Raw genomic sequence first — 53,520 nt, forward strand, 5'->3', positions numbered from 1 at the left:
CGCTCGAACCCGGCATGCAGAGTTCGATCACGACGCTGCTCGGCTATGTCGGCGGGATCGTGGTGGTCGCTTTCGCGCTCTCAGCGCTCGGCATCGGCATCGAGCGCATCGCGTGGGTGGCGAGCGCACTGTCGGTCGGTATCGGCTTCGGCTTGCAGGCCATCGTGCAGAACTTCATCTCGGGGCTGATCCTGCTGGCGGAGCAGCCGGTCAAGGTCGGCGACTGGGTGGTCCTGGGCAATGCCGAGGGGGACGTGCGGCGCATCAACGTGCGCGCGACGGAAATCCAACTGGGCGATCGCTCGACGATGATCGTGCCGAATTCGGAGTTCATCACCAAGACCGTGCGCAACATGACCCTCGCCAACTCCGAGGGCCGCGTGCTCATCCGCCTGCCGATGCCGTTGACCACCAATGCCAGTCGCGCGCGCGAAGTGATGCTGGCGGCGTTTGCCAATCACCCTGGCGTGCTGTCCACGCCGGCACCGACGGTCACGCTGGAAGGCATCGAGGTCGGATTTCTGATCTTCCAGGCGATCGCCTACGTGCCAAGCCCGCGCCTGGCCGGCGGGGTGCGCAGCGACGTTCTCTTCGCGATCCTCGATGGTTTGCAGGCGGCCGGCTTGCCGCTGGCGGCCTATCCGGGCGTCCCGCCCACGCCCGGGACAGCGGGCGCGCCACCCCTGCCGGCCCCTGCGGCCGCCGCCCCCGTGGGGCCGCTGATCGCGCCCTAGCGGCGCCAGCCTCCGGCGACCAGCCACTGGCTGGTGCCGCATGCGACCACCAGTGCCGCGTAGGTGGTCATCTTTCCGTCGCGGCCGAAAATGATCAGCCCGGCCGCGAGCACCGCGACGCCTACTACGAAATTGATAGCACCTTGCGCCCACCAGGCGGGGGCTTTGGCCGCCCGCCGCATCGAAAACCGACCCAGGATGGCGCACAGGAAGCCGACCGAGAACGCCGGGGCAACGAAATTGAGCAGGTGATTGAGGAAGTCCAGCGGAGTCATCGGATACGCCGCGCAACGGGCAACCGGGGTGATCGCCGCCATGACTACGGCCATTTTTCGGACGGCGCGCCGTCTGCGGGCTGCTGATTTTATAATCAGCGGCTATGTCAGTCTGGGCCCTCGGCTTGAACCACACGACCGCGCCGCTCGACCTGCGCGGTCGTTTTGCGTTCGCCATCGACCAGATCGCCCCGACGCTGCACAGCCTGCGGCACTCTTTCGGCTCCCAACGCCACCCCAGCGTCGAGGCGGCAATCATCTCGACCTGCAACCGCACCGAGATCTACTGCGCCGCCGACCACCAGGCGCTCGACCACACGGTCGACTGGCTGGCCCGGAGCGGCGGCGTCGCGCCGGCCCTGCTTCGATCGCACGCCTACACGCTGCATGACGACCAGGCAGCGCGGCATGCCTTTCGCGTGGCCAGCGGACTCGATTCGATGGTGCTGGGCGAGGCGCAGATCCTGGGCCAGATGAAGGACGCCATCCGCGTCGCTGAAACCGCCGGCGCCCTCGGCAGCACGCTGAACCAGTTGTTCCAGCGCTCCTTCGCGGTCGCCAAGGAAGTGCGCACCGCCACCGAGATCGGCGCGCACTCCATCAGCATGGCGGCCGCGGCGGTTCGGCTGGCCGGACAGCTTTTCGAAGATCTGCAACGCACGCGCGTGCTCTTCGTCGGCGCCGGCGAGATGATCGACCTGGCGGTCACGCACTTCGCCGCCAAGCAGCCCAAATCCATCGTCATCGCCAACCGCACGATCGAACGCGGCGAAAAGCTCGCGTCCCGCTTTGGTGGCGAAGCCATGCGGCTCGCGGACCTGCCATCGCGTCTTGCCGAATTCGACATCGTCGTAAGCTGTACCGCGAGCACGTTGCCGCTCATCGGCCTCGGCGCCGTGGAACGCGCGCTCAAGCTGCGCAAGCACCGCCCGATGTTCATGGTGGATCTCGCCGTGCCGCGCGACATCGAGCCCGAAGTCAAGGCGCTGGAAGACGTCTACCTCTACACGGTCGACGATCTTGCACAGGTCGTCCAGCAAGGCCATGCCAACCGGCAGGCCGCCGTAGCGCAGGCCGAAGTCATCATCGATGCCGGCGTACAGAGCTTCATGCACTGGCTGGACCAGCGCGGCACCGTGCCGCTGATCCGGCAGCTCAACGCACAGACCGACGAATGGCGCGCCACCGAACTGGCCCGTGCGCGCAAGCTGCTCGCCAAGGGCGAAAGCGTCGACGCCGTGTTGGAAGCGCTCTCGCGCGGGCTCACGCAGAAGATGCTGCACGGCGCCATGGCCGAGCTGCATGCTGGCGACGCCGCAGCGCGCGAGCACACGGCGCAGGCCATCTCGCGCCTCTTCTTGCGCAACGATCTTCGCGGCGATCCGCGCAAAGAGCCTTAGCGACGCTCGTCGCCCCGGTGGCGCTTGCCGCCCCAGCCGTTGCCGCAGTCCGAGCGGCCCGTCCCTTTCGCAATTCCCCTGCTGCCGTGAAACCATTCCTGCGTCACCAACTCGAGCGCTACGCGCAACGCCTCGGCGAACTGGACTTCCTGCTTTCGCGGGAGGACATCATGTCCGACATGGCGCAGTACCGCACCATCTCCCGCGAGCATGCGGAGGTCACGCAGATTGCCGGCCGCTACCACCGTTATGTCCAGCGCGAAGCCGACCTGGCCAGCGCGCGCGAGATGCTCGACGAGCCCGACATGGCCGAAATGGCCCGGGAGGAGATCGCGAGCGCCGAGGCTGAACTCGTCCAGCTCGAAGACGAACTCCAGCGCTTGCTGTTGCCCAAGGACCCGGACGACGCGCGCAATGCCTTCCTCGAAATCCGCGCTGGCACGGGCGGGGACGAGTCGGCCCTCTTCGCCGGCGACCTGCTGCGGATGTACACGCGCTATTCGGAGCGTGCAGGCTGGCGCTGCGAGATCGTCAGCGAAAGCGAGAGCGAACTCGGCGGCTACAAGGAGGTGGTGGTGCGCATCGTGGGCGACGACGTGTTCGGCAAGCTGCGCTTCGAATCCGGCGGCCACCGCGTGCAGCGCGTGCCGGCGACCGAGACGCAGGGCCGCATCCACACCAGCGCCTGCACGGTCGCAGTGCTGGCCGAGCCCGACGAGACGCAGGCGGTGCAGATCAATCCGGCCGACCTGCGCATCGACACCTATCGCGCCAGCGGCGCGGGTGGGCAGCACATCAACAAGACCGATTCGGCAGTGCGCATCACGCACATTCCGACCGGCATCGTCGCCGAATGCCAGGACGACCGCAGCCAGCACCGCAACAAGGCGAAGGCGCTGCAGGTGCTGTCCGCACGCATCCAGGAAAAGGACCGCAGCGAACGCGCAGCCAAGGATGCTGCACTGCGCAAGGGCCTGATCGGCAGCGGCGATCGCAGCGACCGCATCCGCACCTACAACTTCCCGCAAGGCCGGCTCACGGACCACCGCATCAACCTCACGCTCTACAAGTTGCTTGCCATCATGGAAGGCGACTTGGGTGATGTGCTGGCGGCCCTGCAGCACGCCCGCGAAGCGGAGCAGTTGGCGGAACTCGAAGCCAGCCTGCCGGCGTGACGACTTCGGACAAGCCATCGCCCTCCACCGCAGTCCAGATGCTGGCCGCGGCGGCGGCCCTGGGCGTCGGGCGGCTCGACGCCCAACTCCTTTTGTTGCATGCGCTGGGTCGCCATGGCAGCGAGCGCGCCTGGCTGCTGGCGCACGACACGGATGCGCTGGCGGACCCGGTGTGGCCCGCATTCGCGCACCTTTGCGCGCGACGGGTCGCGGGCGAGCCGGTGGCCTACCTGGTCGGCGAAAAGGAGTTCCACGGGCTCGACTTGCAGGTGGACCCGCGCGTGCTGGTGCCCCGGCCCGACACCGAGACGCTGGTCGACTGGGCGCTGCAACGCCTGGATGGCCGGGCGGCGCCGTCTGTGCTGGACCTCGGCACGGGCAGCGGCGCGATCGCACTGGCCATCCAGCACGCACGCCCGGACGCGAAGGTCACGGCCGTCGATGCCAGCGCCGATGCCCTGGCCGTCGCGAGCGCCAACGCCGCCAGGCTCGGGCTGCCGGTGCGCTTCATGGAGTCAAACTGGCTGGCGGGCGCCGACGCAGGTCACGACCTGATCGTCTCGAATCCGCCCTATATCGCTTCCGGCGACTCCCACTTGCCAGCCCTGCGCCACGAACCGATCGACGCGCTCGTTTCCGGTGTCGATGGGCTCGACGACATCCGCTGCATCGTCCAGGCGGCGCCGGACCACCTGGCGGACGGCGGCTGGCTGATGCTCGAACACGGCTACGACCAGGCCGAGGCGGTGCGCCGGCTGCTCGCGCAGCGTGGCTTTGCCGAGGTCCAAAGCCGCGACGACCTCGCCGGCATCGCACGATGTTCCGGCGGGATCTGGCGCACGGTGAAATAATCCGCCCAGCCCAATTTCCAGGAGACTCCCATGTCCGAAGCCCAGCAACGCATTGACGACCTCGTCAAGACCAACGACCTCGTGCTCTTCATGAAGGGCAACGCCAGTTTCCCGATGTGCGGCTTTTCCGGCCGCGCGATCCAGATCCTCAAGGCCGTGGGTGTCGACACGCGAACGCTCAAGACCGTCAATGTGCTGGAAGACGACGCCATCCGCCAGGGCATCAAGGAATACAGCAACTGGCCGACCATCCCCCAGCTCTACGTGAAGGGTGAGTTTGTCGGCGGTTCGGACATCCTGATGGAGATGTACGAATCCGGCGAGCTGCAGCAGATGCTCAATAGCAGTCCAGCCTGACCCTTCGCGCGCCCGGCAGGCCATGAGCCACGATCACGGCGATCACGAACACGCGCACGAAGGCGCCTGGAAGCACGATGGCGTGCGGGTGATCCCCGGCAACCAGCTCGACACCAACACTGCGCAGACGCCGGGCATGAACCGGGCCGCGGCGATCAATTTCGCGCGCGTCGGCGCCCAGAAGCTCTGGGCGGGCACGGTGACGATCCATGCCAATGCCAAGACCGGCGCCCATCATCACGGCCACCTCGAATCCGTGATCTACGTGGTGCGGGGACGTGCCCGCATGCGCTGGGGCGAACGGCTGGAGTTCACGGCCGAAGCCGGACCGGGCGACTTCATCTACGTGCCGCCTTATGTGCCGCACCAGGAAATCAACGCCAGCGAGACCGAAGCGCTCGAATGCGTGCTCTGCCGCAGCGACGGGCAGGCGGTGGCGGTCAACCTCGACATCGAGCCCGTCGAGAAACCCGATACGGTGCTGTGGGTCGATCCGACCCACCCGCAGGGCGGCGTGTGACTGCGCCGCGACAGAATCCCAAAACCCTGAAAAGCGAGGAAACGTAGACATCCGTCGAACGCGGGCACGGCTTATGCTGTCCAAAGAGTGTTCGAAACCGGAGGTGTCCATGGATTCCCGCAGTCTCGTCCCCGCCTCGCCGGCGTTCCAGTTGCCGGTGGCCCATCTGCGCAGCGTGTTCCAGACGCACGACGTCGAACGCAAGCTCGCCAAGCTCCCCGATCGCGACCACGAACACCTGCGGACCACCTACGAGCGCATGCTCGAACGCGGCCCCGATCGCTTCCAGGTCAAGCCGAGCGGCGTCCCCGAAATGGCCGCGCTGTACGCTCAGTTGCCCAACTTCACGGAAGTGCTCGACGACGTGCGCCGCCACGTCGCGCTCGCGCAGGACAGCCGCGACGGCCTCGAAGTGACGCCCATGCTGCTGCTCGGCCCGCCCGGTATCGGCAAGACCCATTTCGCGAAGAAGCTCGCCGAGTTGCTCGGCACCGGCATGTCGCTGGTGCCGATGAATTCGATGACCGCCGGCTGGCTGCTTTCGGGTGCATCCTCGCAATGGAAGGGCGCCAAGCCCGGCAAGGTTTTCGAGGCGCTGGTCGACGGCCAGTACGCCAACCCGGTGATGGTGATCGACGAGATCGACAAGGCCGGCGCCGACAGCCAGTACGACCCGCTCGGTGCCCTGTACAACCTGCTCGAGCACGATACGGCACACGCCTTCGTCGATGAATTCGCCGAAGTGCCCATCGATGCCAGTCAGGTGATCTGGATCACCACGGCGAACGACGAGCGCAGCATTCCCGAGCCCATCCTGAACCGCATGAACGTGTTCGAGATCGAAGCGCCCTCACCCGAGGCCGCGCGCCAGATCGCGCGACAGCTCTACATCTCGATCCGCAACGACCACGACTGGGGCCGACTGCTGACCGAGGAGCCCTCCGGCGACGTGCTCGACCATCTGGCCACGCTCGCTCCACGCGAGATGCGCCGCGCGCTGATGACCGGCTTCGGCAACGCCCGACTGGCCGGCCGCGACGAGGTTCGCGTCGACGATCTCCCGCGCGCCAACGTGGCCCGCAACCGCATCGGGTTCGTCCAATAGAAGGCGCTCGGCGGGCATGGCACCATGTCGGTCTTCATCGACCGACCCATGACCCTGACCCAAAGCCTGCTGGTCATCGTTGCGCTAATTGCAACGAGCGCCTTTTTCTCCCTCGCCGAAATCTCGTTGGCCGCGTCCCGTCGCCTGCGCCTGCGCCAGATGGCGGACGAGGGCGACGTGCGTGCCGAGCGCGTGATGCGCATCCAGGAGCAGCCCGGGCACTATTTCACCGTCGTCCAGATCGGCCTCAACGCGGTCGCGATCCTCGGCGGCGTGGTCGGCGAAGGCTCGCTCAGTCCCTACTACGCGCGCCTGTTCGAAATGTGGCTCAGCGTGGAAGCGTCACAGAACGCCGCCTTCCTCGCATCGTTCGTCACGATCATCGCGGTCTTCCTGGTGTTCGCGGACCTGTTTCCCAAGCGGCTCGGCATGAGCAACCCCGAGCGACTCGCGGTTCGCATGGTCGGACCGATGCAGGTCCTGATCACCACCTTCAAGCCGCTCGTCTGGTTCTTCACGGTCAGCACCGACTTGCTCTTCAAGCTGCTCGGCATGCCGAGCCAGCGTGACGACAAGATCACGTCGGCCGACATCCTCGCCATGACCGAAGCCGGCGCGCGCGCCGGGGTCCTCGCACTGAGGGAACAGCAGGTGATCGCCAACGTGTTCGAACTCGACACGCGCCTGGTCAGCAGCGTGATGACCTCGCGCGACCGCATCGCGTGGTTCCTGCGGGACGACCCCGAATCGGTGCTGCGTGCGCGCATCGTCGCCGAGCCCTTTTCGGCCTATCCGGTGTGCGAGGGCGACATCGACCACGTGCTGGGCTATGTCGACGCCAAGGACATGTTCCAGCGCGTGCTGAGCGGGCAGCCGCTGTCTTTCTCCCACGGCCTGCCGCTGCTCAAGGCGCTGGTCATCCCGGACCGGCTGTCCCTGACCGAAGTGCTCGAGCAGTTCCAGCAGGCTCATGAAGACTTCGCGATCATCGTCAACGAGTACAGCCTGGTGGTGGGCGTGATCACCCTCAACGACGTGATGAGCACGGTCATGGGCGACCTGGTCGGCGTGCAGGACGAAGAGCAGCAGATCGTCAAGCGCGACGAGAACTCCTGGCTGATCGACGGCGTGACGCCCATCCAGGACGTGCAGCGCGCACTCGACATCGACGTGCTGCCCCATGACGACGAATACGAAACACTCGCCGGCTTCCTGATGGTCATGCTGCGCCGCGTGCCCAAGCGAACGGACAGCGTGACGTGGGCCGGCTACACCTTCGAGGTGATGGACGTGGACAGCTACCGCATCGACCAAGTGATGGTCACCCGCGCCGGCGCCGCGGGCAAGAGCTGAGGCTCAATCCTCCAGGCGGCGATCCTTGAAGACCCACAGCCGCTGGTTCGCAAAGACGGCGTCGGGGTAAGGTGCCCTGCCGCGGCTGCCGTTGTAGCGGCCGAGCGTCATGAACAAGTCGCCCCCCTCGCGATCGAGGTAGTGCCGCAGGATCACGCAGCCGAATCGCAGATTGGTCTGCATATGGAACAGCTTGGACGGATCGCTGTCGCCGATGACGCGCGTCCAGAAAGGCATCACCTGCATGTAGCCGCGCGCGCCGGCGCTCGATACGGCGAACTTCCGGAAGTTGCTCTCCACCTGCACCAGGCCGAGCACCAGGCTGACATCGAGCCCGGAACGACGCGCCTCGTACCAGACGGTCTGCAGGAATTCCTTGCGTGTCGGCCAGTCCGGCAGCTTCTTCTTGAGGCGCTCACTCATCTCGCCGAGCCAGCGCAGGTAAACGAGACGCGCCTCGGTGCTGCCGAACTCCGGCACGGGCGGCGCCTTGTTGTGGATGGCCGAACTGAGTGCGGTGCGGACCGAGTCGATCAGCGGTTCCTCGATCTGCGCGCCGGCCATGGCGCTGCGGGGCAGTACCAGGGATATCGCCCCGGCAACGGCGCTGCCCAGACATAGTCGTCGGGAGAGGCTGGACGCTTGCGCCCGCGCCGCAAAGCTCATGCCGCTGCCAGCTTGCCAGTGATGAATTCTGCGATGCCGGCCACAGGCACCTTCGTCGCAGCGGTATCGCGACGGTGCTGGTATTCGAACTGGCCTTCCTTGAGGCCACGGTCGGAGATCACGACGCGGTGCGGTACGCCGATCAGTTCCCAGTCGGCGAACATCGCGCCCGGACGCTCGCCGCGGTCGTCGAGCAACACGTCGACGCCGGCCGTGAGCAATTGCTCGTAGAGCGCTTCAGCAGCGACCTTGACCTCGGGACTGCGGTCCATTCCGATGGGGCAGACCACCACGGTGAAAGGCGCAATCGCGTCGGGCCAGATGATCCCTCGCTCGTCGTTGTTCTGCTCGATGGCCGCAGCCGGCAGACGCGTGATGCCGATGCCGTAGCAACCCATTTCGAGGAACTGCGGCTTGCCCGCTTCATCGAGGAAGGTCGCATTCATCGGCTTGCTGTATTTGGTTCCGAGCACGAACACGTGGCCGACCTCGATGCCGCGTTCGATCGCCAGCACGCCCTTGCCGTCGGGCGAAGCATCGCCTGCCACCACGTTGCGGATGTCGGCCACCGCGTCGGGTTCGGGCAGGTCACGGCCCCAGTTGACGCCGGTGGTGTGGAAGTCCACCTCGTTGGCGCCGCAGATCCAGTCGGCCATGACGGCGACGTCGCGGTCGGCGACGATCTTCACGGGCTGCTTCAGATTGAGCGGGCCCAGGTAGCCGGGCTCGCTGCCGAAGTGATCCTTGATCTCGGTGACGGTCGCGAAGCGGAAACCGTTGTCCAGCCCCGGCACCTTGCTCACCTTGATCTCGTTCATGTCGTGGTCGCCGCGAACGAGCAACAGCCAGACCTGGGCGCCCTTGATGTTGCCAGCCGCATCCACGATGTCGGTGGCCAGAACCAGGGACTTGACGGTGGTCGACAAAGGCACGCCCAACAGGATTGCGACGTCTTCGCAGGTGCTCTTGCCCGGCGTCGGTGTCTTCGTGATCGGCTGGGTGGCGACACCCCGTGGACCGGCCGGGGCGAGCGCTTCGGCCTTTTCCATGTTGGCAGCGTAATCGCTGTCGGGGCAATAGACGATTGCGTCTTCGCCCGTCGCGGCAATGACCTGGAACTCCTGGCTGACGTCGCCGCCGATGGCGCCGCTGTCCGCGGCCACCGCGCGGTAGCGGAGGCCGAAGCGGTCGAAGATCCGGCGGTAGGCATCCGCCATCACCTGGTAGCTGGCCTTCGCGGCATCGAGGTCGCGGTCGAAGCTGTAAGCGTCCTTCATGATGAACTCGCGCCCGCGCATCAGGCCGAAGCGCGGACGACGCTCGTCGCGGAACTTGGTCTGGATCTGATAGAAATTCTTCGGCAGCTGCTTGTAGCTGCGTATCTCCTGGCGCGCGATGTCGGTCACGACCTCTTCGCTGGTCGGCTGGATGACGAAGGAGCGCTCGTGCCGGTCCTTGATGCGCAGCAACTCGGCGCCATAGCCCTGGAAGCGGCCGCTTTCTTCCCAGAATTCGGCTGGCTGCACCACGGGCATAGTGAGTTCGACCGCACCGGCCCGGTTCATCTCTTCACGGACGATGGCCTCGACCTTACGAATGACCCGCAGGCCCATCGGCATGTACGTGTAGATGCCGGTGCCGAGCTTCTTGATCATGCCGGCGCGCATCATGAGCCGATGGCTCGCGACTTCGGCATCGGCCGGCGCTTCCTTGAGGGTGGAGATAAAGAATCGGGAAGCTTTCATCGGTCGCGGCGCAGAGGGCTACAGGTGGAGATGCTGGGAGTCAGGCCTCGAGAGGACCTGGAACAGGTCGCTTGCCGTGTGCAACCCGGCATGCATAATCGACTCAGTTCAAAAATTGGGGTTTGATTATGCTCGACCGGGACGGCTTCAGGCCCAACGTCGGCATCATCCTGCTCAACCAGAGAAACCAGGTTTTCTGGGGTAAACGCATTCGCACCCATTCCTGGCAGTTTCCGCAAGGCGGCATCGATCGCGGCGAAAGTCCCGAGCAGGCCATGTTCCGGGAACTGCACGAGGAAGTAGGTCTCCACCCGGAGCATGTGCGCATCGTGGCCCGTACCCGTGACTGGTTGCGCTACGAGGTGCCGGATCGGTTCATTCGCCGTGACGCGCGCGGCCACTACAAGGGCCAGAAGCAGATCTGGTATTTGCTGCAACTCATCGGTCACGATTGGGATCTGAACCTGCGTGCCACCGACCATCCGGAGTTCGACGCCTGGCGTTGGCACGACTACTGGGTGCCACTCGACGTCGTGGTCGAATTCAAGCGCGGCGTCTATGAGATGGCGCTGACCGAACTCGCTCGCTACCTGCCTCGGCAGGATTTCCGCAACCGCTTCCTGCGCAGCAATGTGCGCGCTCGCGAATTCGAGCGTCATCCGCCCGCTGCAGGCCATGAATCCCTCTTCGAACTGCCCCCAGGGGCCAGTTTCGACCCGAATCCCAATGCCTCTCTTCCAGCGTCCGACCCCAGCGACCCTCTTCACGTGCAGCGCTAAGCATGTTCTCGCCATCACTTTCGCATGCTTGGTCGCCGCATGCGGATCGGGTCCAAAGGACACCGACAACCCGGACTGGGCGCAATCCGGCATGCCGCCGCCCCCAAAAGTCACGTCGCAGCCCGACGAATGGAAAGAAAGCGACGTGCCACCGCCCCCCGCCTTCGACGAAAAGAAGCTGCTCCCCATCGAGATGCCGCCGCATCTGAGCCTGCAATACGGCATCGACCCGGCCACCATCACGGTGACCCGCGACGGCGTGGTTCGGTATGTGGTCGTGGCCAGCAACAAGGCCGGGGGCGCCACCAATGCCTTCTACGAAGGTGTGCGCTGCTCCAGCGAAGAAGTGAAGCAGTACGCCCGCTTCAACCAGGGTGCCTGGCACAACGCGTCGAACCCGGAATGGAAGCGCATCAACGTCCGCAATTCGCGCTATGCCAAGGAACTGGCCGAGCAGGCGTTGTGCCGTGGCCATGCCCCTCGTGCGTCCGTCGGCGAGATGGTCCGGCAGATCAAGGATCCGGTCCGCGAGGTCCAGTAAGAGCGTCAGCGCCCGTCCGGCATCAGCACCATGTTGTCGCGGTGGACCATTTCCGGTTCCGCGACATAGCCCAGCAGACGCTCGAACTCTGACGAAGGCTTGCGGCAAAGCATCCGCGCTTCGGCGCTCGAGTAGTTGGCCAGCCCGCGGCCGAGTTCGGCGCCCTGCTGGTCGCGGATGGCGATCACGTCGCCCCGCGAGAATTCGCCCTCGACCCCCGTCATGCCGATCGGCAGCAGGCTCTTGCCCTCGCCGCGCACCTTGGCAGCGGCACCGGCATCCACCAGAACGGCCCCCCGCAACTGCAGGTGATCGGCCATCCAGCGCTTGCGGGCCTGGTGCTTGGCGGTCTGTGCCACCAACAGCGTACCGATGGGCTCGCCACGCGTCAGACGCAAGAGCGCATCCGGCTCGCGGCCCCAGGCGATGACGGTCGACGCGCCGGAACCTGCAGCGCGCTTGGCAGCGAGGATCTTCGTGATCATGCCGCCGCGGCCGATGCTGCTGCCGGCGCCGCCAGCCATCGCCTCCAGCGCGAGATCGCCGGCGGCAGCCTCGTGCACAAAATGGGCATCGGGATCCTTGCGCGGGTCGGCGCTGAAGAGTCCCTTCTGGTCCGTCAGGATCACGAGCGCATCGGCTTCCACCAGGTTGGCGACCAGCGCGCCCAGGGTGTCGTTATCACCGAACTTGATCTCGTCGTTGACGACCGTGTCGTTCTCGTTGATGACCGGCACGACGCCCAGCGCGAGCAAGGTGACGAGAGTCGAGCGCGCATTCAGATAGCGCTCGCGATCCGCAAGATCGGCGTGCGTCAGCAGCACCTGGGCACTGCCGATGCCGTTCTCGCGCAGCTTGGTCTCGTAGATCTGCGCCAGTCCCATCTGGCCGACAGCGGCGGCGGCCTGCAACTCGTGGATCTCGTGAGGACGCACACGCCAGCCCAATCGCTTCATACCTTCCGCAATGGCGCCACTCGACACCATCACCACTTCCCGCCCCTCGCGTACCAGCGTGGCAAGTTGCCGGCACCATTCGCCGATGGCGTTCTCGTCCAGGCCGCGGCCCTCATTGGTGACGAGGCTGGAGCCGACCTTGACGACGATTCGCCGTGCATCGCGAAGGGCGGTGGAGCCAGTGCTAGAGGTCATTGGAAGCTGTTGCGGTCGTGGAATGCTTGCCGGAATCACAGTCTCTGGATCGCCATCGAACGGAACCCGGTACTCAGGAAAAACGGGGATCGATCTCCGTCGGCGGCTGCTCGGCCACCTGCAGCGCCTTGACGTGCTGGTAGATCGCCTGCACGAGCGGTTCGCAGCCCTCGCGCGTCAGCGCCGAGATCTCGAATACGGGGCCCTTGAACCGCAGCCGCTTGACGAAGTCCTTGACGCACGCGGCACGCTCGTCGGTCGGCACCATGTCGAGCTTGTTCAGGACCAGCCAGCGCGGCTTCTCATACAACGTCGCGTCGTACTTCTTGAGTTCGCCAACGATGGCCTTGGCCTGCGCGACCGGATCGACGCTTTCGTCGAACGGTGCCATGTCGATCACGTGCAGCAGCAGGCGGGTACGTTGCAGGTGGCGCAGGAACAGGTGGCCGAGGCCAGCGCCTTCGGAGGCGCCTTCAATCAGACCTGGAAGATCGGCCACGACGAAGCTCTGCTCCGGACCGACGCGCACCACCCCGAGATTCGGGTGCAGCGTGGTGAAGGGGTAATCGGCGATGCGCGGACGCGCATTGGAAATGGCGCTGATGAGCGTCGACTTGCCGGCATTCGGCATGCCTAGCAACCCTACGTCGGCCAGCACCTTCAGTTCGAGCTTGAGGTTCTTCTTCTCGCCAGGCCAACCAGGGGTCTTCTGGCGCGGTGCGCGATTGATGGCGCTCTTGAAGCGCATGTTGCCGAAGCCGCCATCACCGCCCTTGGCAATCGTGATCACCTCGCCCGGCGTCAACAGTTCGTACAGCACCTCGCCCGTTTCGGCGTCGGAGATGATCGTGCCGACAGGCATCTTCAAGGTGACGTCGTCGCCGGCGGCGCCGAACATGTCTGACCCCATGCCATGTTGCCCGCGCTTGGCGTCGTGCCGGCGCGAGAAGCGAAAATCGACCAGCGTGTTCAGGTTCGGGTCTGCCACGGCAAAGACGTGGCCGCCGCGGCCGCCATCGCCGCCGTTCGGCCCCCCGAACTCCTTGTACTTCTCATGGCGGAACGACACACAGCCGTTGCCACCGTCGCCAGCGGCAACGTCAATGAAGGCTTCGTCCACGAACTTCATGAGATGTCCAGTTTACAAATGAAGAAGCCCCGGCAAAGCGGGGCTTCGAAAAGATCGAAGTGACTGGCTCAGGCCGGGGTCACGTTGACCGTGTGCTTGTTCAGTGCACCCTTGGTACCGAACGACACGTGGCCGTCGACCAGGGCAAACAGCGTATGGTCCTTGCCCACGCCGACGTTGACGCCGGGGTGAAACTGGGTGCCGCGCTGGCGCACGATGATCGAGCCCGCGCTGATCAGTTCACCACCAAACGCCTTCACGCCGAGCATCTTGGGCTTCGAATCGCGCCCGTTTCGCGTAGAGCCGCCGCCTTTTTTCTGTGCCATGGAATCAGCTCCTTAGCCGGCGATCGCGCCGATTTGCAGTTCGGTGAACTGCTGGCGATGGCCTTGACGTTTCTGATAGTGCTTGCGACGGCGCATCTTGAAGATGCGAACCTTGTCGTGCTTGCCGTGCGACAGTACCGTGACTGTCACCGTTGCGCCGGACACCAGGGGCGTACCTACCTTGATTGCGCTGCCGTCGCCGACTGCGAGCACTTGGTCGATCACGATCTCCTGGCCTACGTCCGCAGCAATCTGTTCTACTTTAATTTTCTCGCCGGAAGCAACGCGATACTGCTTGCCGCCGGTTTTTATGACCGCGTACATGTTGACCTCTTGAATAAGATGGGTTCTACGGCGAATTCCGCAGAGCCCTAGATTCTAGCACGAGGGGCGTTTCTCGAGCCAAGGGGCGGAAGCGCAGCCGAATCGGCCGGGTTCGCCTCCCTATAATCTGGGACTTCCAGCCCTGCGATCGTCGCATCTCACGCAGCGCGCAAGCGCCCTTGCTTTGCCAGTTCCCGCCGCCGACACCTCCCCCGCCGCTGCCGTACTCGACCTGATCGCCGACGATATGGCGGGGGTCGACCGCGTCATCAGCCGCCGCCTCGACACCGGCGTGCCGCTGGTACGCCAAGTCTCCAAGTACATCATCTCCGCCGGCGGCAAGCGGTTGCGGCCCGCATTGCTTCTTCTCATGGCAGGCGCCCTGGGCTATCGCGAGGAGCAGCGCTTCAACCTGGCGGCGGTCGTCGAATTCATCCATACGGCGACCCTGCTGCACGATGACGTCGTCGACGAATCCACGCTTCGCCGCGGCCGCCCGACTGCCAACGAGTCGTTTGGAAACCCCGCCAGCGTCCTCGTCGGCGACTTTCTCTATTCCCGCGCCTTCCAAATGATGCTGGACGCCAACGACGTTCGGGTCATGGAGATCCTTGCGGACGCCACCAACGTCATCGCCGAGGGCGAAGTGCTGCAGCTGATGAACATGCACGATGCTTCTCTCGATGAGGAAGCCTACCTTCGGGTGATTCGCTCCAAGACTGCCAAGCTGTTCGAAGCAAGCACGCGCCTTGCGGCCGTGTTGGCCGGCGCAACGCCCGAGGTCGAGGAAGCCTGCGCGACCTATGGGCAGGCGCTGGGCACCGCCTTCCAGGTCATCGACGACGTGCTCGACTACGCCGGCAACGCGAACGAGACCGGCAAGAACGTCGGCGACGACCTCCGCGAAGGCAAGACCACGCTCCCGCTGATTCTCGCCATGCAACGAGGAACGCCTGATCAGCGCGCGCTGATCAGTGCGGCCATCGAGGCAGGCGACACGACGCAACTGCCCCAAATCGTGGCCATCGTGCGCGAAACCGGAGCACTGGAAGCTACGCGCGCAGCGGCTGCAGCAGAAGCTCAGCGCGCAATGGATGCACTTCGTGGTTTTCCTGCAAATCCGCACTCCGGCGGTTTGCTACAATTAGCGGCTCAGTTGCTTGAGCGACGCGCCTAAGTCACCACGACGGACGACTCTCTTTTTGCAACCATCGGGGTGTAGCTTAGCCTGGTAGAGCGCTACGTTCGGGACGTAGAGGCCGGAGGTTCGAATCCTCTCACCCCGACCAGCCTTTTTGGGCTGTAATTGCCAAATGCTGCGCGATCAAACGGGCACGCAGCGGTTTACAGTCCTTGGGCGATCAGCGATGATCGTGAAGCAATTTTTCACGTCTCTTACATTCGTTGAATGGCCGCCGCCGAACCCCTCGTCAAAGAAACCACGTCGATCGCTCTTCCGGGACTGGCGCGTGCACTGGTTTCGGCCGGAAAGCTTGCCGCGAAGGCCGCGGAAGATATTTACCAGAAGTCCCTCAGCGGGCGCACCAGCTTCATCGCGGAGTTGACCGGTACTGGCGCGGTGTCTGCGGCCGACCTGGCCCACACACTGTCCAGTGCGTTTGGCGCGCCCCTGCTCGACCTCGACGCCATCGATCCGCAGCGCCTTCCCAAGGACCTTCTCGACGCCAAGCTGTGCCAAGCCTATCGAGTGGTCGTCCTGAGCAAACGCAACAATCGTCTCATTGTTGCAACAGCCGACCCCTCGGATCAGCAGGCCGCGGAAAAAATCAAGTTCGCGTCCCAGATGGGCGTGGACTGGGTCATCGCGGAGTACGACAAGCTCTCCCGCATGATCGAAGCGGCGGCGGTCACCGCTTCCGAAACCATCGACAGCATCATCGGCACAGAGTTCGAGTTCGATGATGTCTCTGCTGATACCAGCAGCGAGACCAGCGACCCGGCCGTTGCCGAGGTCGAGGACGCCCCCGTTGTCCGCTTCCTGCACAAGATGCTCCTCGACGCGTTCAGCATGCGTGCGTCGGACATTCACTTCGAACCCTACGAGCACAATTACCGCGTGCGCTTCCGCATCGACGGCGAGTTGCGCGAGATCGCGAGTCCGCCAACGGTCATCAAGGACAAGCTGGCGTCGCGCATCAAGGTCATATCTCGGCTGGACATCTCCGAAAAACGCGTTCCGCAAGACGGCCGGATGAAACTCAAGATCGGTCCGGAACGCGTGATCGATTTTCGGGTAAGCACCTTGCCCACGCTGTTCGGCGAGAAGATCGTGATCCGTATCCTTGATCCGAGCAGCGCACGCCTGGGCATCGATGCGCTTGGCTACGACGCGGACGAAAAGGAGCGCCTGCTTCAGGCCATCGGGCGCCCGTACGGCATGGTGCTGGTCACCGGGCCGACCGGGTCCGGCAAGACCGTTTCGCTCTACACCTGCCTGAACTTGCTGAACAAACCCGGGGTGAATATCGCCACGGCGGAAGATCCGTCTGAAATCAACCTGCCGGGGGTCAACCAGGTCAATGTCAACGATCGGGCGGGCCTGACCTTCGCGACTGCGCTGCGCGCCTTCCTGCGGCAGGACCCGGACATCATCATGGTCGGCGAAATTCGCGACCTCGAAACCGCCGACATCTCGATCAAGGCCGCGCAAACGGGCCACCTGGTCCTCTCGACGCTGCACACCAACGATGCGCCGACAACGCTCACGCGGATGCGCAACATGGGCATCGCGCCCTTCAACATCGCATCCAGCGTCATCCTGATCACCGCGCAGCGGCTTGCACGGCGCCTGTGCACCGTTTGCCGCGCTCCTGCCGATGTGCCGAAGCAGGCGTTGCTCGATGCCGGCTTCAAGCCGCATGACCTGGACAACTCCTGGAAGCCCTACCATCCGGTCGGTTGCTCCGCGTGCAATGGCGGATACAAGGGTCGTGTCGGCATTTATCAGGTGATGCCGATCAGCGAGGAGATCCAGAAGATCATCCTTCGCGACGGAAGCGCGCTCGACATCGCGCGGCAGTCCGAAGCCGAAGGCGTGCGCTCGCTGCGTCAGTCGGGCCTGAAGAAAGTCATGCAGGGACTGACCTCACTTGAAGAAGTGCTTGCAGTCACCAACGAATAGCATCGAGAAGCGGAGATTTAATGGCAACGGCAGCAGCATCCAACCGAACGTTCAAGGAATATGTCTTTGAGTGGGAGGGCAAGGACCGCAACGGTAAGACGGTGCGAGGCGAAGTACGAGCCGCTGGCGAAAACCAGGTCCAGGCGGCGCTGCGACGCCAGGGCGTGCTCACGACGAAGATCAAGAAGCGGCGCATGCGCTCCGGCAAGGCGATCAAGCCGAAGGACATCGCGATCTTCACTCGACAGCTGGCCACGATGATGAAGGCTGGCGTCCCCCTGCTGCAGGCTTTTGACATCGTGGGTCGCGGCAATGCGAACCCCAGCGTCGCGAAGCTGCTCAACGACATTCGCAGCGATGTGGAAACGGGCACGTCGCTGTCGTCCGCCTTTCGCAAGTTCCCAAAGTACTTCGACAGCCTCTACTGCAATCTGGTCGAAGCCGGCGAAGCCGCGGGTATTCTGGAAGACTTGCTCGACCGCCTGGCCACCTACATGGAAAAGACGGAGGCGATCAAGTCGAAGATCAAGTCGGCGCTGATGTATCCGACGTCGGTGATCGTCGTGGCGTTCGTGGTGGTGGCGATCATCATGATTTTCGTCATCCCGGCGTTCAAGCAGGTGTTCACCTCCTTCGGCGCGGACCTGCCCGCTCCGACACTGTTCGTCATGGCGGTCAGCGAGTTCTTCGTTTCCTATTGGTGGTTGATTTTCGGCGTCATCGGCGGGGGTCTCTATTTCTTCATCCAGGCCTGGAAGCGCAACGAGCGCGTTCAAAAGGTCATGGACCGCCTCCTCTTGCGCCTGCCGATTTTTGGTGCCCTGATCGACAAGTCGTGCGTCGCGCGCTGGACCCGGACGCTGGCGACCATGTTCGCCGCCGGCGTGCCGCTGGTCGAAGCACTCGATTCCGTGGGCGGCGCGTCCGGCAATTCCGTGTATGCGGAAGCCACTACCAAGATTCAGCAGGAGGTTTCGACCGGGACCAGCCTCACGACGGCGATGACCAATGCCAACCTGTTCCCGTCGATGGTGCTGCAGATGACCGCCATCGGGGAGGAGTCAGGCTCGATCGACCACATGCTGGGCAAGGCGGCCGACTTCTACGAATCCGAAGTCGACGACATGGTTGCCGGCCTTTCCAGCCTGATGGAACCCATCATCATCGTGTTCCTGGGCGTGATCATCGGCGGGATCGTGGTCTCGATGTACCTGCCCATCTTCAAGCTCGGCCAGGTCGTCTGATGCTGGTTTCGCAGGGGGTGGACGCCGCGCTGGCCGGCGTACTGGGGCTCTTGATCGGCAGTTTTCTCAATGTCGTGATCTATCGGCTCCCCAAGATGCTCGAAGCACAATGGGCGGCAGAATGCGCGGGCGTCGAGGGCGGTGACACCACGCCTGCCGAGCGATTCAACCTGATGGTGCCGCATTCGCGCTGCCAGCAATGCGGGCATGCCATTCGCTGGTATGAGAACGTCCCCGTACTGAGTTATCTCATCCTCCGCGGAAAGTGCTCGGCATGCAGGACGCCGATCAGCATGCGCTATCCCGTGGTCGAACTGGTGACCGGCGCGCTCTTCGCTTGGTGCGTTTGGCACATGCCTGGGCAAATCGGCAGTCTCGCATGGTGCGGCTTTGCGGCGGCCCTGCTTGCGTTGGCGCTCATCGACTGGGACACCACCCTGCTGCCGGACGACATCACGCTCCCTTTGCTGTGGGCAGGCCTGCTGGCCTCCCTGGCGGGTTTCACCGGCGTGCCACTCGCAAGCGCCGTCTGGGGCGCTGTTGCGGGCTACCTCTCGCTCTGGGCCGTCTACTGGCTCTTTAAGCTGACCACGGGCAAGGAGGGCATGGGCTATGGCGATTTCAAGCTCTTTGCCGCCTTCGGCGCGTGGTTCGGATGGCAGGCGTTGGTGCCGATCATTCTGATGGCATCGATCATCGGGGTGGTCGTCGGCCTTGCGCTCAAGTTCAGCAGCGGGTTGCGCGAAGGCGGCTACGTGCCCTTCGGGCCGTTCCTGGCTGGTGCCGGCTTCACGGCCATGATATTCGGCCCGGACGCCATCCTCCGCGTGGCCGGCCTCTGAGCGCTTGAGAGCCATGCGCATCGGCTTGACCGGCGGTATCGGAAGCGGCAAGAGCACGGTCGCGACCATGCTGGTCTCGCTCGGTGCGAAGCTGGTCGACACGGACGCGATTGCACGATCCGTTGCCGAGCCGCAGGGGGCCGCAATGCCGGCGCTCGAAGCGGAATTCGGTCGATCCATCCTCGCCGAAGATGGCGGCTTGGACCGAGCGCGCATGCGAGACCTTGTGTTCGCCGATGCTCAAGCCAAAAAGCGCCTCGAGGCCGTCCTGCATCCGCTGATCGGCGCGGAATGCGAGCGGCAGGCGGCAACTGCTGCGGCCAGACAACCCATCGTGTTCGACGTGCCGCTTCTGGTCGAATCGAGACGCTGGCGTGCCATCGTCGATCGGGTGCTGGTAGTTGACGCCACCGAAGAGACCCAGTTGCGTCGCGTCGTGACTCGTTCCGGCTGGGCGTCCGAAGCAGTTCGCGCAGTCATCACGCAACAAGCGGACCGAGTCCAACGCCGGGCGGCAGCCGATGCAGTGATATTCAACGAGGACCTCTCGATGCAGGAACTCGCGTCGGAAGTACGGAATCTGTGGGAACGGTGGACGGGCATCGTCGCGCGATAATCGGCCGGCACAACGGCCTATGCGCCACACAACAAGAACGCGGAGCGCGAGACGGCTCCGCGAGCCACATCCCACAAGATGCTCTTCAATTCGTACGCGTTCATCTTCTGCTATTTCCCGATCGTCTTTTTCGGGTTCTTCCTGATCGGCAAGTGGAATGCGCGTGCAGCAGCCGGCTTTCTCGCGCTGGCGTCGCTGTTCTTCTATGGCTGGTGGAGCGTTCAGGCGCTGCCGCTGCTGGTGGGATCGATCTGCTTCAACTACTGGGCAGGCTTGCGACTGACGCGAGGCCCTGGACGAACCGATGCTGGGCGAAAGCGCATGCTGGTGGTTGCGCTGGTGATCAATCTCGGGGTGCTCGCCACCTTCAAGTATGCGAATTTCTTTGTCAGCAACGTGAATGAGGGGCTCGCGGCAGCCGGCCTCTCTCCGTTGCCCCTTCTGCATGTGGTTCTGCCGATCGGCATTTCCTTCTACACGTTCACGCAGATTGCCTTCCTGGTCGATTGCTGGCAGGACAAGGTCCACGAGCGCAGCTTCGTGCACTACGTGCTGTTCGTCACCTATTTCCCCCACCTGATCGCCGGGCCGGTGCTCCATCACGCGCAGATGATGCCGCAGTTCGCCAACCCGGCGACCTACCGGATGGACCTGAACAAGGTCTCGCTGGGCCTGGCGATCTTCGTCTTCGGCCTTGCCAAGAAGTTGCTCATCGGCGATCGGATGGGGGAGTACGCGGACCTGATGTTCACGGGCGTGCACAACGGCACCGTTCCGACGCTCTACACCGCGTGGCTGGGCGTGATGGCCTATACGCTGCAGATCTATTTCGACTTCTCCGGCTACTCGGACATGGCCGTGGGCCTGTCGCTGTGCCTGGGCGTGCAGCTGCCGCTCAACTTCAATTCGCCCTACAAATCAACGAGCATCATCGAGTTCTGGCGTCGCTGGCACATCTCACTGTCCACCTTCCTGCGCGACTACCTCTACGTGCCCCTGGGCGGAAATCGAAAAGGTCCGGCGCGGCGCTATCTGAACCTCTTCCTCACCATGCTCCTGGGTGGACTCTGGCATGGTGCCGCATGGACTTTCGTGGTCTGGGGCGCGCTGCACGGTGCCTTCCTGATGGTCAATCATCTCTGGAATGCGAAGGTGCGCCGCAATGCGAAGCCCGGGCGCCTGGCCCGACTGCTCGGCTGGTTCCTGACCTTCATCTGCGTGATGATCGCGTGGGTAGTGTTCCGTGCCGAAAGCATGGGCGCGGCGATGGACATCTACAAGGGCATGCTGGGGATGCACGGGACCGACCTTGTGGCCTTCCATGAATTCGGGCCGGTTCCCATCCGAAAGCCGGAATTCTTCCAGACCATGCTGGTGGGGCTGTTCATCTGCTTGGCATTGCCGCCGACCATCACGCTACAGCGCTGGGTGCCTCAAGCCCAAGCGCTTGCCGGACGCCCGCGCGTCGCCAGGATCTTCACCGCGCTGATGGCCCTCGCGACGGTGATCTTGCTCGGTCTTTGCGTGTCGAAGCTGGGCTCTTACAGCCCCTTCCTCTATTTCCAGTTCTGATATGACGCCCGCAAAACTCTGGCTGCAGATCTTTCTGGCCGGCTTCGCCATCATCTCGGCGCTGCTGGTCACCACGCTGGCAGCAGGCGTCCCTTATGGCGATCTGTCGCGGATCGGCCAAGTTTCGGACAATGAGTTCGGTTGGCAACTGGCCCAACCGCACGTCGAGCCCGCGTTCCTTCGTGCCTCTCCGGTCACGGAAGCGGACATCCTCGTGATCGGTGACAGTTTTTCAATGACTTACCGATGGCAATCCGTGCTCACCAGGGCAGGCTACCGTGTCACGACAATCTACTGGGGCCAACTCGGCGAAGCGCTCTGTGACGACTTCGACGCCTGGCTCGACGGCGCGGGATTTCACGGCAAACTGGTCGTGGTTGAAAGCGTCGAACGCCTGCTTGGCGATCGCCTGGCAAAGTCACAGAACTGCACAAAGATGCGAAAGCCATTCGAGTCCAAATCCGAGCCCTTCACCTCGCCACCCGAGCAGGTGCCCGGTTTCGAACTCAATTGGAAGGGCAAGCTGACATCGGGCTATACCACCTTCAGGAACACCAGCCGAGCAAAGAATTCGCCTGGCGACACCCTGTTTGGCAAACAGACGTGGGCGCGCCCCGTAGTGGGCGGCTGCTCATTCTTCAGCAGCAAATTCTGCGACAAGGCTTTGTTCTTCAAGGATGACGACGACAACGGCGACCTGACACCGGAGAATGTCAGGCAGATGCGCGCCTTTACCAACGCCCACCCCGCCCGCACGATCATGTGGATGGTGATTCCCAACAAGACGACGATCTACATCCAGCCGGATCATTCGAAAGATTTTGTGACGGCGTTCCGCGACGCAGGCCTCGGGCCCGACCTGTTCACCTTCGCCCAGGAGCAAAAGACAAAGGTCCGCGACTTCTATTTCCCCAATGACACCCACTTGTCGATGCACGGCCAACTGATCCTCGGGCAGCGCGTGCTGGAGTCAGTGCGCAAGATCCTGCCCGAGCCGGCCGCCAAGACGTCTTGAAGCTATCATTCCGACAGGAAGCCCTCACGCGTGATCCTTTACGAGTACCCATTCAACGAGCGCATCCGGACCTATTTGCGTCTGGAGCATCTGTTCCGCCGTCTTGGGGAACTGGTGCCAGCCGACTCGGCCCTCTTGCACCACTACGCACTCGTCACGATCTTCGAGATCATGGACGTGGCAGCGCGCGCCGATCTGAAGGCCGACGTCCTGAGGGACCTGGATAAGCACAAGAACGTGTTCAACAGCTACCGCGGGAATCCGGCGATAGCCGAAACGGTGTTGGACCAGGTGGTGAGCAAGCTGGAGAGCAACTTCACGACGCTCAACACGGTACCGGGCAAGGCCGGCCAGGCCTTGACCGAGAACGAATGGCTGATGAGCATCCGCAGCCGCGCCGGCATTCCGGGCGGCACCTGCGAATTCGACCTGCCGGCGTACTACGCCTGGCAAAACCGCCGCGCTCCGGAGCGTCGCGCCGACTTGGAGCGCTGGTCCTCCACCCTTGCACCGTTGGCCGAGTCCATCTATCTGTTGCTCAAACTGCTGCGCGACGCCGACGTGCCCTACAAGGTCATCGCAACGAATGGACAGTTCCAGCAAACCCTGCCACAAGGCCGAAGCTTTCAGCTGCTGCGCCTGCGCATCGATCCGAAACTCGGCCTGATTCCCGAAATCAGCGGCAACCGGTTGATGGTGTCGGTCCGGCTGATGCGCCACGAGGCTGACGACCGCCTGCACCACAGCACGGACGACACACCCTTCGAACTGACTCTCTGCGCATGAGCGGCACCCCTTCCTTAGGCGAGCGGATCGTGCGCTGTCCGGCGTGCGGGCAGGACAGTGTCTACGCGCCGAGCAACCCTTATCGGCCTTTCTGCAGCGCCCGCTGCAAGGGCATCGATCTGGGCGCCTGGGCGAGTGAGGAGTTTAGGATGCCGGCGGATGCGCCGCCGGACGAAGATCCGTTCGGCGACCCCAAGCGCCAGCAACAGTAGCTGGCCATCGCGAGCGGCGGTCAGTGGTCAGCGCGCTGCTACCGGATCAGACAGGCCGCGTTCTTCGGCGAGCCATCCCAGGACAGGCAGCGCCCCCGGAAGCACCGGCTCGACCTCGAGCGGCAATTGCTGCCAGCACATCGATTGGCCTTCCCGCATCTCGAAGCCGCCGTCCCAAGCCCTGATCTTGCACCAGTGAAGACGCACCAGCGCATGCGGGTAGTCATGCTCGGTGACCTTCCAGACTTCGGCGCCAGCGATCGTGATGCCGAGCTCTTCGTGCAACTCGCGCCGCAAAGCTTGTTCGACCGTCTCGCCTGCTTCGATCTTGCCGCCGGGGAACTCCCAGTAGCCGGCGTACGGTTTGCCTTCCGGCCGAGTCGAAAGCAACAGGGCATCGTCCTCGCGAATCAGGATGCCGACTGCGACTTCGGTGTGCTTGCGCGAATCCGTCATCACGAGGCCTCAGGCCGCAGCGCGCCCGGCGTAGTCGCGGGCGAACTGGTATGCCACACGTCCGCTGCGCGAACCCCGCTCGAGCGCCCAGACCAGTGCCGCAGGCCGAGCGGCTTCAATCGCCTTCGCGTCCACGCCGAAGGACGATAGCCATTGCGCGACGATCGTCAGGTATTCGTTTTGACTGAATGGGTAAAAGCTCACCCACAGACCGAAGCGCTCGGAGAGCGAAATCTTTTCCTCGATCACCTCACCAGGATGCACTTCGCCGTCCTCGGTATGCGTGTAGCTGAGGTTGTCCTTCATGTACTCGGGCAGCAGATGGCGCCGATTGCTGGTGGCATAGATCAGCACATTCGGCGTGGCTGCGGCGATCGAACCGTCGAGGATCGACTTCAGCGCCTTGTAGCCCGGCTCACCCTCGTCGAAGCTCAAATCGTCGCTGAAGACGATGAATTTCTCCGGCCGATTCGAGACTACATCGACGATGTCCGGCAAATCCGTGAGTTCTGCCTTGTCGACTTCGATGAGGCGCAGACCTTGCGGCGCATAGGCTTGCAAGCATGCGCGGATCAGAGACGACTTGCCGGTGCCGCGGGCGCCGGTCAGCAGCACGTTGTTGGCCGGCTTGCCTTCGACGAACTGACGCGTGTTGCGTTCGATCTTTTCCTTCTGGACGTCGATTTCCTTCAGCGCATCGAGCGGCATCGTCGCCACGTGGCGAACCGGCTCCAGCGTGCCGTGGCCCGAGCTGCGGCGACGGTAGCGCCAGGCGACGGAAGCGCTCCAGTCGGTCGGCGCTGACAGGGGCTGCGGAAGGATCGATTCGATGCGGCTGATCAGTTGTTCGGCGCGCTCGATCAGGCGTTCGAATTTCTCGTTCATGACCTGTAGTCGGCGTTGATCGTTACGTAGTCGTGGCTCAAGTCGCAGGTCCACACCGTGTCGGCGGCGTTGCCGCGGCCGAGCGCGATGCGCACCGTGATTTCGCTCTGCTTCATCACGCGCTGGCCGTCCTCCTCGCGGTAGGTCGGATTGCGCCCACCCTTGACCGCCACGTGAACGTCATCGAGATAGAGATCGATGCCCGTCTGGTCCAGATCGGCGATGCCTGCATAGCCGACCGCTGCCAGGATGCGACCGAGATTCGGATCGCTTGCATAGAACGCCGTCTTGACCAGCGGCGAATGCGCGACCGCGTAGGCCACCTGACGGCACTCTGCCGCGTCGCTTCCGCCTTCGACACGGATCGTGATGAACTTGGTAGCGCCCTCGCCGTCGCGCACGATGGCCTGCGCCAACTGACGTGCAACGCCCTGCATTGCCTCCAGCAACGCGCGTCCTTCGGCGGATTCGAGGGAAGTGATCGTGGCATGATCGGCCTTCTGCGTGGCGATGACCACGAAGGAATCGTTCGTCGACGTATCGCCGTCGATCGTCACCCGATTGAACGAGGCGTCGGCAAGGGCCTTCGCCAGGGGCTGGATCAGCGACGCATCGATCTTCGCGTCGGTGGCCATGAAGCCGAGCATCGTCGCCATGTTCGGGCGGATCATGCCGGCGCCCTTGCTGATGCCGGTGATCGTGACCGTGGCTCCGCCGATCTGCACCTGCTGGCTGAAGGCCTTGGGCACCGTGTCCGTCGTCATGATGCCTTCGGCCGCGCGCGCCCAGTTCGCTGGCGAGGCATCGGCCAGCGCGGCGGGCAGGCCTGCCTCGATCCGGTCGATCGGCAACGGCTCCATGATCACGCCGGTGGAAAACGGCAGGATCTGCTCCGGTGCGAGGTTGAGCTTGCGGGCCAGCGCGATGCAGGTGGCGCGCGCGCGCGCCAACCCGTCTTCGCCCGTGCCGGCGTTTGCGTTGCCGGTGTTGATCAGCATCGCACGAACACCAAAATTGGCAGCCAGATGGTCACGGCAAAGCTGCACGGGTGCGGCACAGAAGCGGTTCTGCGTGAATACGCCGCCCACCGCGGCCCCCTCGTCGATCAGGACCACCGTCAAGTCCTTGCGGTTGGCCTTGCGCACGCCGGCTTCGGCGACGCCGATGCGAACGCCGGGCACCGCATGCAACGCGGCGGGATCGGGAGCGGAAAGATTCACGGGCATGGATGGGTCCTGCTGACGAGTGCGGATATCAAGTGAGCTTGCCGTGGCATTGCTTGAACTTCTTGCCACTGCCGCAAGGGCAAGGGTCGTTGCGACCCACGCGCGCAAAGGCGACGGCACCGGCGCTCAGGCCGCCAGCGGCCTGGCGGCGCAGGCTTTCTTCGTCGACGCGCACTTCGACTTCACCGGTCTCAGTGGGCGCGGTGTAGGTGATGTTCGCCACGTTCTCACCGCGGCTCTCCATGGCTTCGGCGGCTTGCTCGAGTTGCTCGGTGGACTGCACGCGCACGGTCATGAGCTGACGCGTGACTTCGTTCTTCACGGAGTCGAGAAGCTGGCCGAAAAGCTCGAAGGCCTCGCGCTTGTACTCCTGCTTGGGCTGTTTTTGCGCGTAACCGCGAAGATGGATGCCCTGACGCAGGTAGTCCAGCGAGGCGAGGTGCTCGCGCCAATGGGTGTCGATGCTCTGCAGCAGCACCATGCGCTCGAACTGCGTGAAGTTCTCCTGGCCGATCAGCGAGACCTTGGCATTGAATGCCTCGTTGGCCGCCGAGACGACCTTCTCGACCACGTCTTCGTCGCCGATGGCGGTTGCCGCCTCCACTTCCTTGCGAAGCGGCATGTCCATGTGCCATTCGTCGGAAAGCACCTTCTCGAGACCGGCGAGGTCCCATTGCTCTTCGACCGACTCGTTCGGTACGTACTGGCGAACCAAATCCGAAAAACAGCCTTCGCGCAACCCTTCGATCTGCGCGGTCAGGTCGCCCGCGTCGAGGATGTCGTTGCGCTGCTGGTAGATCACCTTGCGCTGGTCGTTCGACACGTCGTCGTATTCGAGCAATTGCTTGCGCACGTCGAAGTTGCGTGCCTCGACCTTGCGTTGCGCGCTCTCGATGCTGCGCGTCACGATGCCGGCTTCGATTGCCTCGCCGTCGGGCATCTTGAGGCGGTCCATGATCGCCTTCACGCGGTCACCCGCGAAAATGCGCATCAGCGGATCGTCGAGGCTGAGGTAGAAGCGCGACGAGCCCGGGTCGCCCTGACGGCCCGAACGGCCGCGCAACTGGTTGTCGATGCGGCGCGATTCATGACGCTCGGTCGCGATGATGCGCAGGCCGCCCAGCGACTTCACAAATTCGTGGTCCTTGTCCCATTGCACACGCAACCGATCGGCCTCGGCTCCCCGGGATGCTGTATCGAGTTCCTCGTTGGCCTCGACGGCTTCGATCGCCTTCTCGACGTTGCCACCGAGCACGATGTCGGTACCACGACCCGCCATGTTGGTCGCAATCGTGATCATCTTGGTGCGGCCCGCCTGCGCGACGATTTCCGCTTCGCGTGCGTGCTGCTTGGCGTTGAGCACCTGGTGCGGCAGGCCGGCCTTTTCGAGCAGCCCGGCGATGATCTCGGAGTTCTCGATCGACGAGGTGCCGACCAGCACCGGCTGACCACGCTCGTAGCACTCGCGAATGTCCTGGATGGCCGCGTCGTACTTCTCGCGTGTGGTCTTGTAGACCCGGTCCAACTGGTCTTCGCGCCTGCTTGGCCGATTCGGCGGAATGATCATGGTCTCCAGACCGTAGATCTCCTGGAATTCATAGGCCTCGGTATCGGCCGTGCCGGTCATGCCCGCGAGCTTGGCGTAGAGGCGGAAATAGTTCTGGAACGTGATCGACGCGAGGGTCTGGTTCTCGGCCTGGATCTCGACGCCTTCCTTGGCCTCGACGGCCTGGTGCAGGCCGTCGCTCCAACGGCGCCCGGTCATCAGGCGGCCGGTGAATTCGTCGACGATGACCACTTCGCCCTGTTGCACCACGTAGTGCTGGTCGCGGTGGTACAGGTGACGTGCACGCAGCGCCGCATTCAGGTGATGCATCAGCGTGATGTTGGCCGGGTCGTAGAGCGAAGCGCCCTCGGGCAGCAACTTGAACTCGGAAAGAATCTGCTCCGCTTTCTCATGGCCGTCTTCGGTCATGAACACCTGGTGCGTCTTCTCGTCGACCGTGAAGTCGCCGGGCTTGGTGACGCCCTCGCCAGTGCGCGGATCGGCTTCCCCTTCCTGACGCACCAGCAGCGGAACGACCTTATTGATCGCCAGGTACAGCTCCGTGTGGTCTTCGGCCTGGCCGCTGATGATGAGCGGCGTACGCGCCTCGTCGATCAGGATGGAGTCCACCTCGTCGACGATGGCGTAGTTCAGCCCGCGCTGGACCCGGTCGCCCGGCTCGTAGACCATGTTGTCGCGCAGGTAGTCGAAGCCGTACTCGTTGTTCGTGCCGTAGGTGATGTCGCTGCCGTAGGCCTGCTGCTTCTCCTCGCGCGGCATTTGCGGGAGGTTGATGCCCACCGAGAGGCCGAGAAAGTTGTAAAGCCGGCCCATCCAGGTCGCATCGCGGCTGGCGAGATAGTCGTTCACGGTCACCACGTGGACGCCCTTGCCCGTGAGTGCGTTCAAGTACACCGGCAGCGTGGCGGTCAGGGTCTTGCCTTCACCCGTTCGCATTTCCGAGATCTTGCCGTTGTGAAGCGCCATGCCGCCCAGCAGCTGGACGTCGAAGTGGCGCATCTTCATCACCCGCTTGGACGCTTCGCGGACTGTGGCGAAGGCCTCGGGCAGCAGGTCGTCAAGGGTTTCGCCCTTGGCGACGCGATCCTTGAATTCCTGCGTCTTGGCGCGCAGGGCATCGTCATCGAGCTTCTCGAAGGACGGTTCCAGCGCATTGATGCGTTCGACCGTCTTGCGATACTGCTTCAGGAGCCGATCATTGCGACTGCCGAAAATTTGAGTCAGGAAATTGGTGGCCATGAATGGAGATCGAAGCACACTCGCTGTACGCGACTACTTCGACCGAAATCCCTAAGATAGACGAGAAGGAACTTGGGCGCGCTTTGCCAGAAAGCAAGCCGACCGGCCCGCAGGATTGCTGGCAAACCAGTGATTTTAGCCGCCTTGTTCGAACCTACCGACCGCAGACCTTTCCCCATGAACCGCCGTTTCAACTCCGTCACCCTGCTCGAGGCCACAGAGGGCTCTCCCACCCTCGCCGGCCTGGCTGCGCGTGCCCGTGAGGCTGGTGAACGTCTGGCCGCGGTGCAGGATCTGATCCCCCCCGAGATGCGTGCCGGCGTCAAGGCCGGCCCCGCCGAGGGGGACGTCTGGTGCATGCTGGTCTACGGGAGTGCCGCTGCCGCAAAGCTTCGCCAGCTGGCGCCGATCCTCCAGGCGCGGCTGAAATCCCGCGGATGGGACGTCGCGACGATTCGGATCAAGGTGCAATCGCGCCGTTGAGCGCGGCGCGCGCCCTCAGAGTTGCGCGACCACCAATCCCAGCGTGAGCGCAACCGACGTGCCGAAGATGACGAGGCCGACACGCCGACGCCGGTGGGTCAGCATCCAAAGCGCCACCCCCGAGATCGACAGGAAGATCAAGCTGCCCGCCAGCGTATCGACCAACAAGATCCACGCGACAGGCATTCCAACGCCCTTGTGCAGATTGGCCAGCGTCGCAACGAAACCGTTGCTTGTGGTCGTGACACCCACGGAACGATTGCCGCGCCAGTAGTCTGCTTGCACGATGGCGTCAGGGCCTCCGAAATTGAAGATCCAGCGCTCGGGCTGCATGAGCGGCTTCGCCGGCGCCGCCGTATCGGCTGCGTCGACTGCCGAAGCGCGCTTGCCCTTCTCGGTCCACGCAACGGGCTTTGCGGGCTCGGTGCGTGTGGAATTCGGCGGACCACTCTGGCCCAGCGCCTCTTGCAACCAAGCGGCCATTTCCTCCGCAGTTGCCGGCGCCGGTTCGGGCAGGGCCAACTGAGCATTGATGCGCTGCTGCGCCATCGGCATCTTGAGTACCGCGCGGTGGTTCAGCCAGATGCCCGCCGTGCCGAAGATCAAGCCCAGGATCGCGCCCCACAGGCCGAACCAGCCGTGGGTCTTGCGAATCCATTGCACGCTCGTGGAGCGGCGCTGCTGCGAGCGCTTGCGAGCTTCGATGGAAATGGACGAGGTGTAGGCGATCACGTCCGGGGCGGCGACACCGCTATCGAGGTGCGACTGGATGGCGTTGTCCATATCGTTTGGCCGAGCCCGCCCCCGCTGTCGGGAGGTGGAAACCGGGAGCGATCTCGGGGTGGTGGTGATGGTGCCGCTTGTCGGAATCGAACTGACGACCTACCGCTTACAAGGCGGTTGCTCTACCAACTGAGCTAAAGCGGCGGGAGAGGGAATTTTAGCGGTGCGGCGTGGCCGCATCGCTCATTTGATCCGCTTGAGCGAGGGCCGCGCGCCACCACCGGCCGGCGGGCGCGGCGGGTCCTCGGGATCCGCAGGCGTGCTGCTCGTTTCCACGGCTTCTTCGGCGCCTTCGCCGGTCACGAGATGAACGACCTTGCTGGCATCGCCTTCGGTGCCGCGGGACGCATCGCGCAACGGCGTGCGTGTCGCGGAGGGCGCGGGCGTCGCCGCAGCAGGTGCCGAGCCGCCGTCAGCCTGCGCAGGGGCGGGCGCGGGAAAGGCCATGCCTTGCCCGTTCTCGCGCGCATAAATCGCGATCACGCGGCCCACAGGCACGCTGATCTCCCGGGCCGTTCCCGCGAAACGCGCCTTGAACTCGATGAAGTCGTTGCCCAGCTTGAGCGAACTCGTCGCATCGAAGCTGATGTTCAACACGATCTCGCCATTCTTGACGTACTCGCGCGGCACCTGGACGGTGTCGTCGACCTGCACCGCGACATATGGCGTGAAGCCATTGTCTGTGCACCATTCATACAGCGCCCGGATGAGGTACGGGCGAGTGGATGACGATTCGAGCGCGTTGATCATGGCAGACTGCAGAAGCTCACTTGCGCATGACCTTTTCGGACGGCGTCAGTGCTTCGATGTAGGCGGGGCGCGAGAAGATGCGCTCCGCATACTTCAGAAGCGGGGCGGCGTTCTTGCTGAGGTCGATGCCGTAGTAGTCCAGACGCCAGAGCAGCGGAGCGATCGCGACGTCGAGCATCGAGAAGTTGTCGCCCAGCATGTACTTGTTCTTGAGGAACACCGGCGCGAGCTGCGTCAGACGATCGCGGATGTGCGAGCGCGCCTTTTCGAGCGCCTTTTCGTTGCCCTTGGACGTGCGGTTCTCCAGCGTGGAAACATGCACGAACAGTTCCTTCTCGAAATTCAGCAGGAACAGGCGGACGCGCGCGCGATCGACCGGGTCGCCAGGCATCAGTTGCGGATGCGGAAAGCGCTCGTCGATGTACTCGTTGATGATGTTCGACTCGTACAGGATCAGATCGCGTTCGACCAGGATCGGCACTTGGCCGTACGGGTTCATCACGCTGATGTCTTCAGGCTTGTTGTAGAGATCGACATCGCGAATCTCGAAATCCATGCCCTTCTCGAACAGCACGAAGCGGCAGCGATGTGAAAAAGGGCAGGTCGTTCCCGAATACAAGACCATCATGGCGAAAGGCTCCTAAAAATCAAAAAGAGTGGGTCGCGTTGGCAACCCACTCTGCGGGATCAGACGCTTGTGGCGCCCGATCGGCATCGAATTACTTGACGTCTTTCCAGTACGAGGCATTCAAGCGCCAAACAAAGACCACTGCTATGACAAGGAAGAGCAGAACCCAGACGCCCACACGGATGCGGGTGTTCTGCGCCGGCTCTGCCATCCACTGCAGATAGCTCACGAGGTCGCCCATCGCCTGGTCATATTGCATCGGCGTCATGGTGCCGGGCGTGAGTTGCTCCCAACCTTTGAATACTTCGGTTTCATGACCGTGCGACTCGACCTTGTCGAAGATCGGACGGCGTTCACCCTGCAACTCCCACAACACGTGCGGCATGGCAACAGCCGGAAACGCCAGGTTGTTCCAGCCCGTCGCCTTCGTGTCGTCACGGTAGAAAGTGCGCATGTAGGTGTAGAGATAATCCGCGCCGGTGCCGCCATGGCCGGCACGCGAACGCGCAACCAACGTCAGGTCGGGCGGGACGGTGCCGAACCATTCCTTGGCCTGGCGCGGATCGATGTTCGCCTTCATGGTTTCGCCGACCTTGTCGGTCGTGAACAGCAGATTGTCCTTGATCTGCTGTTCCGAGATACCAATGTCCTGCAGTCGGTTGTAGCGCATGAACGCCGCCGAGTGGCAGTTGAGGCAGTAATTGACGAAGAGCTTGGCGCCGTTCTGAAGGGCGGCCAGGTCATTCGTCCTGTTCGGTGCCTTGTCCCATGGAATCCCGCCTTCGGAGGCGTGCGCACCAGTGACGATGCCAAGCGCTGCAATCAACGTGAGGATCAGTTTCTTCATTCTTGTGCTCTCCCGGTCAGTGCGCTGCGAAGGTCACGCGCTCAGGGACCGGCTTGAATTCGCCGAGGCGGCTCCACCACGGCATCAACAGGAAGAAACCGAAATAGAACAGGGTACCGACTTGCGACACGCGCTCGCCAACCGGCGATGGTGGCTGGACGCCCAGGTAGGCCAGGACCACGAAGTTGACGACGAACACGCCGTACAGGTACTTGTGCCAGCTCGGGCGATAGCGGATCGACCTGACCGGACTGTGATCCAGCCAAGGCAGGAAGAACAGGATGATGACGGCACCGCCCATGACGAGCACGCCCCAGAACTTCGCGTCGATCGACAGCATCATCGCGGCGACGACGACCGCGGCAATCACGATGACGCCCTTGATGAGCGAAGGCACACGCGCCTTCCATACACTGAACACCGCAGCACCCACCACACAGGCGATGAGGGCGTACATCATCTCGCTGGTGATGGCACGCAGCATCGAATAGAACGGCGTGAAGTACCAGACCGGTGCGATGTGGTTCGGCGTCTTCAGCGAATCGGCCGGGATGAAGTTGTTGTATTCCAGGAAGTAGCCGCCAGCTTCAGGCGCGAAGAAGATCACGGCCGAGAAGATCGTGAGGAACACCACCACACCGAAGATGTCATGCACCGTGTAGTACGGATGCGAAGGGATGCCGTCCAACGGATGGCCATCGGGACCGCGATTGGCCTTGATCTCGATGCCGTCGGGATTGTTCGAGCCCACTTCGTGCAGCGCAATCAGGTGCGCCACGACCAGGCCGAGCAGCACCAGCGGCACGGCGATCACGTGGAAGCTGAAGAAGCGATTGAGCGTGGCGTCGCTCACGACGTAGTCACCGCGGATCAGCAGTGCGAGATCCGGACCCACGAAGGGGATCGCGGAGAACAGGTTCACGATCACCTGTGCGCCCCAGTAGCTCATCTGGCCCCAGGGAAGCAGATAGCCCATGAAGGCCTCGGCCATCAGGCACAGGAAGATCGCACAGCCGAAGATCCAGATCAGCTCGCGCGGCTTGCGGTAGCTGCCGTAGATCAGCCCTCGGAACATGTGCAGGTACACCACGATGAAGAAGGCGGAGGCTCCCGTCGAGTGCATGTAGCGGATGAGCCAGCCCCACGGCACGTCGCGCATGATGTACTCGACCGATGCGAACGCCAGCGAGGCATCGGGCTTGTAGTGCATCACGAGGAAGATGCCGGTCACGATCTGGATCACGAGAACCAGCATCGCGAGCGAGCCGAAGATGTACCAGAAGTTGAAGTTCTTCGGCGCGTAGTACTTGCCCCACTGGTCGTTCCAGAGCTTGGTCAGCGGGAAACGGTTGTCGACCCAGTTGAGTGCCTTCTCGCCTGCGGGTGCATTGGGGGAGATTTCCTTGAATTCAGCCATGTCGTCGTTCTCCTCAAGCCTTCTTGTCGTCGCCGATCAGGAGGCGCGTGTCGGAGAGGTACATGTGCGGAGGCACCGGCAGGTTGTCCGGCGCAGGCTTGTTCTTGAAGACGCGGCCGGCCAGGTCGAAGGTCGATCCGTGGCACGGGCAGAGGAAGCCGCCTTCCCAGTTGTCGGGCAGCGAGGGCTGCGGGCCAGCTTGGAGCTTGTCGATCGGCGAGCAGCCGAGGTGGGTGCAGATGCCGACAACCACCAGCACTTCGGGCTTGATCGAACGGTGTTGGTTGCGAGCGTATTCGGGCGTGAACTCGTCGGGATTGCGCTTGGACAGCGGGTCGGCGAGCTGAGGATCGAGATTGGGGAGTTCGGCGATCTGGCCGGGTGTGCGCTTCAGGATCCACACCGGCTTGCCGCGCCATTCCACCGTCATCTTCTCGCCCGCCTGCAGGCCGCTGATGTCGGCCTCGACCGGCGCACCGGCTGCCTTGGCTTTTTCCGAGGGCTGAAAGGAACTCACGAACGGGACGGCCACCGCCACCCCGCCCACTGCGCCCGCACAACCTGATGCGATCAACCACGTCCGCTTGCTGGTGTCGATCCGGGGGCGGCCGGCGGTGCTGTCACTCATGGGGATCCTCAATGTTCTTCGCTAGGGTCTTGGGTCAACCAATGATTGTAGCGGAGCGTAAGAAGTGAATTCAACGCTACGCAGGCCCCTGTCGGCAGCCATCCGCGATGGCTGCGGCCGCGAGTCCCACCCCTATACTCGACTCGGTTCAACAACCTGCAGAGGGGGTACCCGACATGAGCTTTCTGAAGGAGTTCCGCGAATTTGCCGTCAAGGGCAACGTGATCGACCTCGCGGTCGGTGTGATCATCGGCGCAGCCTTTGCCAAGATCGTCGACTCCTTGGTGAGCGACATCATCATGCCGTTGGTCGGACTGGTGTTCGGCAAGCTCGATTTCTCGAATCTCTACATCGTGCTGGGTCCAACGCCCGCAGGCGTGGCCAACAATCTCGCCGAACTCAAGAAATCCGGGGCACCGGTGCTGGCATACGGCAACTTCATCACCATCGCCGTCAACTTCGTGATCCTGGCCTTCATCATTTTCCTGATGGTCAAGCAGATCAACAAGCTGAAGAAGAATCAGGAGGCCGCTCCTCCGCCGGCTGCTCCCGAGGATGTCGTGCTGCTGCGCGAGATTCGCGACAGCCTCAAGCGCCCCTGACGACACCCGACAGCGACTTCGCCATCCTGACCGCCTCGATCAAGCTGGACGGGTCGGCCCGCCCCGTGCCTGCGATGTCGAACGCTGTCCCGTGATCGGGGCTGGTGCGTACCAGCGGCAAGCCGAGCGTGACATTCACGCCCTTCTCCACGCCGAGGTACTTGACCGGAATCAGACCCTGGTCGTGGTACATCGCGATCACCACATCGAACGCACTGGCGCCGTGCGCCTTGGCGCGTGCCCGCATGAAGATCGTGTCGGGGGCATGGGGACCGTCTGCATCGATGCCCTCGGCCTGCGCCGCCGAGATGGCCGGCACGATGATGTCGCGTTCTTCCGATCCAAACAGGCCGCCCTCCCCCGCATGCGGATTGAGCCCCGCAACGCCGATCTTTGGAGCCCGACCCAGAACCGCGGTGAGCGCGCTGTGGGTGATCCGCAACGTCTCGAGCACGCCATCGAAGGTCACAGCCTCGATCGCATCGCGCAACGACATGTGAATGCTGACAAGCACGGTCCGAAGCTCGTCATTGGCCAGCATCATGCGCACCGGCACTTCAGCGACCGGACGGCCAAGGTGCGCGGCGGCCTCGGCCTGCAGCAATTCAGTGTGGCCCGGGAAGGTGAAGCCTGCGGCCGACAACGCCTCCTTGTGCAAGGGCGCCGTCACGATCGCCGCGACCTCGCCGCGCAACGCCGCGCGAGCAGCCCATACGACGCAGTCACCGGCCATGCGGCCCGCAACAGCGCTGATTGCACCGACTGCAATCGTGCCTTCGGCCGGCTCGACGGCTTGCAACACGGGGATGCATCCCGACGGAACGCCAATGGCCTCTGTAGCCATCTCTATCACTGCAACGGGCAGAGCAAGCACGCCGGGTGCTGCGAGCGCTTGGGCAGCACGTCTTACCGCGCGCACATCGCCCGCCACAAAGCACCCCTCCATAAGGCCAGTCGCGTCACGAAACGCCTTGACAATGATCTCGGGCCCGATGCCCGCCGGGTCGCCGAGGGTGACGGCAATGGGGCGCTGAACGCTGGTCACGCCGGATTATCGATATCGATGAATTCGTGCGCCAGACCGAGCTGGGCAGCCACATGACCCGCCACGGCCGGAGCGCCATAGCGTTCGGTGGCGTGGTGCCCGCAAGCAAGAAAAGCAACGCCCATTTCACGCGCATAGTGAGCCTGCGGCTCGGAAATCTCCCCAGTGATGAAGGCATCCGCACCGGCCGCGATCGCGGCTTCGAAATAGCTCTGCGCCCCCCCCGTGCACCACGCAACGCTTCGGATCTGCCGAGGGGCTCCTTCCACGAGCGTCACAGGCTTGCCCAGAGTCTTCTCCACATGAGCGGCCAGTGCCTTGGCGCTCGCGAAAACCTCGCCGCTCTCGCGCCCCCCCATGAATCCGAGCTCCTGTTCGCCGAAGCGGCCGGCAGAGCCCGCGCGCGCCACGAGCCCCAACTGCGCTCCGAGTTGCGCGTTGTTGCCGAGTTCGGGATGCGCATCGAGCGGCAGGTGGTACGCAAAAAGATTGACGTCATCCCCCAGCAGCAGACCGAGGCGCTGGCGCATCCAGCCGGTGACCCGACCATCCTGGCCACGCCAGAACAAGCCGTGATGGACGAAGATCGCATCGGCTTCGGCGCGGATGGCCGCCTCGATCAGCGCACGGCTTGCCGTGACGCCGGAGACGACCTTGCGCACCTTCGTGCGGCCTTCGACCTGCAGGCCGTTCGGTCCGTAGTCCTTGAAACGCTCGGGAGCGAGCAGCAGATCGAACGCGTGAAGGAGTTCGTGGCGGGTCGTGCTCATCACGCCATTGTGGACCCGGCAGGCGCCGCCCGCATGCCATGGCCGCGCGACGCCAGGGGCAACAGACCAAGCACGAAGCCAAGCAGCGCGAGCGCCGCCACGTAGTGCGCCGGTGCCATCGGATCCTTCTGCAGCCACAGCGTGAGGATGATGGGCGTGAGGCCGCCGAAGATCGCGTACGACATGTTGTAGGCGAACGAAAGCCCCGAAAAGCGCACCGGCGCGGGGAATGCACGCACGCCGACGATCGGCACGGTCGCGATGGTGCCGACGAACAAGCCCACCAGGCCGTAGTGCCAGAGGAGCGACGCCGGCGTTCCGGGCAGGCTCGTGTAGAAGATGTACGTCGTGACGACCAGGCCACCCCAGCCGATCAGCATCACGGCGCGCGTACCGATGCGGTCGCAGGCCCACCCCACCAGGATGCAACCCAGCGTCAGCATCAGCGTCGCCACGGCATTCGCCTCCAATGCCAGCGCCGCCGGAATGTGGTGCACCTTCTGCAGGTAGGTCGGCGTGAAAAGCACGACCACCACGATTGCGGCCGAGAGCACCCAGGTCAGCAGCCCGACGAACACGGTCGCACCGCGGTGCTCGCGCAGGATCGTCTTGAGCGGGAGTTCGCGGGCCACGTTGCGGCGATCCGCGAGTTCCTGGAACACCGGCGTCTCGTGCAGGAAGCGGCGCAGGTAAACCGACACCAGGCCGAACACGCCGCCCAGGATGAACGGGATCCGCCACGCAAAGTCACTGACCTCGGCCGGCGTGTAGTGCGTGTTGACGGCCATGGCGATCAGCGACCCGAGCAGGATGCCGCCCGTGATACCCGAAGTCAGCGTGCCGACGCCGAACCCGTAGCGGCGCGCCGGCACGTGTTCGGCCACGAACACCCAGGCGCCGGGCATCTCGCCGCCGATCGCCGCGCCCTGCAAGACGCGCATCGCCAGCAGCAGCAGCGGCGCCGCCACGCCGATGCTGGCGTAAGTCGGCAGCAGGCCGATCACAAGCGTAGGCGCCGCCATCAGGAAGATCGACAGCGTGAACATGCGCTTGCGCCCCAGCAGGTCGCCGAAATGCGCGATCACGATGCCGCCCAGGGGCCGCGCCAGGTAGCCTGCTGCGAAGATGCCGAAAGTCTGCAATTGCCGCAGCCAGTCAGGCATGTCCGCCGGAAAGAACAGTGCGCCGAGCACTGTCGCGAAGAACACGTAAATGACGAAGTCGTAGAACTCGAGCGTGCCCCCGAGGGCCGACAAGGCAAGCGTCTTGTAGTCTCGGGCGCCGAGCTTGCGCGCAGGCGTAGATGGCACGGGAATGCCAACGCCAAGGGTTGGTGCAGTCATGGGCGAACGTAAAAGCGTAACGATGGACGAAGCGCTTCGGCGAACCGAAGGCCGCGGGGCTCTTGCGTAAGCGGCCTGTCGCTGCGGGTCTCGTGCGCGCCACACCGGAGAAGGCCTTGTAGGGCGTCCGGCTGCAAGTCCCTCCATTTTAAGGGTTTTCCCCAGTTGCTCGTCCCCGCATGGATCAAGCCCCCACAACATCGTCAAGAGCAATTGCCCGGGCCCTCAGAACCGTTGAGGGACAATCGGGTCTTCGACGCCCCGCTCGCCGGGACGCCTTCGCTCCAACGTCTTCTTCACCTTGTTCATGAAACGCATCTGGCTGCTGTTTGCCCAAGTCGTAACGGTTCTGCTCGCGGCCTATTTCGTCGTCGCGACCCTCAAGCCCGAGTGGCTCAACCGTCGGGGTTCCCTGGGCGGCGTCGTGGCCGTCATCGAAGCGCCGGCCTCGGGTCCGGCCGCGATCGCCCCGGGTAGTCTGAGCGCCGCCGCCAGGAAGGCATCACCGGCCGTGGTCAGCATCAACACCAGCAAGGCGGCGCAACTTTCTCCGCGCAGCAACGATCCATGGTTCCGGTTCTTCTTCGGCGACCAGGGGGCGGATCAGCCCCAGGTCGGGCTGGGCAGCGGCGTGATCGTGAGCGCCGACGGCTACATCCTCACCAACAACCATGTCGTGGAAGGCGCAGACGAAATCGACGTCACCCTCAATGACAGCCGTCACGCGCGCGGTAAGGTGATCGGGACTGATCCCGACACCGATCTGGCCGTGCTCAAGATCGAACTCGACAAGCTGCCGGTGATCGTACTGGGCAATTCCGACGCGCTCCAGGTCGGCGACCAGGTGCTCGCCATCGGCAATCCCTTCGGCGTTGGCCAGACCGTGACGAGCGGCATCGTGTCAGCGCTTGGTCGCAACCAGCTCGGCATCAACACCTTCGAGAACTTCATCCAGACCGATGCGGCGATCAACCCCGGCAATTCGGGCGGCGCACTGATCGACGTGAACGGCAACCTCGAGGGGATCAACACCGCGATCTATTCCCGCTCCGGCGGCAGCATGGGCATCGGCTTTGCCATTCCGGTGTCGACCGCCAAGCAGGTGCTGGAAGACATCGTGAAGGCAGGCAAGGTCACGCGTGGCTGGGTCGGCGTGGAGCCCAACGACCTCTCCCCGGAACTCGCGGAAACCTTCGGCGTCAAGGCCGACGCCGGCGTGATCATCACGGGCGTGCTGCAGAACGGCCCGGCCGCCAAGGCCGGTGTTCGTCCGGGCGACGTCATCACCAGCGTGGGCGACAAGAGCATAGGCAACGTTCAGGAACTGCTGACCGCGGTGGCCGGACTCAAGCCAGGCCATCCGGCGCGCTTTGCCCTGCAGCGCGGCACCGACAAGCTGGAACTGGATGTGACACCGGGCCTGCGGCCCCGGTCGCCGGTGCGGCGCGCGCCGAACCCGACGGAATAAGGCCCCCCGCAAGGGGCTCAGGATTGCGCCGAATCCGCGCTTTCTTCCGGGACCTTGGAGTGTTTCGCGAAGTAGCGCGCACCGATGATGCCGACCTCGTACAGCAGGCACATCGGAATCGCCAGAGCGAGTTGCGAGACGACGTCCGGCGGCGTGAGCACCGCGGCCACGACGAATGCAACCACGATGAAATAGCCGCGGAAGGACTTCAGCTTCTCGATGGTGACCATCTCGAAACGCACGAGCAACATCACGACAATCGGCACCTGGAAGGCCACGCCGAACGCGATGTAGAGCGACAGGATCGCTTCCACATAAGACGAGATGTCAGGCGTGGCATTCACCGACGGGGGCGTGAAGTTCTGAATGAAGCCGAACATCTTGTCCAGCACGAAGAACTGCACGAAAGCGATGCCGCCATAGGCCAGCAGGCTGCCGAAGAAGATCAGCGGCAGCGCGAACTTCTTCTCGTGGCTGTAGAGGCCGGGCGCCACGAACATCCAGCATTGGTACATGAGCCAGGGCAGCGCCAGCAGCACTGCCGTCATGGCGAGCACCTTCAGCGGCACGAAGAACGGCGAGAACACACCGATGGCGATCAGCTTCGCATCGGGCGGCATATGGGCACGGATTGGCACCGCGATCATGTCGATCAGTCCGGCGGGCCCCGGCCAGATGGAGAGCAGGATGCCGGCCACGACGAGGCCATAAATGCAGTAGAGCAGGCGATCCCGCAGCTCCATCAGGTGCTGGACGAAAGGCTGCTCGGTGCCGGCCAGTTCGTCTTCTTTGTTCTTGTCGGTGGGGTCGGCCATGTGGGGACGCTGCGGGCAGGAAATGGATGCGCGCTGGGCACAACCGGATCGGCGTTGCGGCTAGTTGATTTTGTGAGGGCGGTAGCGGGCCACGCGCGCTGCGCCTGACAGCGCCTTGGTGCGCACGCCGTTGCGCGCCTTGTACCACTGCGGGGTGGCGCCCTGCTTCAGGCGCCAGTTCTTGCGCGGGTGCTTGTATTCGGGATAAGAAGGCGTCGGCTCCGCCAGTTCGGAGAGCGTCTGGCCGCTTTCGGAGAACTGCTTTTCGAAGTCGCTGGCGCCCGCCTGGATGCTGTGCTCGACATCGCGGGCAGCATCCTGCACCGTGTCCTTCATTTTGCGCAGTTCGTCGAGGTCCATCGAGCGATTGACCTCGGCCTTGACGTCATTCACGTACCGCTGCGCCTTGCCGAGCAGCGTGCCAACGGTACGGGCCACCCGCGGCAACTTTTCCGGCCCGATGACGATCAGCGCAACTGCGCCGATCAGCGCGAGTTTCGAGATGCCGAGATCGATCACGAATGTTCAGCTCAGGACTTCTGGCGCGCCTCGACGTCGATCGTCGACTTGTCGGCGGTGGTGTTGCCCGTGACCTGAGCATTCGGCCCGGCTGGCGTCTCGGGTGCCGCGCCGTCTTTCATGCCGTCCTTGAATCCCTTGACCGCGCCGCCGAGGTCGGAACCCATGTTGCGGAGCTTCTTGGTACCGAAAATCATCACGACGACGAGCAGCACGATCAGCCAGTGCCAGATGGAAAGTGAACCCATGGATTACTCCTGAAGAATGTGACGATTTTAGTCGGCGGAATTGACCGGCCGAAAACGATGGCTATCTGTTTTCCCCAACAGGGGGGTAGGCGGAGCGACACGAAGTGCGCGAAGTCTGGGGGCGAGTCACCCTCTAAGCCAGGGCCTTGGGCCACCCATGACATGGACATGGAGATGGTGGACTTCCTGTCCGCCCTCGGCACCGGTATTGACGACGATTCGGAAACCGCCCGCCGGATAGGGCCTGCAACCCTCCTCGACGGCCAGCTTGGGCGCCAGCGTCATGATCTTTCCCAGCAGCGCCGCATCGTCGGCGGTGACCTGCGCCATCGACGGAATGTGCCGCTTGGGCACGATCATGAAGTGCACGGGCGCCCAGGGGGCGACGTCATGGAAGACAAAAAGCTCGTCGTCCTCGTACACCTTGCGCGAGGGAATCTTCCCTTCGATGATCTTGCAGAAGACGCAGTTCGGGTCAGATGACATTGGTAGGCTCCATGGACCGGCCCGCATTCATGCGCACCATCCCCTTGACGATGCGATAGAGGAACCAGAGGGAAATGAGCGCCCAGGCGATCCAGCCAGGCACGAGAAACAGCAGCCACAGCCATGAAGTCAGCATGTACAGCACCCCCGCCCACAGCACCGAGCGAATGCGCCAGCTGAAGTGCGAGGCCTGCCAGGTGCCAGCCGCATCGTCGCGCTTGACCAGGTCGATCACCAGCGCGATCAGCAGCAGACCGATGGACGCCTGCGCGCCCGGCAGCACGGCGCCCACGGCGACCACCAGATGCAGGATGTAGCTGACCCAGCCCCAGGTCTTGAGCGAGTCGTCGGGCTCGACGGTCACGATGTCGTTGGGCATGGCGCGTCCTCTCAGTCGTTGGAAGCTTCGCGATCCTGCGCCTTGCGCAGGGCCTTTTCCTCGATGCCGCTGGTGCCTTCGCGGCGCTCCAGTTCCGCCACCACATCGCGTGGTGAAAAGCCGTAATGCGCAAGCGCCACCATGCTGTGGAACCACAGATCGGCCACTTCGTTCACCAGCTTTGCGCGGTCGCCGCCATGGTCGGCATCCTTGGCGGCCATCACGACTTCGGTGGCCTCCTCGCCGATCTTCTTGAGAAAGGCATCCGGACCACGATGCAGCAGGCGCGCGACGTAGCTCTTGTCCGGATCGCCGCCTCGCGCGGGAAGCCGGCTTTCAATCACGGCGGCCAGACGCGCCAGCGCGTCTTCCGCGTTGCGTTCGGGAGTGCTCATCTTGGGGACGATGTGTAGATCGATGCGGGGTCTTTCAAGACCGGCTCGGTCACGGTCCATTGCCCGTTCTCGTACTTGCTGAAGAAGCAGCTGTGACGGCCCGTATGGCAGGCGATACCCGGCTCGTGGCCCAGTTGCGTGACCTTGAGAAGCACGACATCGTTGTCGCAGTCGAGGCGGATTTCGTGCACGGTCTGGACATGGCCGGACTCCTCGCCCTTGAACCACAGCTTGCCGCGTGACCGGCTGAAGTACACGGCGCGGCCGACTTCAGCGGTCTTCGCGAGCGCTTCGCGATTCATCCAGGCAAACATCAATACGTCGTTGCTGCCCTGTTCCTGCGCGATCACCGGCACCAGGCCGTTCGCGTCCCATTGCACTTCATCCAACCAGTTCATAGAGGGGTATTGTCGGTCACAGCCGGACCGGAATGCCGCGCGCTGCCATGCGCTGCTTGGCTTCGCCGACAGTGAACTCGCCGTAGTGGAAGATGCTGGCCGCCAGAACGGCATCGGCACCGCCGGCCTGTATGCCGTCCGCCAGGTGTTCCAGACTGCCGACGCCGCCCGAGGCAATCACAGGGACGCTGACCGCGTCGCTGACGGCGCGGGTTAGCTCGAGGTCGAAGCCGCTCTTGGTGCCGTCGCGGTCCATGCTGGTCAGCAGGATCTCGCCGGCGCCGCGGCGCGCCATCTCGACGGCCCATTGCACGGCATCGAGCCCCGTGTTCTTGCGGCCGCCGTGGCTGTAGACGTCCCAGCCCGGGCCGCGCGTCGCCGCGTCCCCCGCACTGCGCCGCTTGGCGTCGATGGCCACCACGATGCACTGCGCGCCATATTTGCGCGACGCATCCTCGATGACCTGGGGATTGGCGATCGCGGCGGAATTGAAGCTGGTCTTGTCCGCGCCGGCGTTGAGCAGCCGGCGCACATCCGCGACCGTCCGCACGCCGCCGCCGACGGTCAGGGGAATGAACACCTGCGATGCCACTGCCTCGATGATGGGCAGGATCAAGTCGCGCCCGTCACTGGTCGCGGTGATGTCCAGGAAGGTCAGTTCGTCGGCGCCCTGCGCGTTGTAGCGAGCCGCGATCTCGACCGGGTCGCCGGCGTCGCGCAGTTCGACGAAATTGACGCCCTTTACGACACGGCCGCCGGTGACGTCGAGGCAGGGAATGATGCGTTTGGCAAGCATGGGTTCGTTCAGACGGAAATTCAAAGGACGTGGAGCTGCTGCCAGCCCTGCCACTGGGCGCCGGGCGCCAGCAGGACGGGCTCGTCGATGCGCGCCGCTTCGACGCAGAGCATGTGGCGCCAGCCGTCGTCGGGCAGGTCCTCGAGCTTCGCGCTCAGCAGCGGGCCGGGGTTCCACACGACGGTTTCGCTGCAACTCGCGCTCTGCGAGATTTCGAGCGTGCCCGACGGTTGCACCAGGCGCAGCGGCTTGGCGGGCGCGGCATAGACGCTGTCGAACTCGGCGCCGAAGCCCAGCGAGGGCGCCAGTTCGACATGGCGGTCGTCGCGCACCGCATCCCACCGGTTGGCGCCTTGCAGGCCTTCGAGACGAGCTTCGGTGACCTCGTCCACCCGCAAGTAGCTGTGCAGGGCGGCCGCGAACGACCAGGGTCCGCTGCCGGTGTTGTCGATCGTCAGGGCGATGCGCAGCATGTGCGGCGCCAGCGTGACGGCCAGCTTTGCATGGAACGAATGCGGCCACATCGCCCGCGTGGCGTCGTTGGATTGCAGCGACAGGACAGCGGTCCGGCGCTTGCCGTCCCCCTCCTCCGACTCGGCCTGCCAAGTCACGTTGCGGACGAAACCATGCTTGGGCAAGGGTCCGCGCATATTGAACTGCGGCCAGCAGATCGGCACGCCGCCGCGAATGGCGCTCGTGCCGTCGAAGCGCGCATCCGGGCTCAGATAGAGCCGTTCCACGCCATCGGCCGTGGTCCAGGACAGCACATGGGCACCGTGCAGGGCCACCGTGCAGCTATCGCCCCCGGGCATGGCGAGGCGCACTGCCGGCTGGCCGCGGAAGGCTAGGGCTTGGAGAGACATGACCCGATTCTAGGTTTGGCCTGCATGCCCCGGGCGGCGTCCAGAAATGCAGGTGCTCATTGGCATTGCAGCCGGCGCCCATTTCGCTTGAAATCGCATCAGCAGACGGTTGCCGGATGCGGCTGTCGGCCAGAGAAGACTCTCTTCAGAACTCACTCGCAAGGAGCTCCCATGAGAAGGAAACTGCCGCCAGCGGCCTGGATTCTGATAGCGATGGTGATCGGGATCCTGCTGGGCTACATGGTCTTCGTGAACTTCCCGGACAAGAAATCGGCTGCCGAGATCGCCGGCTACATCTCGATCATGTCGGACGTGTTCCTGCGACTGATCAAGATGCTGATCGGGCCTCTGGTCTTCTCCACGCTGGTCGTCGGCATCGCCCACATGGGGGACGCCGCCGCCGTCGGACGCGTTTTCGGCAAGGCGCTGGGATGGTTCATCACGGCATCGCTGATCTCGCTCATCCTGGGCCTGGTGATGGCCAACCTGCTGCAGCCCGGCCACAACTTGGGGCTGCCGCTGCCGGACATCGGATCCTCTGCGAACCTCGCCACCTCGAAGTTCACCCTCAAGGACTTCGTCGGCCACGTGGTTCCCAAGTCCTTCGTCGAAGCCATGGCCAACAACGAGATCCTGCAGATCGTGGTGTTCTCGATGTTCTTCGGCGTCGCGCTCGCCTCGCTGGGCGAAAAAGGCAAGACGCTGGTCGCCTCCATCGACGAACTCTCGCACGCGATGCTCAAGATCACGGGCTACGTGATGAAGCTGGCTCCGCTGGCGGTGATGGCCGCCATGGCCGCCACCGTGGCGACCAACGGCCTGTCGATCCTGATCAAGTTCGCCGTTTTCATGGGGGGCTTCTACCTCAGCCTCTTCATCCTCTGGGGCGTGCTCGCGTTCGCGGGCTTCGTGTTCCTGGGGCCGCGCATCGTGAAGCTGCTGAAATACATCCGGGAGCCCTTCCTGCTGTCTTTTGCCACGGCGAGCTCGGAGGCCGCCTACCCGAAGATCCTCATCGCCCTCGACCGGTTCGGCGTCAAGCGCAAGATCTCCAGCTTCGTGATGCCGATGGGCTACTCCTTCAACCTGGACGGCTCGATGATGTACTGCACCTTCGCCGTGCTGTTCATTGCACAGGCCTACGACATCCCGCTGTCGATCGGCACCCAGATCACCATGCTGCTGATCCTCATGCTGACCTCGAAGGGCATGGCGGGCGTTCCGCGCGCCTCGCTGGTGGTGATTGCCGCCACGCTGAACCAGTTCAACATCCCCGAAGCCGGTCTGCTGCTGATTCTCGGCGTGGACACCTTCCTGGACATGGGCCGCTCGGCGACCAACGCGGTGGGCAATTCCATCGCGACGGCGGTGGTCGCCAAGTGGGAGGGCGAACTCCTCACGGAGAGCGAGGCCGAGGCGAACGCCCGGTCGATGGATGCCGAGATGGCCGCCTCCCTCGCTCACCCTGCGCACGCCTGAGGCTGACATGAAGCGCGTCCACAAGCTGTCGATGGCCGCAACGCTGCTTGGCAGCCTTCTGTGCCTGTCGCCGGCGGCGATGGCCCAGACCGAACCGATTCCGGCCGCCCCGGCGCAGTTGACCGGCACGCTCGCCAAGGTGCGCGAGTCGGGGACGGTCAGCATCGGGTATAGGGAATCCTCGGTGCCCTTCTCGTACCTGTCCGCTCGCAACGAGCCCATCGGCTATTCGATCGAGTTGTGCAAGGCGGTGGTCGATGCGATGAGCGAGGCGGTGCACAAGTCGCTCACGACGAAATGGGTGCCGGTGACCGCCGAGTCGCGCATCGACGCGGTGGTGAACGGCCAGGTCGACCTCGAATGCGGCTCGACCACGAGCAACCTGGAGCGGCAGAAACGCGTCAGCTTCTCGCCAACGATGTTCGTGTCGGGCACCAAGTTGCTGGTCAAAAAGGGCTCACCGATCCAGTCATTCACCGACTTGGCGGGCAAGAACGTCGCCGTGACCAGCGGAACCACCAACGAGAAGACGATGCGGGACCTGTCCGCCCGCTTCAAGCTGGGCCTGAACCTGCTGGTGTCGCGCGACCACGCCGAGTCCTTTGCTCTGGTGAAGACCGGGAAGGCCGATGCGTTCGCGACCGACGACGTGCTGCTGTACGGCCTCATCGCACAGGACCGCGGCACCGCCGCTGGCCCGAGCGACTATCACGTGGTCGGCGACTTCCTGTCGTACGACCCCTACGGCGTGATGTACCGGAAGAACGACCCCCAGATGGCGGCGATCGTCAACAGCACCTTCCAATACCTGGCCCAGGATGGAGAGATCGAGCGCCAGTACAAGCGCTGGTTCCTGCGCAAGCTACCGTCCGGGACCAGCATCAACCTGCCGATGAGCCCTCAACTCGAGACCATCATCCAGACAATGGCCGTGAAATCTGAATAGGGGCCGTTCAGGCGGCGTCCGCGAGTTCGTCGGCGCGGGCCTGTGCTGCGGCGAAGTCCAAATCACCCGAGTAGATCGCTCGGCCGCAAATCACGCCTTCGACGCCGTCGGGTTCGACGGCGCACAGCTTGTCGATGTCGGCCATGTTCGACAGGCCGCCCGATGCGATCACCGGGATGGTCAGCGCCTGGGCCAGCCTGACGGTGGCCTCGATGTTGATGCCCGACAGCATGCCGTCGCGGCCGATGTCGGTATAGATGATCGACTCGACGCCGTAATCCTCGAACTTCTTGCCCAGGTCGGCGACCTCGTGGCCCGTCAGCTTGCTCCAGCCGTCGGTCGCCACCTTGCCGTCCTTGGCGTCCAGACCCACGATGATGTGGCCGCCGAAGGCGCTGCAGGCGTCCTTCAGGAAGCCGGGGTTCTTGACCGCGGCGGTGCCGATGATCACGTAGCGCAGGCCGTCGTCGATGTAGCGCTCGATGGTGTCCAGGTCGCGGATCCCACCGCCGAGCTGCACCGGGATGTCGTCACCGACCTCTCTCAGGATCGCCTTGATGGCCGCATGGTTCTGCGGCTTTCCGGCAAAGGCGCCGTTGAGATCGACCAGGTGCAGCCGCCGCGCGCCGGCTTCGAGCCACTTGCGCGCCATCGCGGCCGGGTCTTCGCTGAATGTGGTGGACTGGTCCATGTCGCCTTGCTTGAGGCGAACGCAGTGGCCATCCTTGAGGTCGATCGCAGGAATGAGGAGCATGGTGCGGGATTGCGTGGAACGAACGATGAAATCGCGAAAGATCGTGCGGACGAGCGGAAGTGGGTGGCGAAATGCGCGATCGTACTCAGAATCGGGCGGGCGCCGCAGGCACGAGCGCGAGCCGCACGGTCGATGCGTTCAGGGTGTCAGGGATTCCAGTGGAGGAAGTTTCGGTAGAGCTGCAACCCATGGTCCGCACTCTTCTCCGGGTGGAACTGGGTAGCAAAAATATTATCGCGTGCGACGGCGGCGGTAAAGCGCTCCCCATATTCCGCCTCGCCTGCACTGTGTTTGGCGTCGGTCGGCCGGGCGTAGAAGCTATGGACGAAGTAGAAGTAGCTCTGGTCGGGCACTCCCGCCCAGACCGGGTGCGGCCGCACCTGCCGGACCTGGTTCCAGCCCATCTGGGGCACCTTGTAGCGGCTGCCGTCCGGCTGGGTACGGCCGGCCAGCTCGAACTTGCGAACGTTGCCGGGAATCAGACCCAGGCCGTCGGTCGGCCCCTCGTCGCTGTGCGACAGGAGCATCTGCATGCCCACGCAGACGCCGAACAGCGGCTTGCTGGCCGCCGCCTCGAGCACGGGCTCCAGGAGCCCCGAATCGCGCAGTTCGCGCATGCAGTCGGGCATGGCACCCTGCCCCGGCAGCACCACGCGGGTGGCTCGGCGCACGACATCCGGGTCGGAGGTGACGAACACTTCCACCCCGACCTGATCGGCCGCATGCTGCACGGCCTGCGAAACGGATCGCAGGTTGCCCATGCCGTAGTCAACGACGGCAACAGTATTGCGTGTCAGAGCGAACCCTTCGTCGACGGAATGACGCCCGCGGAACGCGGATCCAACTCCAGCGCCGCGCGCAGCGCCCGCGCAAAGGCCTTGAAGACCGTCTCGCACTGGTGATGCGCGTTCACGCCCTTGAGATTGTCGATATGGAGCGTCACGAACGCATGGTTGACGAACCCCTGGAAGAACTCATACGTGAGCTGGCTGTCGAAGGTGCCGATCATGCCGCTAGTGAAGGGCACGTCCATCACCAGGCCGGGACGGCCGGAAAAATCGATCACGACGCGGCTCAGCGCCTCGTCCAGTGGCACATAGGCATGGCCGTAGCGGCGGATGCCCTTCTTGTCGCCCACGGCCTTGGCAACCGCCTGCCCCAGCGTGATGCCGACGTCTTCCACCGTGTGATGGCCATCGATGTGCAGGTCTCCCTTGCAGTCGATGTCGAGGTCGATCAGCCCGTGGCGGGCGATCTGATCGAGCATGTGGTCGAAGAAGCCGATGCCGGTCGACAGCTTCGAGCGGCCGGTGCCGTCGAGGTTGACCTCGACCGTGATCTTCGTTTCAGCCGTGTTGCGCGTGACCGCTGCCGTCCGCGCGGAGGCGGCGACGACTGCTTCGGGTGCCGTGGGGGTGTTCATAGTGAGGCTTCGAGTGCCGCGAGCATCCGCGTGTTTTCGTCGGCGGCTCCGACGGTCAGGCGCAGGCAATTCGCGAGCAGGGTATGCATTTTAGAAACGTTCTTGACCAGCACGCCGCCCGCCTTCATACCCTCGAAGGTCTTTGTGGCATCGGGAACACGCACAAGGATCATGTTGGCTTCGCTGGGCCATGCCTTCACGCCGGACAAGCGCGCCAGCGCTTCGAAGATGCGGGCGCGCTGGCTTCGGATATCGGCGGCCTGCCGCGCGAACACGTCGGCGTGCTCCAGCGCGAAGAGCGCGCACTCGCAGTTGAGCACGCTGATGTTGTACGGCGGGCGCACCTTGTCGACCTCGGCGATCAAGGCGGCCGGGCCCATCATGTAGCCCAGGCGGACGCCGGCGAGGCCGAACTTGCTGAGCGTGCGCATCAGGAGCACGTGGTCGCGGCGGGCGACCCGGTCGATGTAGCTCCTGGCGGCAAAAGGCTGATAGGCCTCGTCGATGACCACCAGGCCGCCTTGCGCGCCCTGCGCATCGATGATCTTCTCGATCGCAGCATCGTCCCAGAGGTTGGCGGTCGGGTTGTTCGGATAGGCCAGGTAGACGATGGCCGGCTTTTCCTGAGCGATGGCGTCGAGCATGGCGCCTTCGTCCAGCTCGAAGTCGGCAGTCAGCGGCACGCCCACGAAGCGAAGGCCCTGCAACTGCGCGCTCATCGCGTACATCACGAAACCGGGAACGGGCGCCAGGATCGCCGCGCCGGGCAGGTCGCAGGCCATGGCAAGCAGCGAGATCAACTCGTCCGAGCCATTGCCCAGCATGAGCGCAAAGCCATCCGGCATGGCGGCGTGCTTCGCCAGGGCGCGCTGCAACTCAGCGCCACGTTCGCCCGGATAGCGGTTCAGCGCGAGCGCGCCCAGGCGCTGGCCCAGAGCGGCCTGCAACTCCGGGGGCAAGCCATGGGGGTTCTCCATGGCGTCGAGCTTGATCAGGCCGCGCGCATCCTGCACCGCATAAGCATGCATGGATTGCACGTCAGCGCGAATGCGGCCGAGGGCAGCGGTGGTGGCGGTCTTGGGGGTCATTCGGTTCAGGGGTTGCAGCGGTAGCTGTTGCGCAGGGCGGCCGAGAGGACGAGCTGGACCGGCATGTCGGCTTCGTAGCTGTCGGCGTTGCGCGTCAGTTCGGACTGGTAGAGGGAGCGAGCCATCGCCGGCTCGAACTTGCGGCCGTTGATGCAGAAAGGCGGCTTCTGGCCCGTGCGCTGCGCCGCGTCGCTGGCTTCGCGCAGGCCTTCCATCACGCCGACGAGGTAGTAATTGGCGTAGAGCTTGCCGTCTTTTTCATTGGCTTCCAGGGTGCGCAGTTCGCGGATGGTCATGGCCGAGGCGCTTGCGGCACACGCCAGAGCGGCCCAGGCCAGCAGCTGCCCCAGCCGGTGGAATCGGATTCGCCCCGTCATGGTCCCCATCCGGCGCACCCTCAGCGCAATCTCATGCGTGCGGCCTCGGCATGTGCGGAAAGCCCCTCGCCTTCCGCGAGCGTGACCGCGATGCGGCCGAGCACTTGCGCGCCCGCTTCGCTCACCTCGATGAGGCTCGATCGCTTCTGGAAGTCGTAGACGCCCAGTGGCGAACTGAAGCGCGCGGTTCCGCTCGTGGGCAGCACATGATTGGGCCCCGCGCAGTAGTCGCCCAGGCTCTCGCTGGTGTAGGCACCCAGAAAGATCGCACCGGCATGCTTGAGCAGAGGCTCCCAGCGACCTGGCTCGCGGCTGCTGACTTCCAGATGCTCGGGCGCGATACGGTTGCTGATCGTGCAGGCCTCCTCCATGCTGCGGGTGTGGATCAGCGCGCCGCGCCCGTTGAGCGAGGCCGCGATGATCTCGGCGCGCGGCATCGTAGGCAGGAGCCGGTCGATTTCCTGCTGGACGCGCTGGATGTAATCGGCGTGGGGGCACAGCAGGATGCTCTGCGCCAGTTCGTCGTGCTCGGCCTGGCTGAACAGGTCCATCGCCACCCACTCGGGCGGCGTCGTGCCGTCAGCCAGCACCAGGATCTCGCTCGGGCCGGCGATCATGTCGATGCCCACGGTGCCGAACACGCGGCGCTTCGCGGCAGCCACGTAGGCATTGCCGGGGCCGGTGATCTTGTCGACCGCCGGAATGGTTGCCGTCCCATAGGCCAGCGCGGCCACTGCCTGCGCGCCGCCGATGGTGAACGCGCGCGTCACGCCGGCGACGTGCGCCGCAGCCAGCACCAGCGGATTCTTCTCGCCGCCCGGTGTCGGCACGACCATGATGATTTCGCCGACACCCGCCACGTGCGCGGGAATCGCGTTCATGAGCACGCTGGACGGATAGGCCGCCTTACCGCCCGGCACGTAGATGCCGACGCGGTCGAGCGGCGTGACCTTCTGGCCGAGCAAGGTGCCGTCGTCGTCACGGTAGCTCCAGCTTTCGCCGCTCGCCTTCTTTTGAGCCTCGTGGTAGCTGCGGACCCGGCGCGCGGCAGCTTCGAGTGCGTCGCGCTGGGCGGCAGGCAGCGACTCGAAGGCGGCGCGCAGCTCGGTTGCCGTGAGTTCGAGTGCCTCCATGCCGGTCACGTCGAGACGGTCGAAGCGGCGTGTGTACTCCAGCACCGCGGCATCGCCGCGGCGCTGCACGTCCGCCAGGATGTCTGCCACCACCTGCTCGATCGCCGCGTCCGCCTCGGCGGACCAATGCAGGCGCGCCTTGAATTCGGCCTCGAACCTGGCCGAGGTGGTCGAGAGAAGGACGGGAGCAGCTTTCAGTTTCATGGCGATTGCCGGATCACTTGGAAGGAATGGCCGAAGAGAAGGCGTCGACGATGTGGCGAATCGCCTGGCGCTTGAGCTTGAGCGCGGCCTGGTTGACCACCAGGCGCGCGCTGATGTCCATGATGCGCTCGACTTCGACGAGGTGATTGGCCTTCAGGGTATTGCCGGTCGAGACCAGGTCGACGATCGCGTCCGCCAGGCCCGTGAGAGGCGCGAGTTCCATGCTGCCGTAGAGCTTGATCAGGTCCACGTGCACGCCCTTGGTGGCAAAGAAATCGCGCGCCAGGCCGACGTACTTCGTCGCGACCTTGATGCGCGAACCCTGCTTGACGGCCGAGGCGTAGTCGTAGTCGGCACGCACCGCCACGCTGAGACGGCAGGCCGCGATGCGGAGGTCCAGCGGCTGGTATAGCCCCTGGTTGCCGTGCTCGAGCAGGACGTCGAGGCCGGTGACGCCCAAGTCGGCACCGCCGTACTGCACGTACGTGGGCACGTCGGAGGCACGAACCAGCACCACGCGCACGTCGGGCTTCGTGGTGGCGAGGATCAGCTTGCGGGATTTATCCGGGTCCTCCGTGACCTCGATGCCCGCCGCGGCCAGCAGAGGCAGCGTTTCCTCGAAGATGCGACCCTTGGAGAGCGCCAGGGTGATCATGGCTGCACCTCGGCAGGGCCGGCCACGCGCTCGATGTCGGCGCCGAGGCCGCGCAGCTTGGCTTCCATGCGGTCGTAGCCGCGGTCGAGGTGATAGATGCGATCCACCAGCGTCTCGCCGTCGGCCACCAGGCCGGCGATGACGAGGCTCGCCGAAGCGCGCAGGTCGGTCGCCATCACGGTCGCGCCCGACAGCTGCGAGACGCCTTCGATCACTGCCACCTTCCCGTCGGTCTGGATCCGGGCGCCCAGCCGCAGCATCTCGTCGACGTGCATGAAGCGGTTCTCGAAGATGGTCTCGGTCACGGTCGAGGTACCTTCGGAGATCACGTTGAGCGCCATGAACTGCGCCTGCATGTCCGTGGGAAAGCCCGGGTACTCGGTGGTGCGGAAGCCCTGCGCCTTGAGACGGCCCTCGCTCTGGACACGGATGCCCCCGTCCACCGCCGTCACGTTCGCGCCCGCGGCGAGCAGCTTCTCGATGACGGCATCCAGATGGTCGGCACGTCCATGCTTCAGCATGACATCGCCGCCCGTGGCCGCCACGGCGCACAGGAAGGTGCCCG

61 protein-coding genes and 2 tRNA genes (2 of these 63 only partly in view) are annotated in these 53,520 nt (G+C 64.1%); 25 read left to right on the forward strand and 38 right to left on the reverse strand.

All coding sequences use genetic code 11. From position 1 onward, the window contains the following. Positions 1–734: the 3' end of a DUF3772 domain-containing protein gene (locus tag QTI24_RS17430; RefSeq protein WP_286602103.1), read on the forward strand. The gene continues 1,729 nt to the left of window position 1, outside the view; 734 of the gene's 2,463 nt are visible here — the last part of the coding sequence; the start codon falls outside the window, past its left edge; the stop codon is at positions 732–734. Here the strand turns inward: QTI24_RS17430 and QTI24_RS17435 are convergent. Continuing rightward, positions 731–1,009, reverse strand: coding sequence for a hypothetical protein (locus QTI24_RS17435; protein ID WP_286602333.1), 279 nt, complete (start codon positions 1,007–1,009; stop codon positions 731–733). The genes QTI24_RS17430 and QTI24_RS17435 overlap by 4 nt on opposite strands. A gap of 104 nt (positions 1,010–1,113) precedes the next feature. Between QTI24_RS17435 and hemA the strand changes: the two genes are divergently transcribed. From hemA to paeA, 7 genes are all read left to right on the forward strand, one after another. Next, a complete protein-coding gene (hemA, locus tag QTI24_RS17440) occupies positions 1,114–2,409 on the forward strand; it encodes a glutamyl-tRNA reductase (RefSeq protein ID WP_286602104.1) in 1,296 nt (431 codons plus the stop codon). A gap of 86 nt (positions 2,410–2,495) precedes the next feature. Next, positions 2,496–3,584 carry a peptide chain release factor 1 gene (prfA, locus tag QTI24_RS17445; protein WP_286602105.1) on the forward strand — a complete coding sequence of 363 codons (1,089 nt, stop codon included), beginning with the start codon at positions 2,496–2,498 and terminating at the stop codon, positions 3,582–3,584. Between the two features lie 38 nt (positions 3,585–3,622). Further along, entirely contained in the window at positions 3,623–4,435 is an 813-nt protein-coding gene (gene prmC, locus QTI24_RS17450; RefSeq protein ID WP_286602334.1) for a peptide chain release factor N(5)-glutamine methyltransferase, read from the forward strand. 30 nt (positions 4,436–4,465) lie between these two features. Then, the gene (grxD, locus tag QTI24_RS17455) at positions 4,466–4,792 is read left to right on the forward strand and encodes a Grx4 family monothiol glutaredoxin (protein WP_286602107.1); all 327 of its coding nucleotides are present in this window, start codon (positions 4,466–4,468) and stop codon (positions 4,790–4,792) included. Between the two features lie 22 nt (positions 4,793–4,814). Beyond that, complete coding sequence (locus QTI24_RS17460) at positions 4,815–5,312, forward strand: cupin domain-containing protein (RefSeq protein WP_286602109.1); 498 nt, start codon at positions 4,815–4,817, stop codon at positions 5,310–5,312. Between the two features lie 109 nt (positions 5,313–5,421). Beyond that, positions 5,422–6,417 carry an AAA family ATPase gene (locus QTI24_RS17465; RefSeq protein WP_286602110.1) on the forward strand — a complete coding sequence of 332 codons (996 nt, stop codon included), beginning with the start codon at positions 5,422–5,424 and terminating at the stop codon, positions 6,415–6,417. A 48-nt stretch (positions 6,418–6,465) separates the two neighbouring features. Next, positions 6,466–7,770, forward strand: a complete 1,305-nt coding sequence (paeA, locus tag QTI24_RS17470; protein ID WP_286602111.1) for a polyamine export protein PaeA — start codon at positions 6,466–6,468, stop codon at positions 7,768–7,770. Between the two features lie 3 nt (positions 7,771–7,773). On the opposite strand, the gene QTI24_RS17475 is transcribed toward paeA, so the two are convergent. Both QTI24_RS17475 and QTI24_RS17480 read right to left on the reverse strand, forming a co-directional pair. Then, on the reverse strand, positions 7,774–8,436 hold the full coding sequence (locus QTI24_RS17475; protein ID WP_286602112.1) for a lytic transglycosylase domain-containing protein: 663 nt from the start codon (positions 8,434–8,436) through the stop codon (positions 7,774–7,776). Continuing rightward, on the reverse strand, positions 8,433–10,181 hold the full coding sequence (locus QTI24_RS17480; RefSeq protein ID WP_286602114.1) for a proline--tRNA ligase: 1,749 nt from the start codon (positions 10,179–10,181) through the stop codon (positions 8,433–8,435). The genes QTI24_RS17475 and QTI24_RS17480 overlap by 4 nt, the downstream gene beginning before the upstream one ends. Positions 10,182–10,309: 128 nt before the next feature. Between QTI24_RS17480 and QTI24_RS17485 the strand changes: the two genes are divergently transcribed. Both QTI24_RS17485 and QTI24_RS17490 read left to right on the forward strand, forming a co-directional pair. Beyond that, positions 10,310–10,960 carry an RNA pyrophosphohydrolase gene (locus QTI24_RS17485; RefSeq protein WP_286602116.1) on the forward strand — a complete coding sequence of 217 codons (651 nt, stop codon included), beginning with the start codon at positions 10,310–10,312 and terminating at the stop codon, positions 10,958–10,960. Between the two features lie 145 nt (positions 10,961–11,105). After that, positions 11,106–11,501, forward strand: a complete 396-nt coding sequence (locus QTI24_RS17490) for a CNP1-like family protein (RefSeq protein WP_503011274.1) — start codon at positions 11,106–11,108, stop codon at positions 11,499–11,501. Positions 11,502–11,506: 5 nt separating this feature from the next. Here QTI24_RS17490 and proB read toward each other — a convergent pair whose 3' ends face one another. From proB to rplU, 4 genes are all read right to left on the reverse strand, one after another. After that, positions 11,507–12,652, reverse strand: a complete 1,146-nt coding sequence (proB, locus tag QTI24_RS17495; RefSeq protein WP_286602119.1) for a glutamate 5-kinase — start codon at positions 12,650–12,652, stop codon at positions 11,507–11,509. Between the two features lie 73 nt (positions 12,653–12,725). Further along, the gene (gene cgtA / locus QTI24_RS17500) at positions 12,726–13,781 is read right to left on the reverse strand and encodes an Obg family GTPase CgtA (RefSeq protein WP_286602121.1); all 1,056 of its coding nucleotides are present in this window, start codon (positions 13,779–13,781) and stop codon (positions 12,726–12,728) included. Between the two features lie 68 nt (positions 13,782–13,849). Beyond that, on the reverse strand, positions 13,850–14,107 hold the full coding sequence (rpmA, locus tag QTI24_RS17505) for a 50S ribosomal protein L27 (protein ID WP_093105745.1): 258 nt from the start codon (positions 14,105–14,107) through the stop codon (positions 13,850–13,852). Between the two features lie 12 nt (positions 14,108–14,119). After that, the gene (gene rplU, locus QTI24_RS17510) at positions 14,120–14,431 is read right to left on the reverse strand and encodes a 50S ribosomal protein L21 (RefSeq protein ID WP_077001508.1); all 312 of its coding nucleotides are present in this window, start codon (positions 14,429–14,431) and stop codon (positions 14,120–14,122) included. A 184-nt stretch (positions 14,432–14,615) separates the two neighbouring features. Between rplU and QTI24_RS17515 the strand changes: the two genes are divergently transcribed. The 10 genes from QTI24_RS17515 (at position 14,616) to QTI24_RS17560 (ending at position 23,860) form a co-directional block, all read left to right on the forward strand. Continuing rightward, positions 14,616–15,608 carry a polyprenyl synthetase family protein gene (locus QTI24_RS17515; RefSeq protein ID WP_286602123.1) on the forward strand — a complete coding sequence of 331 codons (993 nt, stop codon included), beginning with the start codon at positions 14,616–14,618 and terminating at the stop codon, positions 15,606–15,608. 35 nt (positions 15,609–15,643) lie between these two features. Next, positions 15,644–15,720 (forward strand) — tRNA-Pro (locus QTI24_RS17520). A gap of 119 nt (positions 15,721–15,839) precedes the next feature. Continuing rightward, the gene (gene pilB, locus QTI24_RS17525) at positions 15,840–17,573 is read left to right on the forward strand and encodes a type IV-A pilus assembly ATPase PilB (protein ID WP_286602125.1); all 1,734 of its coding nucleotides are present in this window, start codon (positions 15,840–15,842) and stop codon (positions 17,571–17,573) included. Between the two features lie 20 nt (positions 17,574–17,593). Beyond that, positions 17,594–18,817: a type II secretion system F family protein gene (locus QTI24_RS17530; RefSeq protein ID WP_286602126.1), complete on the forward strand. Its 1,224-nt coding sequence runs from the start codon at positions 17,594–17,596 to the stop codon at positions 18,815–18,817. Next, on the forward strand, positions 18,817–19,659 hold the full coding sequence (locus QTI24_RS17535) for a prepilin peptidase (protein WP_286602129.1): 843 nt from the start codon (positions 18,817–18,819) through the stop codon (positions 19,657–19,659). The genes QTI24_RS17530 and QTI24_RS17535 overlap by 1 nt, the downstream gene beginning before the upstream one ends. 13 nt (positions 19,660–19,672) lie before the next feature. Further along, complete coding sequence (gene coaE / locus QTI24_RS17540; protein WP_286602131.1) at positions 19,673–20,275, forward strand: dephospho-CoA kinase; 603 nt, start codon at positions 19,673–19,675, stop codon at positions 20,273–20,275. A gap of 78 nt (positions 20,276–20,353) precedes the next feature. Continuing rightward, positions 20,354–21,847: an MBOAT family O-acyltransferase gene (locus QTI24_RS17545; protein WP_286602132.1), complete on the forward strand. Its 1,494-nt coding sequence runs from the start codon at positions 20,354–20,356 to the stop codon at positions 21,845–21,847. A gap of 1 nt (position 21,848) precedes the next feature. Next, positions 21,849–22,862, forward strand: coding sequence for an alginate O-acetyltransferase AlgX-related protein (locus QTI24_RS17550; RefSeq protein ID WP_286602133.1), 1,014 nt, complete (start codon positions 21,849–21,851; stop codon positions 22,860–22,862). 30 nt (positions 22,863–22,892) lie between these two features. Then, positions 22,893–23,648, forward strand: coding sequence for a cell division protein ZapD (gene zapD, locus QTI24_RS17555; protein WP_286569353.1), 756 nt, complete (start codon positions 22,893–22,895; stop codon positions 23,646–23,648). Beyond that, complete coding sequence (locus QTI24_RS17560; RefSeq protein WP_286602135.1) at positions 23,645–23,860, forward strand: DNA gyrase inhibitor YacG; 216 nt, start codon at positions 23,645–23,647, stop codon at positions 23,858–23,860. Before zapD ends, QTI24_RS17560 begins: the two co-directional genes overlap by 4 nt. 27 nt (positions 23,861–23,887) lie before the next feature. Here the strand turns inward: QTI24_RS17560 and QTI24_RS17565 are convergent, their stop codons facing one another. Genes QTI24_RS17565 through secA form a run of 4 tightly spaced genes read right to left on the reverse strand, consistent with a single transcriptional unit; the run spans position 23,888 to position 29,233 of the window. Continuing rightward, complete coding sequence (locus QTI24_RS17565) at positions 23,888–24,316, reverse strand: NUDIX domain-containing protein (RefSeq protein ID WP_286602138.1); 429 nt, start codon at positions 24,314–24,316, stop codon at positions 23,888–23,890. A gap of 9 nt (positions 24,317–24,325) precedes the next feature. Beyond that, entirely contained in the window at positions 24,326–25,201 is an 876-nt protein-coding gene (locus QTI24_RS17570; protein ID WP_286602140.1) for an ATP-binding protein, read from the reverse strand. Further along, the gene (argJ, locus tag QTI24_RS17575) at positions 25,198–26,427 is read right to left on the reverse strand and encodes a bifunctional glutamate N-acetyltransferase/amino-acid acetyltransferase ArgJ (RefSeq protein WP_286602143.1); all 1,230 of its coding nucleotides are present in this window, start codon (positions 26,425–26,427) and stop codon (positions 25,198–25,200) included. Before argJ ends, QTI24_RS17570 begins: the two co-directional genes overlap by 4 nt. 28 nt (positions 26,428–26,455) lie before the next feature. Further along, entirely contained in the window at positions 26,456–29,233 is a 2,778-nt protein-coding gene (gene secA / locus QTI24_RS17580; protein ID WP_286602144.1) for a preprotein translocase subunit SecA, read from the reverse strand. A gap of 177 nt (positions 29,234–29,410) precedes the next feature. Between secA and QTI24_RS17585 the strand changes: the two genes are divergently transcribed. After that, entirely contained in the window at positions 29,411–29,716 is a 306-nt protein-coding gene (locus QTI24_RS17585; RefSeq protein WP_286602146.1) for a hypothetical protein, read from the forward strand. A gap of 15 nt (positions 29,717–29,731) precedes the next feature. Here QTI24_RS17585 and QTI24_RS17590 read toward each other — a convergent pair whose 3' ends face one another. The 7 genes from QTI24_RS17590 to petA all read right to left on the reverse strand — a co-directional run bounded on the left by QTI24_RS17590 (position 29,732) and on the right by petA (position 34,769). Beyond that, positions 29,732–30,499, reverse strand: a complete 768-nt coding sequence (locus tag QTI24_RS17590) for a PepSY-associated TM helix domain-containing protein (protein ID WP_286602148.1) — start codon at positions 30,497–30,499, stop codon at positions 29,732–29,734. 68 nt (positions 30,500–30,567) lie between these two features. Continuing rightward, positions 30,568–30,643 (reverse strand) — tRNA-Thr (locus tag QTI24_RS17595). A 39-nt stretch (positions 30,644–30,682) separates the two neighbouring features. Beyond that, entirely contained in the window at positions 30,683–31,249 is a 567-nt protein-coding gene (locus tag QTI24_RS17600; protein WP_286602149.1) for a ClpXP protease specificity-enhancing factor, read from the reverse strand. Between the two features lie 16 nt (positions 31,250–31,265). Continuing rightward, positions 31,266–31,877, reverse strand: a complete 612-nt coding sequence (locus QTI24_RS17605) for a glutathione S-transferase N-terminal domain-containing protein (protein WP_286567597.1) — start codon at positions 31,875–31,877, stop codon at positions 31,266–31,268. A gap of 91 nt (positions 31,878–31,968) precedes the next feature. Next, positions 31,969–32,724: a cytochrome c1 gene (locus QTI24_RS17610; protein ID WP_286602150.1), complete on the reverse strand. Its 756-nt coding sequence runs from the start codon at positions 32,722–32,724 to the stop codon at positions 31,969–31,971. A 16-nt stretch (positions 32,725–32,740) separates the two neighbouring features. Then, entirely contained in the window at positions 32,741–34,141 is a 1,401-nt protein-coding gene (locus tag QTI24_RS17615) for a cytochrome b (RefSeq protein ID WP_286602151.1), read from the reverse strand. A gap of 13 nt (positions 34,142–34,154) precedes the next feature. After that, positions 34,155–34,769, reverse strand: coding sequence for a ubiquinol-cytochrome c reductase iron-sulfur subunit (gene petA / locus QTI24_RS17620; RefSeq protein WP_286602152.1), 615 nt, complete (start codon positions 34,767–34,769; stop codon positions 34,155–34,157). Between the two features lie 176 nt (positions 34,770–34,945). On the opposite strand from petA, the gene mscL reads away from it, so the two are divergent. After that, on the forward strand, positions 34,946–35,371 hold the full coding sequence (gene mscL, locus QTI24_RS17625) for a large conductance mechanosensitive channel protein MscL (protein ID WP_286602153.1): 426 nt from the start codon (positions 34,946–34,948) through the stop codon (positions 35,369–35,371). Here mscL and pdxA read toward each other — a convergent pair. Genes pdxA through QTI24_RS17640 form a run of 3 tightly spaced genes read right to left on the reverse strand, consistent with a single transcriptional unit; the run spans position 35,358 to position 38,529 of the window. Continuing rightward, positions 35,358–36,416, reverse strand: a complete 1,059-nt coding sequence (pdxA, locus tag QTI24_RS17630; protein ID WP_286602155.1) for a 4-hydroxythreonine-4-phosphate dehydrogenase PdxA — start codon at positions 36,414–36,416, stop codon at positions 35,358–35,360. The genes mscL and pdxA overlap by 14 nt on opposite strands. After that, a complete protein-coding gene (locus tag QTI24_RS17635) occupies positions 36,413–37,186 on the reverse strand; it encodes a Nif3-like dinuclear metal center hexameric protein (RefSeq protein WP_286602156.1) in 774 nt (257 codons plus the stop codon). Before QTI24_RS17635 ends, pdxA begins: the two co-directional genes overlap by 4 nt. Beyond that, the gene (locus tag QTI24_RS17640) at positions 37,186–38,529 is read right to left on the reverse strand and encodes an MFS transporter (protein ID WP_286602158.1); all 1,344 of its coding nucleotides are present in this window, start codon (positions 38,527–38,529) and stop codon (positions 37,186–37,188) included. Before QTI24_RS17640 ends, QTI24_RS17635 begins: the two co-directional genes overlap by 1 nt. Before the next feature lie 307 nt (positions 38,530–38,836). On the opposite strand from QTI24_RS17640, the gene QTI24_RS17645 reads away from it, so the two are divergent. Beyond that, the gene (locus tag QTI24_RS17645) at positions 38,837–39,997 is read left to right on the forward strand and encodes a trypsin-like peptidase domain-containing protein (protein WP_286602159.1); all 1,161 of its coding nucleotides are present in this window, start codon (positions 38,837–38,839) and stop codon (positions 39,995–39,997) included. A 17-nt stretch (positions 39,998–40,014) separates the two neighbouring features. Here QTI24_RS17645 and tatC read toward each other — a convergent pair whose 3' ends face one another. From tatC to QTI24_RS17690, 9 genes are all read right to left on the reverse strand, one after another. Next, positions 40,015–40,812, reverse strand: coding sequence for a twin-arginine translocase subunit TatC (gene tatC, locus QTI24_RS17650; RefSeq protein ID WP_286602161.1), 798 nt, complete (start codon positions 40,810–40,812; stop codon positions 40,015–40,017). A gap of 60 nt (positions 40,813–40,872) precedes the next feature. Further along, positions 40,873–41,331 (reverse strand): Sec-independent protein translocase protein TatB, encoded by a 459-nt coding sequence (tatB, locus tag QTI24_RS17655; protein ID WP_286602162.1) that lies wholly within the window; start codon positions 41,329–41,331, stop codon positions 40,873–40,875. Positions 41,332–41,342: 11 nt separating this feature from the next. Then, on the reverse strand, positions 41,343–41,579 hold the full coding sequence (gene tatA, locus QTI24_RS17660) for a Sec-independent protein translocase subunit TatA (protein ID WP_286567607.1): 237 nt from the start codon (positions 41,577–41,579) through the stop codon (positions 41,343–41,345). A 126-nt stretch (positions 41,580–41,705) separates the two neighbouring features. Continuing rightward, complete coding sequence (locus QTI24_RS17665; protein ID WP_286602164.1) at positions 41,706–42,065, reverse strand: histidine triad nucleotide-binding protein; 360 nt, start codon at positions 42,063–42,065, stop codon at positions 41,706–41,708. Next, positions 42,055–42,444: a DUF4870 family protein gene (locus tag QTI24_RS17670; RefSeq protein WP_286602165.1), complete on the reverse strand. Its 390-nt coding sequence runs from the start codon at positions 42,442–42,444 to the stop codon at positions 42,055–42,057. The genes QTI24_RS17665 and QTI24_RS17670 overlap by 11 nt, the downstream gene beginning before the upstream one ends. 11 nt (positions 42,445–42,455) lie before the next feature. Then, positions 42,456–42,839, reverse strand: a complete 384-nt coding sequence (locus tag QTI24_RS17675) for a phosphoribosyl-ATP diphosphatase (RefSeq protein ID WP_286602167.1) — start codon at positions 42,837–42,839, stop codon at positions 42,456–42,458. Beyond that, positions 42,836–43,237, reverse strand: a complete 402-nt coding sequence (hisI, locus tag QTI24_RS17680; RefSeq protein ID WP_286602168.1) for a phosphoribosyl-AMP cyclohydrolase — start codon at positions 43,235–43,237, stop codon at positions 42,836–42,838. Before hisI ends, QTI24_RS17675 begins: the two co-directional genes overlap by 4 nt. A gap of 16 nt (positions 43,238–43,253) precedes the next feature. Then, positions 43,254–44,033, reverse strand: a complete 780-nt coding sequence (gene hisF / locus QTI24_RS17685; RefSeq protein WP_286602169.1) for an imidazole glycerol phosphate synthase subunit HisF — start codon at positions 44,031–44,033, stop codon at positions 43,254–43,256. 20 nt (positions 44,034–44,053) lie between these two features. Next, positions 44,054–44,896, reverse strand: a complete 843-nt coding sequence (locus tag QTI24_RS17690; RefSeq protein WP_286602170.1) for a D-hexose-6-phosphate mutarotase — start codon at positions 44,894–44,896, stop codon at positions 44,054–44,056. A 171-nt stretch (positions 44,897–45,067) separates the two neighbouring features. On the opposite strand from QTI24_RS17690, the gene QTI24_RS17695 reads away from it, so the two are divergent. Beyond that, positions 45,068–46,375 (forward strand): dicarboxylate/amino acid:cation symporter, encoded by a 1,308-nt coding sequence (locus QTI24_RS17695; protein ID WP_286602171.1) that lies wholly within the window; start codon positions 45,068–45,070, stop codon positions 46,373–46,375. 7 nt (positions 46,376–46,382) lie between these two features. Further along, positions 46,383–47,321: an amino acid ABC transporter substrate-binding protein gene (locus QTI24_RS17700; protein ID WP_503011275.1), complete on the forward strand. Its 939-nt coding sequence runs from the start codon at positions 46,383–46,385 to the stop codon at positions 47,319–47,321. A 7-nt stretch (positions 47,322–47,328) separates the two neighbouring features. On the opposite strand, the gene hisA is transcribed toward QTI24_RS17700, so the two are convergent. The 8 genes from hisA to murA form a co-directional block, all read right to left on the reverse strand. Further along, a complete protein-coding gene (gene hisA, locus QTI24_RS17705; protein ID WP_286602172.1) occupies positions 47,329–48,075 on the reverse strand; it encodes a 1-(5-phosphoribosyl)-5-[(5-phosphoribosylamino)methylideneamino]imidazole-4-carboxamide isomerase in 747 nt (248 codons plus the stop codon). Positions 48,076–48,221: 146 nt separating this feature from the next. After that, a complete protein-coding gene (gene hisH, locus QTI24_RS17710) occupies positions 48,222–48,872 on the reverse strand; it encodes an imidazole glycerol phosphate synthase subunit HisH (protein ID WP_286602336.1) in 651 nt (216 codons plus the stop codon). Then, positions 48,869–49,498, reverse strand: coding sequence for an imidazoleglycerol-phosphate dehydratase HisB (gene hisB, locus QTI24_RS17715; RefSeq protein ID WP_286602173.1), 630 nt, complete (start codon positions 49,496–49,498; stop codon positions 48,869–48,871). Before hisB ends, hisH begins: the two co-directional genes overlap by 4 nt. Next, on the reverse strand, positions 49,495–50,586 hold the full coding sequence (gene hisC, locus QTI24_RS17720; RefSeq protein WP_286602176.1) for a histidinol-phosphate transaminase: 1,092 nt from the start codon (positions 50,584–50,586) through the stop codon (positions 49,495–49,497). The genes hisB and hisC overlap by 4 nt, the downstream gene beginning before the upstream one ends. 5 nt (positions 50,587–50,591) lie before the next feature. Next, on the reverse strand, positions 50,592–50,963 hold the full coding sequence (locus QTI24_RS17725; protein WP_286602177.1) for a hypothetical protein: 372 nt from the start codon (positions 50,961–50,963) through the stop codon (positions 50,592–50,594). A gap of 20 nt (positions 50,964–50,983) precedes the next feature. Further along, positions 50,984–52,300, reverse strand: a complete 1,317-nt coding sequence (gene hisD, locus QTI24_RS17730) for a histidinol dehydrogenase (protein WP_286602178.1) — start codon at positions 52,298–52,300, stop codon at positions 50,984–50,986. A gap of 13 nt (positions 52,301–52,313) precedes the next feature. Further along, positions 52,314–52,955 (reverse strand): ATP phosphoribosyltransferase, encoded by a 642-nt coding sequence (hisG, locus tag QTI24_RS17735; protein WP_286602179.1) that lies wholly within the window; start codon positions 52,953–52,955, stop codon positions 52,314–52,316. Continuing rightward, a protein-coding gene (gene murA, locus QTI24_RS17740; RefSeq protein WP_286602180.1) for a UDP-N-acetylglucosamine 1-carboxyvinyltransferase crosses the window boundary here: on the reverse strand, positions 52,952–53,520 show its end. It continues 718 nt past the right edge of the window; 569 of the gene's 1,287 nt are visible here — the last part of the coding sequence; its start codon lies beyond the right edge, outside the window; it ends in the stop codon at positions 52,952–52,954. Before murA ends, hisG begins: the two co-directional genes overlap by 4 nt.

The organism is Variovorax sp. J22P240, from assembly GCF_030316855.1.
Classification (GTDB): domain Bacteria; phylum Pseudomonadota; class Gammaproteobacteria; order Burkholderiales; family Burkholderiaceae_C; genus Variovorax.

Bases quoted from the DNA above. Each gene is read 5' to 3' on its own strand.
- QTI24_RS17435 (WP_286602333.1), bottom strand. From the start codon at position 1,009: ATGACTCCGCTGGACTTCCTCAATCACCTGCTCAATTTCGTTGCCCCG.
- hemA (WP_286602104.1), top strand. From the start codon at position 1,114: ATGTCAGTCTGGGCCCTCGGCTTGAACCACACGACCGCGCCGCTCGAC.
- prmC (WP_286602334.1), top strand. From the start codon at position 3,623: ATGCTGGCCGCGGCGGCGGCCCTGGGCGTCGGGCGGCTCGACGCCCAA.
- grxD (WP_286602107.1), top strand. From the start codon at position 4,466: ATGTCCGAAGCCCAGCAACGCATTGACGACCTCGTCAAGACCAACGAC.
- QTI24_RS17460 (WP_286602109.1), top strand. From the start codon at position 4,815: ATGAGCCACGATCACGGCGATCACGAACACGCGCACGAAGGCGCCTGG.
- QTI24_RS17465 (WP_286602110.1), top strand. From the start codon at position 5,422: ATGGATTCCCGCAGTCTCGTCCCCGCCTCGCCGGCGTTCCAGTTGCCG.
- paeA (WP_286602111.1), top strand. From the start codon at position 6,466: ATGACCCTGACCCAAAGCCTGCTGGTCATCGTTGCGCTAATTGCAACG.
- QTI24_RS17475 (WP_286602112.1), bottom strand. From the start codon at position 8,436: ATGAGCTTTGCGGCGCGGGCGCAAGCGTCCAGCCTCTCCCGACGACTA.
- QTI24_RS17480 (WP_286602114.1), bottom strand. From the start codon at position 10,181: ATGAAAGCTTCCCGATTCTTTATCTCCACCCTCAAGGAAGCGCCGGCC.
- QTI24_RS17485 (WP_286602116.1), top strand. From the start codon at position 10,310: ATGCTCGACCGGGACGGCTTCAGGCCCAACGTCGGCATCATCCTGCTC.
- proB (WP_286602119.1), bottom strand. From the start codon at position 12,652: ATGACCTCTAGCACTGGCTCCACCGCCCTTCGCGATGCACGGCGAATC.
- cgtA (WP_286602121.1), bottom strand. From the start codon at position 13,781: ATGAAGTTCGTGGACGAAGCCTTCATTGACGTTGCCGCTGGCGACGGT.
- rpmA (WP_093105745.1), bottom strand. From the start codon at position 14,107: ATGGCACAGAAAAAAGGCGGCGGCTCTACGCGAAACGGGCGCGATTCG.
- rplU (WP_077001508.1), bottom strand. From the start codon at position 14,431: ATGTACGCGGTCATAAAAACCGGCGGCAAGCAGTATCGCGTTGCTTCC.
- pilB (WP_286602125.1), top strand. From the start codon at position 15,840: ATGGCCGCCGCCGAACCCCTCGTCAAAGAAACCACGTCGATCGCTCTT.
- QTI24_RS17530 (WP_286602126.1), top strand. From the start codon at position 17,594: ATGGCAACGGCAGCAGCATCCAACCGAACGTTCAAGGAATATGTCTTT.
- QTI24_RS17535 (WP_286602129.1), top strand. From the start codon at position 18,817: ATGCTGGTTTCGCAGGGGGTGGACGCCGCGCTGGCCGGCGTACTGGGG.
- coaE (WP_286602131.1), top strand. From the start codon at position 19,673: ATGCGCATCGGCTTGACCGGCGGTATCGGAAGCGGCAAGAGCACGGTC.
- QTI24_RS17545 (WP_286602132.1), top strand. From the start codon at position 20,354: ATGCTCTTCAATTCGTACGCGTTCATCTTCTGCTATTTCCCGATCGTC.
- QTI24_RS17550 (WP_286602133.1), top strand. From the start codon at position 21,849: ATGACGCCCGCAAAACTCTGGCTGCAGATCTTTCTGGCCGGCTTCGCC.
- QTI24_RS17560 (WP_286602135.1), top strand. From the start codon at position 23,645: ATGAGCGGCACCCCTTCCTTAGGCGAGCGGATCGTGCGCTGTCCGGCG.
- QTI24_RS17565 (WP_286602138.1), bottom strand. From the start codon at position 24,316: ATGACGGATTCGCGCAAGCACACCGAAGTCGCAGTCGGCATCCTGATT.
- QTI24_RS17570 (WP_286602140.1), bottom strand. From the start codon at position 25,201: ATGAACGAGAAATTCGAACGCCTGATCGAGCGCGCCGAACAACTGATC.
- argJ (WP_286602143.1), bottom strand. From the start codon at position 26,427: ATGCCCGTGAATCTTTCCGCTCCCGATCCCGCCGCGTTGCATGCGGTG.
- secA (WP_286602144.1), bottom strand. From the start codon at position 29,233: ATGGCCACCAATTTCCTGACTCAAATTTTCGGCAGTCGCAATGATCGG.
- QTI24_RS17585 (WP_286602146.1), top strand. From the start codon at position 29,411: ATGAACCGCCGTTTCAACTCCGTCACCCTGCTCGAGGCCACAGAGGGC.
- QTI24_RS17590 (WP_286602148.1), bottom strand. From the start codon at position 30,499: ATGGACAACGCCATCCAGTCGCACCTCGATAGCGGTGTCGCCGCCCCG.
- QTI24_RS17600 (WP_286602149.1), bottom strand. From the start codon at position 31,249: ATGATCAACGCGCTCGAATCGTCATCCACTCGCCCGTACCTCATCCGG.
- QTI24_RS17605 (WP_286567597.1), bottom strand. From the start codon at position 31,877: ATGATGGTCTTGTATTCGGGAACGACCTGCCCTTTTTCACATCGCTGC.
- QTI24_RS17610 (WP_286602150.1), bottom strand. From the start codon at position 32,724: ATGAAGAAACTGATCCTCACGTTGATTGCAGCGCTTGGCATCGTCACT.
- QTI24_RS17615 (WP_286602151.1), bottom strand. From the start codon at position 34,141: ATGGCTGAATTCAAGGAAATCTCCCCCAATGCACCCGCAGGCGAGAAG.
- petA (WP_286602152.1), bottom strand. From the start codon at position 34,769: ATGAGTGACAGCACCGCCGGCCGCCCCCGGATCGACACCAGCAAGCGG.
- mscL (WP_286602153.1), top strand. From the start codon at position 34,946: ATGAGCTTTCTGAAGGAGTTCCGCGAATTTGCCGTCAAGGGCAACGTG.
- QTI24_RS17635 (WP_286602156.1), bottom strand. From the start codon at position 37,186: ATGAGCACGACCCGCCACGAACTCCTTCACGCGTTCGATCTGCTGCTC.
- QTI24_RS17640 (WP_286602158.1), bottom strand. From the start codon at position 38,529: ATGACTGCACCAACCCTTGGCGTTGGCATTCCCGTGCCATCTACGCCT.
- QTI24_RS17645 (WP_286602159.1), top strand. From the start codon at position 38,837: ATGAAACGCATCTGGCTGCTGTTTGCCCAAGTCGTAACGGTTCTGCTC.
- tatC (WP_286602161.1), bottom strand. From the start codon at position 40,812: ATGGCCGACCCCACCGACAAGAACAAAGAAGACGAACTGGCCGGCACC.
- tatA (WP_286567607.1), bottom strand. From the start codon at position 41,579: ATGGGTTCACTTTCCATCTGGCACTGGCTGATCGTGCTGCTCGTCGTC.
- QTI24_RS17665 (WP_286602164.1), bottom strand. From the start codon at position 42,065: ATGTCATCTGACCCGAACTGCGTCTTCTGCAAGATCATCGAAGGGAAG.
- QTI24_RS17670 (WP_286602165.1), bottom strand. From the start codon at position 42,444: ATGCCCAACGACATCGTGACCGTCGAGCCCGACGACTCGCTCAAGACC.
- QTI24_RS17675 (WP_286602167.1), bottom strand. From the start codon at position 42,839: ATGAGCACTCCCGAACGCAACGCGGAAGACGCGCTGGCGCGTCTGGCC.
- hisI (WP_286602168.1), bottom strand. From the start codon at position 43,237: ATGAACTGGTTGGATGAAGTGCAATGGGACGCGAACGGCCTGGTGCCG.
- hisF (WP_286602169.1), bottom strand. From the start codon at position 44,033: ATGCTTGCCAAACGCATCATTCCCTGCCTCGACGTCACCGGCGGCCGT.
- QTI24_RS17690 (WP_286602170.1), bottom strand. From the start codon at position 44,896: ATGTCTCTCCAAGCCCTAGCCTTCCGCGGCCAGCCGGCAGTGCGCCTC.
- QTI24_RS17695 (WP_286602171.1), top strand. From the start codon at position 45,068: ATGAGAAGGAAACTGCCGCCAGCGGCCTGGATTCTGATAGCGATGGTG.
- QTI24_RS17700 (WP_503011275.1), top strand. From the start codon at position 46,383: ATGAAGCGCGTCCACAAGCTGTCGATGGCCGCAACGCTGCTTGGCAGC.
- hisA (WP_286602172.1), bottom strand. From the start codon at position 48,075: ATGCTCCTCATTCCTGCGATCGACCTCAAGGATGGCCACTGCGTTCGC.
- hisB (WP_286602173.1), bottom strand. From the start codon at position 49,498: ATGAACACCCCCACGGCACCCGAAGCAGTCGTCGCCGCCTCCGCGCGG.
- hisC (WP_286602176.1), bottom strand. From the start codon at position 50,586: ATGACCCCCAAGACCGCCACCACCGCTGCCCTCGGCCGCATTCGCGCT.
- QTI24_RS17725 (WP_286602177.1), bottom strand. From the start codon at position 50,963: ATGACGGGGCGAATCCGATTCCACCGGCTGGGGCAGCTGCTGGCCTGG.
- hisD (WP_286602178.1), bottom strand. From the start codon at position 52,300: ATGAAACTGAAAGCTGCTCCCGTCCTTCTCTCGACCACCTCGGCCAGG.
- hisG (WP_286602179.1), bottom strand. From the start codon at position 52,955: ATGATCACCCTGGCGCTCTCCAAGGGTCGCATCTTCGAGGAAACGCTG.